The sequence below is a fragment of the Dactylosporangium sp. NPDC048998 genome (genome assembly GCF_043197855.1).
Classification (GTDB): Bacteria; Actinomycetota; Actinomycetes; order Mycobacteriales; family Micromonosporaceae; genus Dactylosporangium.
Window position 1 is genome coordinate 1 of sequence record NZ_JBICTV010000042.1, and the last position, 56,818, is coordinate 56,818.

Genomic DNA, 56,818 nt, shown 5'->3' on the forward strand with positions numbered 1-56,818 from the left:
CCGACACGGCGGCCGGCTCCCGCTCGACGGTGGTCTCCGTCGTCATCTGGCGTCTCTCCCTTGATCAGCAGATCCGCCGTTATTTGTACAGTCCCACCTGCGCCGCGGCACCGTCGGCGCGTCGCGGGCGGTCAGCCGTTGATGACGTGTTCTGGCCGGTCCCGCTGGTTGTGGAGATCCCAGTAGGTGTGGGCGATGTGGTCGGGGTCGGCGTGCGGGATGCCGGGGGCGGGTGGGGTCGCGCCGATGAAGACATTGATGGCCACGGTGGCGGCGTAGACGCCGCGTTCGGCGAGGGTCTGGTGGAGGTTGTGGACCCAGTTGCGCAGTGCGGCCTGGGCGGCATTGGTGGTGGCCAGCATGGGGTACGGGTTGATCGCGCCGCCGCCGGTGGTGAACAGCAGGATGCCCGCCCCGGCCTCGAGCATGGCGGGCAGGACCGCGCGGGCGGCGGTGACGCCGCCGTAGAGCAGCTGCTCGATCTCGGGCCGGAGGGTGTCGATGCCGACCTGGTCCGGGCTGACCCGGGTGAGACCGGCGTACGGGGAGAACTCCAGCACGTCGATCCCGCCGAACCGGGCGGCGGCTTGCTGCAGGGCCGCGGTCAGCGCCGGATGGTCGCTGACGTCGGCGGGGAACCCGGCCGTGGTGATCCCGGCGGCGGTGAGCTCCGCGACGAGACCGTCGAGCTTGCCCGGGTTGCGGCTGATCAGGGCGACCTGGAAGCCGTGGCTACCGAACAGGGTGGCGATGGACCGGCCGAGGCCGGGGCCGGCCCCGACGATGGCGATGGTGGGCATGCTGCAAGGTCCTTCCGGTCGTGCGCGGATCGACGCCCCGGCCTCGGGCCAGGCCGTACAGGAACGGAACTGGTTTAGGGCTGGGTGGTGTCCGTGGCGGCGGTGGCCGGGCCGTCCGGGTCGGTGACGGCGAGGATGCGCTGGGCGATGACGCCCAACTGCCGCTGCTGTGTCTTGGTCAGCGGGTCGAAGATGATCCGGCGGACCTCGGCCACGTGTGCGGGTGCGCTGGCTTCGACCTTGGCCATGCCCTCGTCGGTGAGCACGGCCAGGGTCGAGCGTCCGTCGGCGGGGTCGGGGACGCGCCGTACCCAGCCGCGGTGCTCGAGCCGGGTGATGACGTTGCCGAGCCTGGCCAGGGTGCTGGCGGTGTATCCGGCCAGTACGCGCAACCGCAGCCGGCGCCCGGGTGCCAGCGACAGGGCGGACAGCACCATGTACTCAAACTGGCTCAGGTCCGCGGCGCGGTGCATCTGCGCGTCCAGGGTGGCGGGCACGCGGATCAGCGCATACGCGACCAGATACCAGATCCGCTGCTGCTCCTCGTCGAGCCAGCGCGGCTGGCCAGGGTCGCTCACGCGATCATATTAGCTACAAGATTGTAGTAACGGCAACCGGTCATTACTACAAGGTTGTAGCTAGAGCGGGCGCTGCCGGTGACGTTGCGCCTGCGCCTGAGCCGTGGTGACCGACGTCTGGCGCCTACTGGCGGGGCCGGTACGCTTGCCCGCGTTCCGCCACGGCGAACGGCTGGAACCGGCTCGCCGGGGGCTGGCCGCGGCCTGCCCCGAGGCTGGGACGGGCGGGCGGCGGGTGGGTTCGGCGGCGGCCGTAGCGGCGAGGCACGGTATGACGGAAGGGAAATCCGGTGGATCCGTTGGGTTGGTTCGAGGCGGCCGTGCTGGGGCTGGTGCAGGGGCTGACGGAGTTCCTGCCGATCTCCTCCTCCGCGCACCTGCGGATCGTGTCGGCGCTGGCGGGCTGGTCGGATCCGGGGGCGGCGTTCACCGCGGTGACACAGCTGGGCACGGAGACCGCGGTGCTGCTGTACTTCCGTCGGGACATCGGCCGGATCGTGGCGACGTGGACACGGTCGCTGGTGCGCCCCGAGCTGCGCAAGGACCCTGATGCGCGGCTGGGCTGGTACGTCATCCTCGGCACCGTGCCGATCGCGGTGCTCGGGCTGCTGTTGCAGCACAGCATCGAGACCGTGTTCCGGGATCTGCGCCTGACCGCGGCGATGCTGGTCGGATTCGGGCTCGTTCTGGCCTTCGCCGACCACGCGGCGACGAACCAGAAAACGCTGGCCGAGCTGCGCCCCCGCAGCGCCCTGGTCTTCGGCCTGGCGCAGTCGCTGGCCCTCATCCCGGGAGTGTCGCGGTCCGGCGGCACGATCGCCGCGGGCCTGCTGATGGACTTCCGCCGGGAGGCGGCGGCGCGGTACTCGTTCCTGCTGGCCATCCCGGCCGTGCTGGCCTCCGGACTGCTGGAGCTGACGAAGATCGGCGACGGGGACGCCCCGGCGGCCGGCCCGACCGCGCTGGCGACCGTGATCGCGTTCGCCGTCGGCTACGCCGTCATCGCCTGGCTAATGCGCTACATCACCCACCACCGGTTCACCGTGTTCGTCGTCTACCGGGTGGCCGCGGGACTGCTGCTGTTCGGGCTCATCGCCGCCGACGTGCTCACCCCCACCGCCGGCGCGAACTGAACCGCCCGCCCGCCGGGGCTGGCCCGAGGCGACGCCGTCCGGCCGGGCATCGGCGCACCAGTTGGCACCGGTCCCGGCCAGCATCATCGTGTGGTGGCGATGGGAACTGTGCCGGACGCGAGCGCGGGCCAACGGCAGGATCTCGCGGCGGCCGCGGCGCTGTTCCGTGGCCTGGCCGATCCGACCCGGCTGGCGATCGTGCAGCGCCTGGCCGCGAAGGGCTGCGACGTGGTGACGTTCGACCACGAGCACGTGCCCGCGCCCCATAACCGCGGCAGCTCGGCCGGCGATGACGGTTGCGGCGATCAGGGCTGGGCGCGCCAGCTGTCGTCGACGTCGACGAGCGGGACGAAGGTGATGCCCGGATTGCTCGGCACATCGCCCGACGGGTCGGGCGCCGCCGGGGCCGGGACTGGAGGCGAGACCGGAACCAGAGGCGAGACAGACGTCACGACGGGCGGGTGAACCGGGACTCGATGCGGAGCCAGGGTCGGGAGTAGGGGTGGGGCCGAGACCGGGGGCGGCGCCGGGGTTGGTGGGACGAAGGAATCCTCGTCGGGCGCGCGGCGGGGCCCTGGTACCGGCGGCTGTGGCCGGCCCAGCGCGTCCAGCGCGTCCGCCCATTCCTTCAGGGCGGGACAGTCGCGCAGGCCGCTCGAGCTCCATACACGGTCAAACAGGCTGGCCGCGGACGGGTACAGCGCCGCCAACTCGCGGCGGACCCGGCGGCTCTTGCCAGTGTCGGCGCACAACTCGTCCGGGGCGAACAGGCTCGCATCGGCGACCTGCTCGTGGATCGCGTCCGCGTGCAGGGTCAGCATCTCCGTGAGCAGGATCGCGCCTGCGAACCGGTCACCGGCCGGCTGCCAGCAGCTCTGGCCAGCGGCGTGCGGGTGGCCGTAGCCCCGGGTACCGGCCGACGGGTCGACCGGCTTGTCGAACAGGTGCCCGAAGATCTCCTCGACGTCGATGAACTGCACATCGGGCCCGCGCCCACTCGCGGCGACGATGACGTTCGTGCTGGAGATGTCAGTGTGCGCCAACTCCTTCGACTCCAGCGTGGCCAGCTGGCGGGCCGTGACCTGGGCGATCGCAATCGACTCCGCGCGAGACGGCGCCTCGTTCTCGATGTAGTCCGCCCAGGGCCGGCCCTCGATCCACGGCATGATGATCGCCCAGGCTAGGCCGGGCTCGCCGAGGACGAACGCCTCGGTGTCGCTAACCACCGCGCGGGTGCAGACCCGCAGGCCGGGCAGCAGCCGGGCGATGTTGAGCAGGGCCGCCGTGGTGACGTGCCGGTCGACCGAGTGCCGCTTGTTGAAGACCTTCAGCGCGTGGACGGTGCCGTCATCCTCGGCGCGCAGCTGGTAGACGTCGGCCTTGCCGCCGATGCGGTGGACCGCGGCCGGCTCGAAGCCGCCGAACACCTGGTCGTCGAGGACGAAGGTGTACCGCCGGTTGCGCAGAATGACCGTCCTGTCCAGCCAATCGGCGGGGTCAAACCGTCGGTACCGCATCATGCGAGCACCTCGAACGCGAACTCCGCGCCCCAATCCAGCTCGCCGTCCGGGCCCCGCACACCGAGCCGGGCCACGCACCGCCCGGGCGGCAGCGGGAGCTCGACACCGTCGGTGCCGGCGTCGACCTCCCAGGTCCGGCCGCCGGCCCGTAACCGCAGGACGCTGGGGTCGCCCGGCGGCCAGGTCAGCCGGACGCGGTCACCGTGCTGGGAGACGACGAACGGCAGGCGCGCCGTCGTGAGCTCGGCCGCACTCCCCCACGGCCCCGCGTCCCCCTGGGCGTGCGACCGGGCGCGCACCCACACGGGGCCGTCCAGCGCGGGGGCGGTGAACTCGGTGCGGGTAACCCGGTACGTCAGCGGGTCGTCAAAGGCAGCCGTCGGCGACAGCTCCAGTGTGTACGCCTCCGCGCCGGGCACGGTGTCCCAGGAGATCGTGTAGCCGGCACCGGCCGGACCCCGCCAGCGCAGTCGGCCGGGCGGTGGGACGCCGGCGGTCGCCTCCACCGGGACGGGCTCGCCGCGGTCGAGCCGGGATGAATGTCCACTGTGGACCGCGCTGCGGCCGGCCTGGTGCGTAACGGACGGGTCCGGCATCGCGCTGCGGGCGACGGCGATGTCCAGCAGCGACATGTCGTCGCTGTCGGGGCGCTGCGCGGCGGCGGCGAGCACCTCGTCAAGGGCGCGGTCGCCGAGGTCGATGACGGCGTCGAGGTCGGCGGCGACCCCGTCGGAGCACAGCACGACCCGCTCGACGTCGCCCAGACGCCAGCGGCGGCACTCCACCTCGCCGCGGGGGCCGAGGCGGCTTGACCAGCGATCGGCGGTACTGCCGGAGAAGTCTCGCCGCCGCCCGCCGGCGCCCAGCACCACGAGGCGCACGTCGCCGAGCCAGGCCAGCGTGACAATGCGGTCGCGCCGGAAGTCGATCGTCCCGCAGCCAAACATCGCCTCGCTGCCGTACTCCCGCCGATGCTCGAGCAACTCGCGCACGTACCCGGCCGCGCCGTCCGGGATCGGGTGCCCGGCAACCTGGGGTCCGTACTCCTCGGCCAGCTGCACCAGGTGCCGCTGCACCGCGGCGGCGAACGCCGCCTCGGAGCGCAGCGGGGGCTGCTGCTCGTGCATGAACGGGACGAGGCGGGTGGCCAGGAACCGCGCAGCGAGGTCGCCCAGGAACGAGGAGCTGACGCCGTCGGTGACCGCGAAGGAGAGCCGGTTCTTGCCGTACAGCACCGCCACGTAGTCTTGCGACGGCTCTCCGCGGCCGGCGCTGTCGGGCGAGCGGTCGAGCATGCCGCGCACGACGGCGCCGCCCGCTCCCCAGCGCCGGACGGGCTCCCGGCGCAGGGGGTCGAACTCGACCGGCGACGGCCGCTTCGCCGACCGCCAGAACGGCCACCAACTGCGCTGGTTTCGACGTGCCATGCTCGCCTCCAGATCGGCTACGCGATCGGCGTCATGCCCGACATGGTGAACGCCGCCTTGAGCATCTCCGGCGTCTCACCCGGGAACACCATGCGCGCGCCCGGCCGGATGGCGTAGCCGCGCTCGTGGAACAGCCGCAGGTAGGAGTCCGGAATCACCGAGGACATCTCGTACAGCCGCCGGGAGCCGCTGCTAAGGAGGTCGTCGGGCGAGGTGACGCCGGGCCAGGCCAGCACGTCGCGCACCGGGTCCACCAGCGCGAACTCGTTGAAGAAGATGTTCTCCACCAGCACCGGGCCGTCGGCGAACGTCATCTGCCGGATCCGCTCGGCGATGGGCGCGGGGTCGTCGCCGCTGAAGTCGCCGTCCGTCAGGTGGCAGACCAGCGGGGCTGGACAGTCGCGCAGTGCGGTCCGCTCCGAGATGAGCAGTTGCTCCGCCTTCAGGAACGCCTTCGCCGCGTCGGTGGTGCTCTCCGGCTTCATCGCCGGCACGCCGATACGCACCAGGTCGGTGATCGGGCAGGCGCCGCCGAAAACGTCGTGGACCCGGTCGTTGTACGCGTACGCGGCGACGCGGTACCGCGCCGCAGGCACGCTGCCCTTCATCGACCGCTGCAGCATCTCCTTGATGACCGCGGCTAGCGCGCGGGTGACCAGATCCGTCTTGGTCACCCCGCGGAGTCGCTCGGGCGCGGACGGCCCGAGGTCGACCTTCTCGGCCATGGAGCCGCTCATGTCGAGCAGGTAGATGATCAGCGCGGGCGTCTTGCGCGTCGCGGGCTGCTCATACGGCACGGCCCCGCTCCTCCCATGCGGTCGTCGGCAGGTTGTACGTGACGGGCACCCCGGTGCGCCCGCGCAGCCACTCGGCCAGCTGCCGGAACGCGCCGGAGAGCTCCTCCTCGGTCGGCGGGCCGAAGCGCATCAGCACGATCTGGGCCGGGTCCGCGGCCGCCACGGCTTCGCGCCAGGCACCGACCTGATCCAGCCAGTCCACCGGCTCCGGCGCCCCCCGGCCGAGGATCCGGTAGTGCCGCTCGGCCTCGCGCAGCAGTTGGGCCAGCCCGGCGGCAGGGCCGTCCCGGAACCGGTCCAGCGGGTGCGGCGGGGCGTCGGCGCCGGGCGACGGCCGGTCGGCGCGGTAGGCGGCGTTGGCGAACAGCGGCCGCTTGGCGACGCTGGGACCGATCTGGCGGGGCGAGTGGACCTCCGGCAGCACGACGTAGTCGGGCGGGTATCTGCGCCGCAGCACGTCGACGACGAGGTCACCGACGTCCTGCAGGCTCAGGTACTCGCCGAGATTCGCCGCGCCGGAGGCCAGCGCCGTAAGCAGGCCCTCGGCGAACATCGTGAACGGCCGGCCGGTCGGGGCGAGCGCCGGCTCCTCCTTGGATGTGGCGATGAGCATGGCGGTGCCCCGCTCGCCCAGGGCCGGCAGCGTGATGGTGCTCGCGAGCCGGCCGACCGCGTCGACGGACTGGAACTCCGCGACGGCGTGGCCGGCGAAGCAGCAGTCCAGCAGCACGTACACCGCGCCGTGGAACGACTCCTTGACGACCCGGGCGAGCGTGCTGGCGCGCAGGCCGGTGACGTCGCTGTGCACGTCGTCGGTCGAGCGCAGCGTCAGAAAATAGTCCTTGCGGCCGATGAAGCCGCCGTGCCCGACGTAGTAGATGATCAGATCGGTGGCGTCGGCGTGCTTGCGCAGCAGGTCCGCGAGCCGGTAGACGTGGTCGCCGACGGAGTCGTCGGCGTCGAAGAGGCTCTCCACCACGTATGCGCCGGGGCCGTGCCGCTCGCCGCCGAGGAAGTTCGCCAGGGCCGTCGCCGAGTTGCGGAACGCGACGTTGTCCTTGTTCCGCTGCCGCATGCGCGGGAACTCGCTCGCGCCGAGGACGACGACCAGCAGGCGGCGTGCGGTCATCGGCGCGCGCGCATCGCCTCGACCGTGCGCGCCACGTCGATGTTCGCCGCCGCGTCGCCGGTGGCCACGACCCGGGCCCCGTCGGCGGTCTCGATGACGACCCGGCTGCCGCGCTTGGCGATGTAGGCGTGAATGGCCCGCACCACGGCCACGGCGGCCGGGGTGCCGAGGACGAGCACGAGCGTGGCGCCGAAGTCCTGAGTGTCGGTCCGGTGGCGTTCCACGCTGGAGCCGACCTCCTCGCCAGCCCGGTCGGCAGCGTCGACGACCATCTCCTGTAGCTCAGCCGCGGCCTGGTTCGCCTCGGCCAGGGTCAGCCCGTCGAACTTGATTCGGATACGTTCGTCGCTGGTCAAGTGGCGTTCCCGTCATTGATCGTAACATCGGGTGCGCTCAATCTTGCCGGTTGTTTGTCCCCGTGCAATCGGCCGAGTCAACGACCGGTCAGCCGCCGCTTCGGCCGCCCGGCATCCCCCGGATTGCGACCGATTCCGCGTATGGCATGCGAACGATTCCGCGAGGTGGCCAGGGTGAGGCAAATCGCCGGTAGGGCAATGGCACGGGCACCAGTGAGTCGCCTTGCCGGTCCCAGTCCGACGCCGGGTCCAGCGGCAGGGCACATGCACGGCCGCATCGGCGGCGACGATGTGGTGCGGGCCGGCGTTGAGCGTTTCGGCGTCGCAGTCGCGGTGGGCCCCGTTGGGACTACTCGAGCGGCACGCGGACTATCAGCCAGTGCTGCCAGGGTTGCCAGTGCGTCGACCACAGGATCGGCTGCGTCGGGTCTGCGACCGAACCGTCGGGCTCGACCGCGGGTACCTTTGTGTCCGTTCTCGCGTCGAAGGCGTGCGCCGACTGTTTCGCCTCGACGAGGAAGGCAACGCGGTCGTCGGTGGCCAGCCGCCACCGCTGATTGCCGCGTCCTCGATCGGTCTCCAGCCGGACCGAGTTCCGATCTCCGGCGGGGTCGTCCGTGGTGAGCACCTTACCGCCGTGCTCACTAACGATCCTGACGGTTCCGCCGCAGGCGCGCTGGATCCGACGGGGCGACCCTGATCCCGAGCGTGAGCAGTTCGCCATGCACCCTCCGATACCTGCAGCTGCCGTTCTCCCTCGCCAGGCGCAACACCAGCGCCCGGATCGGGCGCAGCGTGCGGGGTCGACCGCGCCGCCGGGGCCGCGATACTGCGGCGTGGCGGCGGGCGATCAGGTCACGGTGCCACTTGAGAACCGTGTCGGGCCGGACCAGCAGCCGCAGGCGCCGCAGGGTCGGCCTCGGCAGCGGGTGCAGCAGCGCGGCCAGCCACGCCCGATCGGACTGGCTCGAACCGGACCTGCTGCCCGTCGAGTTGGCGCTGCAGCACCGCGAGCTGGTGGCGCAACGACAGAATCTCGATGTCGTTGTCGCGGTCGCCGCCAGGCAGCAGGCGCAGCAACGTAAACGCGTTCGTGATGCCCAGGTACGCCAGTCGCAGCAGCATGAGGCGGCAACATCGCGCAGTCATCGGTGACGACGAGTACGGGCGACGCCCTCGACCAGACCAAGGTCGGGCCTAGACATCAAGAGGGCTCGGCGACCTGCACGGATGCCATTCCCGGCAGGTACAGGTTGATGTCAATCGCCGGATAGATCCGTTGATATGAAATCCGAGCTTCCTTCACGATGCTTCAAGTTGCGGGAATCTGGAATGATGCTGGGCATGCTGCTGAAGCTGTTGCTCACCACGGCGGGAGTGCTGCTTGGGGCCATCCTAGGGATGGTGCTTAATTGGATAAAGCCGCCGCCATGGCTTCGGAAATGGCACCTCTGGTCGATGGTGGCCGTGTTACTGGTCGCAGCGTGCGTAGTGGCAGTATGGAGCGAAGTCCACGATGCGAACAAGGAAGCGGGCATCTCATCAGCAAGCTCCAGCGTCCCATGTCCCAACCGGAAGACCGACGCAATACTTCAACTGTTCCCCGCGGAGGCCCGCCAAGGGCAGCGAGTGGTTGTTCACGGCGATGGCTACCCTCCCGATACGGCAATTGCGATCTCCTTGTACGGAAAAAAGCCGAACCCCACAGGAAAGTTGGACGACCTCCCGACAGTGCGGGCTGACGCCTGCGGTAAGTTCGACCAGCCGTGGACGGTCCCTGAATCTCTCGTGGCGGGCGGCTACACTGCCGTCGAGATTAGCGCCTCTACTCCCGCAATCCCTCCCAATGCAGATTCACTCTGCTGCAATGCAGCAGCAACCCTCACCATCGCCTCGCCCAACTAGCCTGGGCTCTTCATTGAGGCTGCCCACATGGTGGGTCGATAAGGAACGGGTGCCTTGTCGGGTGGCCGGAGGGAGTTTCACCCTCCGGCTCCCACAGATCCCGGCGTGGACCTCTCGGCTCACCGGGCTCTTGTCACCCTGGTCACCAGGCGGTCGTGAACGAGGTGTTCCATGCCCAGTGCGCGAACAGGCCCCGCCGCCGTGCGACGGTCCTCTTCCAGTACTGGCGGGCCTTCTTCTTGCTCCGCAACCGTTTGAGCTTGCGACGGAGGAACCGCATCAGGTAGGCGTTGATGCGCTCCAGCAGCGGGTGCAGTTTGGAGCGGTAGAACGCTCCGTAGTACTGCATCCAACCTCGCACGATCGGGTTGATCCACCGTGCGAGGTCGTCGAGCGTCAGGGTCGTCTTGTAGTGCAGCTTCCACGATCGCACCGTTGTGTTCATCTTCTTCTGGGCCGCGTCGCTGCGCGCTGGCAGGAACCCACTGAAGGTCTGGCCTCGCCGATTACGTGCTCCTCGTTGCCGAAACGTGAAGCCCAGGAACGAAAACGATGTCTGCCCGTACGAGCCTCGCCGGTTGCTGTCCTGGCAGTAGACGATCCGGTTTTGTCCGGGTGCAGCCGCAGGCCCACCTGCTGCATGCGCTCCGCGATCGCGTCCCGCACCTGGATAGCGCGGGCCTCGCTGCGAACTCGACGTCCGGAAACGTCCGTACCAGCTACGCATCCAACGCGTAGTGCAGGAGCAGGTTCGCCAGCGCCGGTGACACCGCTGAACCCTGCGGGGTACCCCGCTCGCGGTGGATCACGGTTCCGTCCGCGGTGACCATCGGCGCGCCAGCCAGCGTTTCACATACACGATGATCCACGGCTGGTCGGTGTTGGCCTCCACGGCTTTGACCATGAGATCCCACGGGACGCTGTCGAAGAAACTTGGCGATGTCCATGTCCACCACCCAGTCCATCCGCCAGCAACGTTCCTTGGTCCGCGCGACCGCTTGCAGCGCCGACCGGCCGGGACGGTAGCCGTAGAAGTCCCGATGGAAGATCTCCCCCATCCGGGTTTCCAGCCTCGCCGCGACCACGGTTGCGCCACCGGCCCCACCGAAGGCACCCCTAGCGTTCTGGTGCCCCGACGCTGGGGATGCAGGTTACTCGGACTCGACCGAAACTCACCGTCACCGCCGACGGCAGCGGCGTGGTCGCCCACGCCGGGACCCGGCTGCTGGCCGACCTCGCCGACGCCACGGGTCTGGCACAGGCGGGCCCTGGCCGGCACCGGCGAACCGTACCTGGCCGCACTGCGCGCCGCTCGAGCCCACGCGCGAGAGCTGGCCTGGGCACAAGCCACCGAGACCGGCCGTCCAGTCCGGGTAGCTGCCAGCAGGCCTGGTAGCAGGCTGGCGGCAGGCCGACGACCTTCGAAGGCGATCTGGAACGCGTTCAATGAAGCCTTTCCTACGCACTATCCGCCTCCGGCCGGGCGGGTCCGGCGTACTGACAGGGCGAAGGCGAGGGCTGCCCCGCCATACAGCACGGCGGTGATCGCTAACCAGCGGCCGAGGTAGACGTCTTGTGACAGCGCGGTGGCGGCTTCGAAGCCGGGCACCATCCTGAAGATCAGCGGGAACCACACCAGCAGCAGTAGGCCGGACAGCACTGTCGGTACGCGCAGGTAGTTGATCCACGGGATAGTGCGCAGATCGGCGGCGCGGCGGTGCAGCACCGACCGGGCCGATCGGTCGGCGACCGCGTACAGCGGGAACAGGATCAGGTCGTGCGCGATCGCCGCGCCGACCAGCCACACGGCCACGCCGATAGGTTGGACCGCGAACAGTCGCACGGCCGCGTAGCCGGCCACCGCGAATGCGCAGATGAGGGTGAGCAGGTGCAACGGGTTCGCGCCGTACCAGTGGATGAAGCGGGCCATGCTCACATCCGGAAGGTCAGTGCGCCCACCCACTTGGTGTTGTTCACACCGGGGTTGGCCGCCACGATCACACGAGCGGGATGGCCGTGGTCGAGCGAGAGGTCCGCGCCGTTGACCCGCAGGGCGAGCAGCGACCGTGGGTCGCGGATCTGGTTGTCGCGCAGGACGGCGGACCGGAAGGACCCGGTCCGCTGCACGGATTCGACCAGGACGTTCGCCGCGCCGGGCAGCCCGGCGAGGTCGGCCAGGTCGGCCAGGCGCACCCCGCTCCAGTGCTGATCCTCGGTGGACCACCCTTCGACGCAGGCGATCGGCAGTGCGGCGGCGTGCTGCGGCAGCTTGAGCAGCTGCTCCCGGGTCAGGGTGAGCTCACGGTCGCCATTCCGCACGATCAGCCGCCACGCATCGCCGACGTCGGTCGCCGTGATGCCGACGGACGAGGCCGTCTTGTTGATTTGAAAGCCGTTGGGTCCGCCGCCGGGGTTGCGGTTGCGGGGGGCCAGCAGGGCCGTGTACCGCGCCCAGCCGCCAAGGCTCTGCCCGACCGTCAGCACGAGTAACAGCAGGGAACCGGCGCCGACCATCCCCACCGCGCCGCGCCGCGAGATCGTCGGCGCGGCCGGTGCGGGTGACACGAGGCCGTCAGGGTCGGCGGGCTCGGGACGGGTGTGCGCAAGGTCGGTGCGTAGCTCGTCGCGGAGTCGGCGCGAGCGCAGGGCCCGCGTCATCCGACCGAGTTTCAGGGCGACGTGGGCGGCGAACGCGGCGAAGAAGACCCAGGCGCCGTAGAAGTGCAGGCTGTAGAAGGAGCCGGGGAAGACGTAGAACAGCTGGATGTTGAGCAGGCCCGTGACGAACTCGAAGATCGCCCCGCCGACCAGTAGCAGCAGCGACAGCCGTTCCAGGGCCTGTGCGGGGCTGCGCACGGGCGGCCAGTCGAACAGCTTCGGGATGACCGACCACAGCTTGGCCAGCAGCACCGGAATGAGCACGACGCCGAGCGTGACGTGCAGGCCTTGGGTGAGCCGGTACAGCCAGGCCGGGTGCGTCGGCCAGTCGAACAGGTAGAAGCCCAGCAGCCCTTTGTCCGGGGTGGTGTCGTTGCCCAGGTCGGGGTTGTAGGCGGCGTAGGACAACAGGCCCGTCACGAACAGCGTTGTGACCCCGGTCAGCAGCACCAGGCCGAACACCGACGTCAGCCAGGGACCGCGGATCGGGCTGCGCCAGAATTCGCGACGCAACGGTCCCGGCGGCCCAGCCGGCTGGCGGCCTGGTGACGCTGCGCCCGGACTCGCCTGATCGTCCGCCACTCCACCGTTGCCTCTCGTACACGTGCCATCCAGACCCTGCCAACTACCCGCCCGTCCATGTGGCAAACCTGAACCTGGACCGGCAGGCGGCCGGGCCGGCCGGTGACGTGTGGGCTCGTCTGTTCCTAGGCGTGCACCTCGAAGATCGGTTCCAGGATCAGCTTGACGGCCATCTGTGCTACCCGGTCCCGCAAGCGTCGGGATCCCCAACGCCCGGACCTTGCCGTTGCGTTTCGGGATCGTCGTCTGCCGCACCGGCAGTGGGATCGGAGGCTCGGTCTTGGTCACTACCAGGACGGTGGCTCGCGGCGCGCGAGCAGCAACACGAAATGGATTATCGGGAGTCCGGTCGTCCTTCCCGCGTCGCCCGCAGGAACCGAACTCCCGAACACTGTGCCGAGACTTCGACCCTGTCCGTAGGGCGCGCATGTCACCTACCGGGTCGAAGGTCTCGCCCACCCCGAGCCTCGCCCCCGGGATCCGGCCGCCGGGAACCAGAAGGCACAGTTTGTTGATCTCGTGTGCCCACGCTCTCCACATGGCGTTGCTGACCAGCACCTTCGCCCCCATCAGACGGGCTCACATGCCCACGAACTGCGGAACGCGGGCGCTACGCCGAGGCGCGCTCGGGCCTGCCTCGGCCCGTTCGCCATAACTGAGCGGCAACCGGCATTTGCCGCGCCGGCCGTGACGTGACATCACGGCCGGCGCGGGTCATCCGTGCCGACTGGACGTCGGTCAGGCCTTGGGCACCTTGGTCACGAACTCGGTCGTGTACCCCTTGGCGACGTCGATCTGGGCCTTGTTGCTCGCGACATCCGGGTTACCGGCGGCGAGGACCTCAACGACGTTGCGGGCGCCGTCGGCGTCGATCACACCGTCCGTGGTGAACCCGGCCTTGGTCTCCTTGATCGACGCGACGTACAACTGCTGGTTGCCGCCGGCGTAGTCGGCCGGCATCTTGGCGGCGATGTCCTCCGCGGAGTGGCTGGCGATGTACTGCAGCGTCTTGACGAACGCGTTGGCCAGCTTCTGGGACTCCCGCGGGTGGGCCTTCACCCACTCGCAGGGCATGTACAGCGAGCTTGCCGGGTAGAGCCCGCCGAGCGCCTGCTTCGTACTGTCCACCGTGGACAGATCGACCAGCGTGGTCGCGGTCTTCTTGTCCAGCAGGGTGGTCGACGTGGGCGGCGTCGTGATGCCGGCGGTGATACCGCCATTCTCGATCGAGGCGATGAACGTGGAGCCCGCGCCGGCCGCGACCCCGGTGAACTCGCTCTCCTTGACGCCGGCCTTCGCCATCAGGGAGTTGATCAGGGCGTTCGTGGAGGAGCCCTTGCTGGTGAACCCGACCTTCTTGCCCTTCAGGTCCGCCATCGTTTTTACCGTCGACGCCTCTTTCGACGACAGCATGACCTTCTCCAGCGGCGTGTTGGCGAACTGCACGACGCTCTGGACGCACTTGCCCTTGAGCTGCAGGGTGTAGGCGTGGTCCATGAACCCGACCACCCCCTCGAGGTGCCCGGCGAGCATCTCGTTCTCCTGGTTGACGCCGTTCTGCTCGTCGGAGAGCTCGACCTCCAGCCCCTCGGCCTTGAAGTAGTCCAGCCTCTCGGTGAGCATGGCTGGCATGTAGATCACCTTGTTGATGCCGCCGACGCCGATCCGGACCTTCGACAGCGGACCTTCGGTGTTCGGGGCGGCCGGCGGCTGGGCCGTGCTACAGGCCGCGAGACCGGTCACGACGCCGACGGCGAGCAACGCCTTCAGGACGCTTCGCATGTATGCCTTCTCCTTGGGGGTGTCGGATCCGTTGGGGGGTCGGATCCTTGGGGGGGATGGGGTGTCAGATGTGGACTGCTTCGCTGGCCGTCGGTGGACGCCAGCGCAGCAGGCGCTTCTCCAGGGCGGTGAGGAGCCACTCGGCGCCGAGGGCGATGACCGTGATGATGATCATTCCGGCGTAGATGCCGGCCGCGTCGAACGTGCCTTGGGAGTGGGCGATCAGCAGGCCGAGGCCGCGCTTGGCGCCGATGACCTCGCCGACGACCGCGCCGATCAGCGCGAAGCCGAAGGCGACGTGCAGCGAGGCGAGGATCCAGGAGGTTGCGCTCGGAACGACGATGGAGGTGAGGACCTTCATCCGGCTCGCCCCGAGAATGCGGGCGTTGTTGACGACGTTGCGATCCACCTCACGGGCGCCCTGGAACGCGTTGAAGAAGACCGCGAAGAAGACCAGCACCACGGCAGTGGCGATCTTCGAGCTCAGGCCGAGACCGAACCAGATGACGAACAGCGACGCGAGCACGATCCGCGGGATGGCGTTCGCCGCCTTGATGAACGGCGCGAGCACCTCGGCGAAGAAGCGCGCGCGCCCCAGCAGCACGCCGAGCACGACCCCGCCGATCGAACCGATGACGAAGCCCGCCACCGCCTCCCACAGGGTGACCCCGATGTGTTCCCAGATCGGGCCGCTGCTCGGCCCGACGGTGAACCAGTCGTACAGACGCTCCCAGATCTGCGAGGGCTGCGAGTAGAAGAACTGGTCGATGCCCCAGCGCTGGGCGTGGTCCTTCCAGTCCAACGGCTTGCTGAAGTGGGTGTTCCCGTCGAAGTCGACCCAGTAGCGGGCGGCAAACTCCCAAGCACCGAGACCGACGGCGACGATCAGGAGCCGGACACCCCAGACCATGGCGCGACGGCGATATTGAGCGACGGCTGCCGCCCGGATCACCGCACGGTCAGCGTCCGCCTGCGACGCCTGCTCCGGGCGTCGCGGCGTTTTCGTCTCAGGCAGCACTGAGGGTCGCTCCCTTCCTTGCTCGGGCTACCTCTTCGCGCAGCGAATCCCAGACCTCGCGGTAGATCTCAAGGAATGCCGTGGTGAGTCGGATCTCCTCGACATCGCGAGGGCGCGGCAGGTTGACCTCGAATTCGGCCTTCATCGTGGCCGGCACGGCGGTCAGCACGACCACCCTGTCGGCGAGTGCGATCGCCTCCTCCAGGTCGTGCGTCACGAAGATCACGGCCGCGCCGGTGCCGGACCACAGCCGCAGCAGCTCGTCCTGCATCAGCCCGCGCGTCTGCACGTCCAATGCGCTGAACGGCTCGTCCATCAGCAGGATCTTCGGCTTGTTGACGAGCGTCTGCGCGAGCGCCACCCGCTTGCGCATGCCGCCGGAGAGCTGGTGCGGATAGTACGACTCGAAACCGGCAAGGCCGACCCGCTCGACCCAGGTGGCTGCTTCGGCACGCGCGGCGGCCTTGCTCACGCCGCGGAATTGAGGTCCGGCGGCGACGTTGTCCAGGACGTTCTTCCAGGGCAGGATCGCGTCCTGCTGGAACATGTAGCCGATGCCTTCCGGGATCTCCCGCACCGGCTTGCCGTACACCAGAACCTCGCCCGAGGACGCGGGGTCGAGGCCGGACACCAGCGACAGCGTGGTGGATTTGCCACACCCGGTCGGGCCGACCACTGCCACGAACTCACCGGGGCGGATACTGATGGTGAGGTCCTGGACGGCCGTCATGATGCCGGATGAGCCGCGAAAGCGCTTGGTGGCCCCCCGCAGCTCGATCACGGGTTGGGTCACGTCTCCTCCTCATGTTGCGTGGCCATTTCGGGACGGTTATCGCCCGGTGTTGCGAGGACGGTAGGGCAACCGCCGGGGGGCTCCTAGCCTTGAAGTCGTTGTGCGCACAAGTCACGTTCTGGAGGTTCTGCGCGTTTTGCTCGCGACAGATCGTGACGTCGGCGGCGCGGCGTCGTACCGTCGTGCCATGCTTCGCCCGCGCATGAGCTTCACCCGTCAGGCACTCGTCCTGCAGAGCATCGTGATCACGATCGTGGTCTGCATCGGGCTGTTGTTGTTCGGCTGGCTGCTCGATCGCGAGCTGATCACGCAGTACGGTGAGCGGGCCCGCGGCGTCGCCCGCTCGGTCGCGGCCGACCCGGACATCGTGGCGGCCGCGACGCGGTACGACCCCCACACCGGCTCGTACGACCCGGACGGGGTGGTCCAGGCAAGAGCAGAGGCCGTGCGCCGAAGCACCGACGTGCTCTTTGTCGTCGTCACCGACCGTGATGGCCTGCGCCTGTCGCACCCGAATCCCGACGAGCTCCGGCACCCGGTCAGTACCGACCCGTCCGAGGCGCTGGCCGGGCGCGAGGTGGTGATCGTCCAGCACGGCACCCTCGGCGACTCGGCCCGGGCCAAGGTGCCGCTGCGCGACCCGGCCGGTGACGTCGTCGGCATCGTCAGCGTGGGCATCAGCCTGGACGACATCCACACGCGCTGGCGGGGAATGGTGGCGGTCGCGGCTCTGTTCGCCGGCGGCGCGCTCATCCTCGGCGTGGCCGGGACGGCCATGCTGACCCGGCGGCTGCGGCGGCTGACCCTGGGCCTGGAGCCGCACGAGCTGGCCGAACTCATGCAGGAGCGGGAGGCGGTACTGCACGGCATCAGCGAGGGCGTGCTCGCCGTGGACGCCGCCGACCGAATCTCCGTCTACAACGGAGAAGCCATCCGGCTGCTGGGCAACGAACCGGCGGTCGGGGCTCCGCTCGACGAGATCGACCTGCCCGCGGGTGTCCGGTCGGCGCTGTCCGGCTCCGGCGGCGCCGACAACCTCGTCACCGTTGCCGGTGACCGGGTGCTGATCGCCAACCGCCGGCAGGTGCGCCGCGACGGGCGCAACCTCGGTCGCGTGCTCACCCTACGGGACCGCACGGATCTCGAGGTGTTGACCAACGAACTCGACGCAGTCCGTGCGCTGACTGAGAGCCTGCGAGCCCAACGGCACGAGTTCTCCAACCGGCTGCACTTGATCGCCGGGCTGCTCGAAACCGGGCACCACGCCGAGGCGATGGAGTACCTGCACATGTTGTCGGCTCCGTCAGCCGCCGCGACCGATACCGACCACGACGCCATCCGCGACCCGTACCTGCGGGCGTTCCTGGCGGCGAAGATGGCCATCGCCACGGAGAAAGGTGTCCGCTTGGACATCGGTGAGGAGAGCTGGGTGGACGGACGCGTGACCGCCCCGGTCGAAGTGATCACCATCGTGGGAAACCTGCTGGACAACGCGATCGAAGCCGCCCGGCTCGGGGCGGCGCGGCCCGCGTCGGTGGAGATCGTGCTCGCCGCCGAACGGGACACGCTGCACCTGAGTGTGGCGGACTCCGGCGACGGTGTCGCCTCGTCGGTGGCGGACCGCCTCTTCGTGCAGGGCGTGTCAACCCGAGCCGGCGACAGCCGAGGGCTCGGCCTGGCCCTCTCCCGGCAGGCGGCCCGCAGCCTCGGCGGCGAGGTGTGGCTGGCTCGGCCCGGCGGCGACGGCCACGGCGCCGTCTTCGCCGCACGCCTGCCCGCCGTGCTGGCCGTCGCAGCGGAGACCGACAAATGATCCGCGTACTGGTCGTGGAGGACGACTTCCGGGTCGCCAAGGTCCACGTCGCCTTCACCCGCCGCATACCCGGCTTCCAGGTCATCGGGACGGCCCTAACCGCGGCCGACGCGCGCCGGATGCTCACCGACGAGCAGCCCGACCTGATGCTGCTCGACACCTACCTACCCGACAACTCGGGACTCGCGGTACTCGCCGAGACCGACGTGGACACGATCATGCTCACGGCAGCATCCGATCCAGCCGCGGTCCGCGCAGCCCTCGCCCACGGAGCGCTCAACTACCTCCTGAAGCCCTTCACGGCGGAGCAATTCGTGGATCGCCTCACCGCGTACAGCCGCTATCGCACCGCGCTCGCCACGGCCGCCGGCAGCCAGCTCAGCCAGGAAGACATCGATCGCGCCGTGCGCCAGCTGCGCGCCGGCGACCGCCCAACCGCACCCAAAGGCCAGTCGGGCGTCACCGCACGGCTCGTGGCAGAACGGCTCACCGCCCTACCGCGGACAGCACGCACCGCCGCCGAGATCGCGGCCGAACTCGGCATCGCACGCGCCACCGCACAGCGCTACCTCGCCGCGCTCGAACAGGAGGGCGCCGCGACCGTGAGCCTGCGCTACGGCGCCAACGGCCGGCCCGAACACTTGTACCGCTGGAAGGGCCCAGCCGACACCAACAGTGACTCGGGCACCGGCACCGGCTTACCGGGAGGCTGATTACCGTTACCGTTCAGTGCCCTTTAGCGAGCGCACTATCGGTCGTCCCGCCTTGCGGTGGGACGGTCCCGGTCTGACCCCATCGACGCCGATGGTCCCCAGCAGCGGCCGGGCTGGTCATGAAAGGCTACCTTCAGCAACCAGACGCCCCTGCAGAATCCCCTTCTGGGTTGTGGACAACTGTCACGCGGTATGGCGTTGGACGTCGAACTGCCCGATCTTGGTCTTGCCGTCGGCTTCGTAGACCGGCAGATGGATGGTGATGACCGGTGAGTTCTGCTGCTGCACGGCCTGGCTGGGGTTGGCCGGGGTGGGCTCGGCAAGATCCTTGGCATAGACGTAGCCGGCCTTGCCATTGGTCGCGGTGACGGCGACCAAGTCGGGTGTGCCGTGAGCGTCCGCGACCCCGTAGGTGAGGCCGTCGGCGTTGGTGCCCCAGGCGCTGGTGGTGACCTTTGCGTAGGTCGCGACCAGCCGCCAGCGTTGGCCGGTGGCCGCGCTGATGGTCGTCGAGTGCTGGCCCGGGCGAAGCGGTAGCTGGTAGCGCGCCGGCGGCCTGCCTACATCGCCGTCGCTGCAGCCCACGCTGGCGCCGTCGGCGAAGTAGAACGTGCCAGCCGACAGGCAGCTCAGTTCGACGTCGATGTCGGTGGCCCCGCTCGGTGGGGTGCCCAGGTCAACGGTCTGGGTGCCGGCGCCATCGACCGTGACCGGCTTCGTCAGCGGTATCACCACCTGGGCGCCCGGCAACGGCGAGGCCGTCGGCGACACGCCGACACCACCGGGACCGAGGTCGAGAGCGGCACGTTCTGCCCCGGCAAGCATCCAGGCAATGACCGCGGCACCGATGACCACAATCGTGGCGGCTCCCGCGCCAGTAATCAGGCGCATCCGTCGACGACGGATGCGGGCGGTGATCGCCTCGAACGGGGGCGGGACAGCGTCGGGGACGCGGTCTGCCACCTCCTCTAGAAGAGCGTGCAGATCGGTCATGATGGTTCCTCCTCACCCAGCAGCGCAGCCAACGTCGCCCGGGCGCGCGACAGCCGGGACTTCACGGTTCCTTCGGCGACCCCCAGTTCGGCGGCCACCGCCGCCACCGGCAGGTCCAGCAGATGGTGCAAAACCACGACTTGGCGCTGCGCCAACGGCAGCACCCGCAAGGCCCGCTCCAGGTCCACGCCGGTCTCGGGTTCCCGGCTGGCAGCACCCACGTCAAGTTGGTGATGGGTGAGGTGGTGGCGCATGCGGCGCGCCCGCTTGGACAGCAGCCGGAAGGCCACCTTGCGCACCCACGCCTCGGGGTCGTCGTAATCGGCGATTACGCGCCAGCGCGGCACCAGCCGAGCGAAGGCTTCTTGTACGACGTCCTCGGCCTCGGCGCGGTCACCCGCGGCGACCGCCAGGACGCGCACGAGCCGCGCGTATGAGGTGACATACAGCTCGCGTACGTCGCCGACCCGTCTCGTGGCGGTGCCCATACCGGTGCCCATACCGGTAACACCCGCCACCGGTGTGCCAGGTTCCATCCCGATCCATCGAACCCGAGCCGGGGCAGCGACGCTACCCCGACGACCGCGCGCTCCATAGCGGTCAGCAGCGTCTCGACGTCACCGCACCGGCAACGGGCGTCCTGCCGACCCAGCGCAGGATCGCGACCTCATGGCGTAGGACGAGCAGCTCCGCGGTCTTGGCGGCGTCGCTGCGTGACCGCCACATAAGCAGCCGGAACACCATCACCTGATCGTCCATCGCCAGACAAAACCCCAGCTCAATGCCGTGCATCGGGTTATGGCACGGCAAAGCACCTCCGTCGGTCGGTTCCGATGCGGCCCGATCAGTACGGCGTCAGCCCGTACCCGAGGGGGAACAGCGGCGTCTTGCCGTCACCGCTGTTGATCGGCTCGTCGGTGACGGCGTTGGGCCAACTGACCGGCAACTTGCCGATGAAACCGGAACCGAAGAGCACGTCGGTGATGCCCTGCGCCTCGGTGCCGGGCAGCCAACCGGCCACGAACGCGCCCACCTTCGGCAGCTGGTCCTTGATGACCAGCGGCCGGCCCGAGTACAGGATCGCGATGCAGACCGTGACCCGAGAGCAGATGTCGCTCAACTGGCTGCTGTTGTCGCTGCCGAACGCGAGCGTCGACGAGTCGCCCTTGCCCTCGGCGTACGGCGTCTCACCGCCGACCCAGATGCCGACGTCCGCAGTGTAGGGGCCCTTGGTGCGCGTACCGACGTTCTGTACCGTGATGCCGGTGCCCGCGGTCGCCTGCTGCAGCGCCTGCCAGAACGTGGTCCCGGTCGTCGTGGCGCCGCTGCCGCCTTGCCAACTGATCGACCACCCGCCGAGCTGGTAGCCGAGGTTGTCGACTGACTTGCCGCCCACCACGATCTTGTACGTGCCGGTCTTCGACAGCGGCAGCGCGCCGTTGTTCTTGAGCAGGACCAGCGACTCGCGCACCGCCTGGCGGGCCACCGCCCGGTGCGCGGCCGACCCGACCTGCGCCGTGTACGTGCGGTCGGTGTACGGGTGGTTGAACAGGTCGAGTGCGAACTTGGCGTTGAGGATGCGGGTGACGGCGTCGTTGACCCGCGCCAGCGGGATCTTGCCGCTGTTCACGCCGTTGACGATCGCGTTGATCGTGCCGACGTAGTCGTCCGGCACCATGATCATGTCGATGCCGGCGTTGACCGCGTGAGCGACCTGGTCGGCATACGTGGCGTCCGACAGCTGCTTGACGCCGGCCCAGTCGCTGACCACAAAGCCCTTGAAGCCCAGCTCACCCTTGAGGATGTCGGTGATGAGGTGGGCGTTGCCGTGGTCCTTCACGCCGTTCCAGCTGCTGTACGAGATCATCACCGAGCCGGCACCACCGTTGACCGCGCTGGTGTACGGCGGCAGGTGCACCGCGCGCAGTTCGGTCTCGCTGATGCGAGCGTCGCCCTGGTCGATGAGGTAGCCGCTGGAGCCGGTGCCAAACGTGGTGCCGCCGTCGGCGATGAAATGCTTGGCGGTGGCCAGCACCGAGTTCGTGCCGAGCGACGGACCCTGGAAACCGGCGACCGCGGCCTGTGCGAGCGGGCCGACGACCGATGGATCCTCGCCGTACCCCTCGTAGGTGCGGCCCCAGCGATCGTCGCGCGGCACACAGACGCACGGCGCGAACGTCCAGTGGATCCCCGTGCCGAGAACCTCCTGGCGGGTGACGTCCTCGACCTGCTGGACCAGCGCGGCGTCGCGGGTAGCGCCCATGCCGATGTGGTGCGGGAACAGCACCGCGCCCTGCACGTTGTTGTGCCCGTGCACGGCGTCAACGCCATAGATGAGCGGGATGCCGAGCCGGCTCTTGAGCGCGTAGCTCTGGTAGTCGTCGACCATGTCGGCCCACTGCGTCGCGGTCCCGCCCGCTCCGTTGGGGCCGCCGCCACCGCCGCTGAGCACCGAGCCCAGGCCGTAGGTGGCGATGTCGTTCTTGTTGCTGACGTAGGAGTTGGCGACCTGGGTCATCTGGCCGGCCTTCTCGGCGAGCGTCATCTTCGCCAGGCAGTCCGCCGTGGAGATGCACCCGGCCGCGGCCGCTGCCTGCGGAGTCGGCGGCAGCAGCGACGCGGTGAGCACGGTCGCCGCGGTGACTGCGAGGGTGAGCAGGCTGCGGCGCACCCGACCCGAGGCGGGCGACGCAGCGGGAGTTGGAAGATCGATGGGGGTGGACAGGACGTGGCGCATGGATGCCTCCCGGGCCATCGAACCTGCCGTGCAGGTGGCGGCGTCACGGCGGCGAGCCCAGATCGATTATTTGACCGACTTTGATGACCGGTCAAGCGCAACCCTTTTCCGCCCTGTTTGTCCCCGCCGCTCAGGAACAGGCCAATGGTGCATGCCGACCAGCGGCCAACTCTGAGCCGACGCCGAACGGCCAGCCCGGAACACCGGCGCAACGTATGTGGCGAGTGCCTGGCACCACCCAGAGGAGACTTACTGCCGGGCACACCGGTCCCACTGTCACCTTCCGCGCCGGACGGCTCCGCTACCGTGGCACCGTGACCACCGAATGGCAGCTCGCGATCGACTGTGCCGACCCCGACCGGCTCGTGCCGTTCTGGGCCCGGGCGCTGGGCTACGTCCCGGCCGAACCGCCGGCCGGGCACGCCTCCTGGCGGGAGTACTACCTGAGCATCGGCGTGCCGGAGGCGGAGCTCGGCGGCGGGGACGCCGTCGACCGCCTGGTCGACCCGACGGGCCGGGGACCGGCGATCTGGTTCCAGGTCGTGCCAGAGGGCAAGTCGGTGAAGAATCGCCTACACCTCGATCTCAAAGTCGGCGGCGGGCAGGCTGTACCGCTGCCGGAGCGCCGCCGCCGCGTCGACGCGAAGGCGGCCGAGCTGGTCGCGAGCGGCGCCACCATCGTCCGGGTCAACGAGTCCACCGAGCCCGAGCACTACGCCGTGCTCATGGGCGATCCGGAGGGCAACGAGTTCTGCGTGGTCTAGCACTCGCGCTGATGTTCACGTCGGTGACCTGAGCCGTGGAGCGGTACAACGAACTGATCGGAAGTTTGTCGAACTACTCGTGGTCGATGCGGCGGGGAAGGATGGTCGTGGCGCTCGACCCGGAGGTGTCCGCGTCGGTCGGAACACCCGAGGCGGAGGGAGCGACGCCGGAGCGGCTGCCGCTGCGGTGCGCGACCTCACCGACCGCTTCCTGCTGGCCGGCCTCGGCATCACGGAGTACGAGCTGGCCCGGGCGGGCGACCGGCCCGTGCTGGCCGCCCTGCCCCCGGGGCTGGTCCCGGCCTGATCGTCACTCGTTGTGCAGCGCCTCCGCGATGGTGAGGCGCGCCGCCGACCGGGCCGGGAGGAACGCGCCGAACGCCGCGATGCCGATGCCGGCCAGTGCCAGCAGCGCCAGCACCGGCAGGTGGTAGACGTGCAGCATCCGGTCCGGGAAGACGAGCTGGGCCGCGTGCGCCATGGCCGGCAGGGCGAGACGGTGTATGACGACCCCGAGGGGGATACCGAGCAGGCCGCCGGCAGCGCCGAGCGCCGACATCGAGGTCACCATCATCAGCACCACCTGGCGGGGCGTCATCCCGATCGACTTGAGCATGCCCAGGTCCCGGTGCCGTTCCCGGGTGTTGAGTACGACCGTGTTGAAAACGCCGAGCGCCGCGACCGTGCCGAGCATCAGCGTCAGCACGGTGACGATGACGAACATGACGGCGATGAACGAGTCGGCGTCGTTCGCGGGGACGGCGTTCAACCCCGGGTCGCCCGCCTTGACCGCGGTCAAGAAGGCCGTCGTGTCGGCGCCGTGCTCGAGTCCCACCTCATAGCTGTCGGCCCGGGTGCCCGGCGCCACCAGTGCCAGCGTCTCCCAGTTGGACAGCATCATGTTGGCGGAGTTCATCAGGACCTTCCCGACGATGCGTACCGTCTGCTGTCGGCCATCCGCGTCCACGGTGAAGGTTTCGCCAACGGCGAACCCGCGCTGGCGCAGGAACCTCTCTGAGACGACCACCTCGCCCGGGCCCGCCGGCCAGTGCCCGTCCACCATCTCGTAGCCCAGACTGGTCGTGTCGCCGCGGTAGAACCGGGCCAGGAACGTCTCGGTGCTGCCCACCGGCCGTACCATGACGTCCGCGGCGGCCGTTACATGCGCCGCCCCGGGCAGCGAGCGCAGCATCGACTCGACCTCGGTGTCGGTCAGCTTCGGCGCGCGCGGGGTGCCCGGGTTAGGGCCGGCGAACACCTGGACCTGCACCCAGGCCGACCGGCCCTGCGCCGTCTGATAGGTGGTCACGGTGCTCGCGAGGCCGATCGCAAAGGTCACGCTCGCCACGCCCAGCACGACGGCGGCCATGGTGAGGGCGCTGCGGGCCGGCCGGGCGAACGGTATGCCAAGACCGAGGCTGGCCGCCCGGGGCAGCCTGGTGCCGGCAAGCCACCGCTGGATCCGTAGGCCGCGGCCGGAGTGCGGGGCGCTGCCCGCGCTGATCGCCTCGGTCGCCGACAGGCTGCGGGCCCGCAGCGCCGGCAGCAGGGCCGACAGGGCGACCACGGCCGGGACCCCGACCAGGGTTGCCGCGTCCACCCAGCCGGCGACGCCGATGCCGCCGCTCCCGTAGTTCTTGAACGCGCTGGTCAGCAACGACCGGGCCGCCAGGTTGCCCAGGACGGTGCCGAGCACGCAGCCGGTCAACGCCGGGACGAGCACCATCGTGAGATAGACGGTCAGCACCTGGGCGGGAGTGAAGCCGAGCGCCTTGAGCACCCCGATGTGCCGGAACCCGGCCACCACCGCCCCGCTGACCACGTTGGCGACGATCAGTACCGCCACAGCGAGGGCGAGACAGCCGAAGACCATCAGGAACGGAACGAAGGTGTTCGTTGCGGCGGCGGCCTTGGTCCGCAGCGCGAGGTAGGACCGGGAGCCGAGCAGCGTCTCCGGCGGCAATCCGGCCGTCACGGCGGTGGTGGCCGAGGTCATCTGGGCATCGGTGGCGGCGTGGGCGAAGCGGTAGAGCATCTGAGTGGTGGTCGGGTGCAGGTCGGACATCTGCTCGGGGGTGACCCAGGCTCCGGCCGACTCGCTCACCGAGTAGGCGAAGCCCACGACGGTCAGCGAGCGACCTCCGGACACGGCGAGCGCCGTGCCGACCCGGGTGGGCCCGAAGTTGGCCGGGTTTTCGTTGAGCACGATCTCGCCGAGCTTGGTCGGCCATCGACCCTGCCACACGTTCAGGCGGTCGACCGGGCCACCGGGGTCGTCGCGTCCGACCACGGTGAGGGACAGCGGCGGTCGTCCGGGGTCGAGCGTGACGTCGAGGGCGACCTGGCCGAACGGCCCGGCCGCGGCCGACACCCCGGCCCGCCGGGCCAAATCGGTGAGCTGCGCGTCGGGCGCCTTGGCACGGTCGAATGCGGCCACCAGGTGCGCGCCGCTCTGCCGGTCGTAGGCCCGGTCGAACGGGCCGGACGACTCCGCCAGCAGCCCGAGGGCCACCACGATCATCACGGTGGAGAGGGCGACGACGACGCCGATCACGCCAGTCTGGAGCCGGCGGCGGCGCACGGCGGCCCGCGCGGCCCGCCACACGGCGCTCACGGCGTACGCTCCAGGCTGCGCTCGCGCGCCACCCGGCCGTCGACGACCTCGATGAGGCGGCTGGCGCACCGGGTGGCCAGCCGCTCGTCGTGCGTCACCATCAGCAGCGTCTGGCCGATCTGGTTGAGGTCGAGCAGCAGGTCCATCACCTGCTCGCCGGCGCGGCTGTCCAGCGCGCCGGTCGGTTCGTCGGCGAGCAGCAGCGCCGGGCGGTTCATCAGGGCCCGGGCGACGGCGACCCGCTGCCGTTCGCCGCCGCTGAGCGCCGCCGGGTAGATGTTCCGCCGGTCGGCGATGCCGAGCTCGTCGAGCAGTTCCAGCGCGCGGGCGCGGGCCTGCCGGGCCGGGGTGCCCACCAGTTGCGCGGCCAGCGCGACGTTGTCCAGGGCGGGCAGGTCGTCGAGCAGGTTGAAGAACTGGAAGACCATGCCGATCCGCCGGCGCCGGAACAGCGCCCGGCCGGTCTCGTTCAGCCGGCCCAGGTCCTCGCCGCCCACAACGACCGTCCCGGCAGTCGGGCGGTCCAGGGCGGCGACCATGTTGAGTAGGGTGGACTTGCCGCACCCGGAGGGGCCCATCACGGCCACCGCCTCCCCTGCGTGGATCTCCAGCGACACGCCGTCGAGCGCCGTGGTATCGCCGTAGTCCTTACGGACGTCGTCCAGACGCACGATGACTTGCCCCGCGCCGTCCTCGCTATGTTCACTGATCATGGCTGGAAGTCTGGCGCCCGGGCGGGCCCGCGGACATCCATCCCCGGATGCAACGTGCTGGCCGGGTCATCCCGGAGTTGTAGGTGCCGGGCGTCCTCGGCGGTGGCCAGGTGCACGGTGCGGCGCATCAGGTGCAGCCGCACCACGGCGCGCTGCTCGAGCAGCCGCGAGAGTTCCGAAGGGTCAAAGCCGCTCACCCGCGACCACGGCCCGACGAAAGGTTCCTGCGGTTCCTGCGCCTGCAACCCGCACAGGTGGCCGACCGCGTCGTGCACGGACGCGTCGGTGCGCTCGAGAAGGAACTGGCGGGCCAGGGTAGCGCGGTTGAACGCTCGCGCGTCGAGGCGCTCGGTCATCCCCGGTCTGCTGCGGCGCGGTCGGCGGTGCGGCGGCGGCGCAGGTGGGGTTGTACGAGTTCCGGCGGCACGTAGGAGACGTCGATCGGCCCTAGGCTAGGCGGGCCACGGGTCGCTGACCGCGTGTAGCAGTCGGCCGATGGCCGACAGATCGCCCACGACGGTGACGCTGCCGTCGGCGCATGCGCTCTCGAGGGTGGACGGATCGCCCAGCAGGGCGCTGAACGTCTTGGGCTCCGTGCGGAGTGAGACGGCCGCCGTTGCGGGTTCACCGGGCTCCACCTCGGCCCGCCCGGACGCCAGGCGGAGCGTCCACACCCGGCCGTCGAGCTCGAGGCGGCAGGTCATCGGCGGCGCCGCGGGGTCGGGGCGGGCGGCGCCCAGCAGGAAGGCCAGCACGGACGTGGCGCTGAGCGAGGCCGGCGGCGGGGGCTCCGGCGCGTCGATGCCCCAGTCGCCCAGGGCCAGCAGGATCGGCCGCAGCTTCCGGCCCCACTCGGTCAGTTCGTAGGCCTGCGGGCCCTCGGCCGGGGCGGGCGCACGGCGGATCACCCCGTTGTGCTCGAGCTCCCGGAGCCGGTCGGCCAGCAGGTTTGAGCTGACGTGGGGCAGAGCGCGTCGCAGCTCCGAGAAGCGTTGCGGCACGAACAGCAGCTCGCGGACGACCAGCAGGGCCCATCGCTCGCCGACGACGTCGAGGGCCCGGGCGATGCCGCATGAGTCCCGATAGCTACGCCTGGTTGGCACGACCACTCCCCTCGTCCGACACGATCCTAAACCACCATGAAGCGTGGTTGTTTTTTACAACCGACTATGGTTCTGTTTTCGACATGATGCAGTTGAGCACTCAGCCGGTAGCGCTGAGTCGAGGCAGGACGAACCTCGCATTGGCCGCGCTGTTCCTGGGCATGTTCGTGCTGGGCAGCGGCGAACTGCTCGTCGTCGGCCTGCTGAACCTGATCGCCGACGACCTTCGGGTCTCCATCCGAGCGGCCGGCTTGCTGGTGACCGCCTACGCGTTGGGCCTGGCCATCGGCGGCCCGGTCCTGACCGCACTGACGATCAGGCTGAACAAGCGGACGATCCTGGTCGGCACGGTCGTCCTCGTCGTCGTCTGCACCCTGGTCCCGGTGCTGAGCACCAGCTTCGGCCTGTTCATCGCGGTGCGTTGCGTCATCGGAGCGCTGCACGGCCTGTTCGTCGCCGTCGGGTTCGTGCTGGCGATGTCGATCGTCCCGCCGCAACGCATGGGCCGGGCGATCTCCGTGGTCGTCTCCGGCCTGTTCGTGTCGACCGCTCTGGGCGTGCCGCTGGGCACCCTGGTCGGCCAGGTGCTGGGCTGGCGCGGGTCGTTCACCGCGATCGCCGCGCTCGGCGCGGTGGCGCTCGTTGCCACGCTGATGCTGGTCCCGTCCATGCCCAGCACCGGTGGCGGCGCGGGCAGCCAGGCGAAGTACGCGTTCGCGCCGCAGGTCCTCGCCGCACTGGTCGTGAACGTCGCGGCGTTCGCGGCGGTGTACTCGGCACTCACGTACATCGTGCCGTTCCTGCAGAGCGTCACCGGCATCTCCGGCGCGCTGATCAGCCTGTTCCTGCTGGCCTACGGCGTGGCCACCGCGGTGGGCTCGTTCGCCGGCGGCCGGTTCGCCGATCGGAACGCCGCGCGCACCCTCATCGTCGGCTCCATCGGTGTGGCGGCCTCCCTGCTGGCGCTCTACCTCGTGGGCACGATCGCCGCGCTCGTGGCGGTGGCGCTGCTGGCGTTCGGCCTGTTCGCCATGGGCATGGTGCCCTCGATGCAGTACCGCGTGGTGAGCCTGGCCGGCCCGGGCGGGCAGCTGGCGTCCTCGCTGCCCGCCTCCGCCGCCAACGTGGGCATCGCGCTGGGCTCGTTCGCCGGCGGCGTGGCGATCGGCACCTCCACCGCCTCGGCGACGGTGATCACCGGCCTGGTCATCGCGGCGATCTCCATCGTGGCCGCCTGGGCCACCAGCTTCCTGAAGCCTCCGGCCACGGCGGACGCGACCGAGCCCGCCGTGGCGGCGGACGTGGCCCACGAGCCGGCGTAGTCATCCGGAACATCCATCACCTGGAGGAAACGTGCTGCTCGAGAAGAAGAACGCAGTGATCTACGGAGGCGGGGGCGCGATCGGCGGCGCCGTCGCGCGGGTGTTCGCCCGGGAGGGGGCGAGGGTCTTCATCGCCGGCCGGACGCAGGCGAAGCTCGACGCGGTGGCGCGCGACATCGCCGCCGCGGGCGGAACGGTCGAGACCGCGGAGGTCGACGTTCTCGATCAGTTGGAGGTCGAGCGGCACGCCGAGGCGGTCGCGGCGACCGCCGGCGGCATCGACATCGCCCTCAACGCCGTGAGCGTCATGCACGACCAGGGGACCTTGCTGGGGGAGCTCTCGCTCGAGGAGTTCATGCGGCCGATCGACGGCTTCCTGCGGGCGTTGTTCATCACCAGCAAGGCCGTGGCGCGGCACATGGGTCGCGAGCGCCCCGGCGTCATCCTGACGTTGTCCGAGCCGGGCGCCAAGCTGGCCATCGGCGGCATCCTGGGGCACGGCGTGAGCTCGGCCGGCAAGGAGGCGTTCTCGCGCCTGCTGGCCGCGGAGCTGGCGCCCGGCAACGTCCGGGTCGTCGGCATCCGCCCGCACGCCGTTGTCGACGCGCCGGCGGCGGGCTCCTACACCAACGACCTCTTCCGGCCGACCGCGGCGGCGGCCGGGCATTCGGTCCAGGAGTTCCTCGAAGGCGGCCTGGCGCAGGGGACGCTCCTGAAGAGGCTGCCGACGCTCTCCGAGATCGCCGAGACGGCCGCGTTCCTGGCATCGGAGCGCGCCGGAGCCATGACCGGAACGGTCGTCAACCTGTCCGGCGGCGCGCTGGTGGACTGACGTCCGGTCTGCGGTGCCGGGCGGGCGCATCGGCGCCCGCCCGGCCGGCCGTTGCCGGCGCGTCAGCAGCGGCCCTCCTCGACGTCGACGTCGGGGAAGTTCGCCGCGGGGTTTTCGATCATCCACGCCATCGACGCTAGTAGACACGCGCCAGCGTTCAGCCGGCGTGCTCCGCGCACAGGCAGGCGACGCCGCGCTCGATCCACTCGCGACCCTCCCAGTCGGGGCGGCGCTCGATCATCGCGGCGCGGACCTCCTCGACGATCGTCGCCTCGTCCAGCGCCGAGTCGCGGCGCTTCCAGGTCTCGTCGCGCAGGATGCGCAGGTAGTCGCGGACCTCCTCGAGCACGCCGACGCCGCCGATCGCGCCGTGGCCGGGCACGACGACCGACGGGCGCTGCGCCGCCAGGCCCTCCATGACATCGGCCTGACGCCGCTGTACCACGCGATGCCGGACGGGCTGGCCACGGTACCGCTGACGGATATGCCCCCGAGCCGCCTGGTCGTGGCCTGGGACCCGGCCGCCGGCCCCCTGGTCCGGTCCTTCGCCCGCCTCTGTATGCGCCGGATTTGACCCTGGCGGTGGGGGTCGGTTCGATGGGCCGATGACGTTCGAGGAGATCGCTCTGCCTGAATGGCCGGTCGGTGGCGTCGACGCGGCGCGGATGCGCGACGCCGTCGACCGGTAGGTGCGCTCGGAGGCCGTTGCCGAGCTGGTGCGGGCCTTTCACGGCACGCCGCCGCACGGGACGCCCGAGGAAGCGCTCGCGCAGCTCGTGGCGTTCTCCGACGTCTGGGACTACCGCCGGGGCGGGCTCGAGCGCAGCGAGGTCGTCGCGGTCGACTATCCGGACCACATCGACGACCTCGTGCACGACGCCGCGCGGGCGCTCGGGCTCGCGGGGCGCAACCGGCCCGCCGAGGGGCACTACGACCACACGCTCGTGCTCGGCGGCGGGCCGCGGACGGCGCGGGCCCGGTCGGAGTTCGCGGCCTCGCTGGTGCCGGCCGAGATGTGGCTGCCGACCGTCTTGGCCGCAAGCCCCAACCGTTGCGCGATGACGGTGTTCGCCAGGCCGGAGGCGATGAGGTCCAGGACTTCCCGCTCCCGCGGGGTCAGCTCCGGGAAGGGCTCGACGAGCAGCGCGGCCGCCTGCTGCGGCGCGGTACCGACCAGGTTGTGCTCGGCGTCAGCCTTGAACCCGAAGCCGGTCAGCGCGGGCCCGAGTCCGTCGTGCAGGTCCCGGTGCAGGCGGCGACGCTCCTCCTCGCGCGCGGCGACCAGCCGCTCCCGAGCGACCTGGACGTCCTCGGCGAGCCGTGCGCGGCGCCGAACACTGTGGTGGGCGTGAGCGCGGCGCTGGTCAACGGTGCCAGCCCGGCCACGAGCAGCAGCCAGCCGACCGCGTTGCGCGGGCGCTGCACGGCGAGGATGGCCCCGCACGCGGCGAACGAGACGCCGATCGCCGCGTTCGTCAGACAGGATTCGAGCATTGCTCCGGGCGTCAGGATGAGTCACGCCGGGAAGGTTCCGCCGAACATCGGCAGGCCGCTGCGTGACTGCTCTTGGGTCGCCTCGTCCTGCAGGACATCCCAGTGCTCGACGAGCACCCCGTCCTTCATGCGCACAATGTCGGCCGCGACCCATGCGGCCGGGCTTCCGTTACCGCTGAAACGCCCGTGCAGGATGACGAAGTCGCCTGCGGCCGCAGCGACTTGATTGTCGTAACGCAGCGCGTCAGGCAGCGACTTGATCAGGTCGAAGAGGCCGTTGCGGCCGGGCGCGATTCGCGCGCTGTGCTGCAGGTAGTCAGGCGACCAGAACCGTTCAGCCGCAGCATAGTCCCGGGCGTTGAACAGGGTATCGAACGCCTGCAGCACGATCTCGATGTTGCGCTTCTCCGCATCTGTAGGCATGGCGAGCTCCCTTCTGGCAATTCTGCCTGTAATCCCGGTGGAGCAGCGGTATACGTTCGACTTGACGGGGGTAGCCTTCGCTAGGATCACAGGCCTGCCGACACGTATGCCCGCCCAGCTGTTCGGCCAAGACCACCGATTGCGCGGCTTCAGGAGCCGACAGTCAGGACCATCCGGAAGCGGGCCTTGCCGGCAAGCATCTTCTGGTAGGCCTCGCTCACACGGTCCAGCGGTACGGTCTCGGTCATCGGCCGGATGCCGTGCAGGGCGCTGAAGGCCATGGTGTCCTCCACGTCCTGCGCGGTGCCGGCCGGATGGCCTCGGACGACGAGGGCGTTGCTGAGCAGTTGGGCCGGGCTGATGCCGAGCGGTGCGGTGTCTGCTCCGATCGCCACGAGCTCCCCGCGGGGGGCGAGGCCGTCCACGGTGGCGGTGATGGCTTCCGAGTTACCGGCGGTGGCCAGGACGACCTTGGCGCCGCCGAGGGATTGCAGGGCCTCGGCGACCGAGGCGCCGGAGGTGCTGTCGATGTAGTGGTGGGCGCCCAGCTGCTTGGCGAAGTCCGCCTTCTCGGGGCCGCGCGCGATGGCCACCGGTTCGAAGCCCATCGCGGCGGCGTACTGCACCCCGAGGTGGCCTAGGCCGCCGAGGCCGAGCACGGCGACCATGTCTCCGGGCCTGGCGGAGCTGCGCCGCAGCCCGTTGAAGACGGTCACGCCGGCGCAGGCCATGGGCCCCGCGTCGATCGCCGAGACTGTATCGGGGATGCGGGCCAGGGCGTCGACGGGCACGATCACTACCTCGGCGAAGCCTCCGTCGTACTGCCATCCCGGGACCTTCAGGTTCCGGCAGACGATGAAGTCACCCTGGCGGCAGGGCTTGCAGTGCCCGCAACTGCCACCGAACCAGCCGACCGCGATCCGGTCGCCGACCTGCCAACCGCGCTCTTGAACGCCGTCGCCCAGCACCTCGATGCGCCCGGCGACCTCGTGCCCGGGCACTTCGGGGAACGACACGCCTGGTAGTCCGGCACTCACGAAAGCCGCGTCCGTGTGGCAGACGCCGCATGCCTCCACGGCAATCCTCACTTGACCGAAACCCGGCCGTGGCATCTCTCGTTCGACGAGTTCGAACGTGCCGTTGGGTTCGGTCACCTGTGCAACTCGGTACGTGTTCAATGAGGCTCCTCGGGTGAAGTCGTCGCCGTGATTCGTTCGGCAGGCTTCCTCCTTGATCACGTCCGAGTACTCGCCGAGAGCCGCCCTCGATGCGGCACAAGACGCGGGCCATCCGGGGGGCTCGCCGTGTCCGTGATGACGCCCCACCTGCCATGATCAATCCATACCTCAACTCCGAGGGATGGCCCTCACCCGCGATGTGGCATGGTCCGGGACCGCGGCTCTGAATGCGCTCGGCATCTGCCAACCGCATCGCCGGACGTTTGCACCCGTCCGATCTCTCTTGCGTGGCTCACGGCGGACTGACCGGCCCTGAGCGGGGATGTCGGCGAGCTGGTGGTAGAGGGGGTAGTTCCGGTGCTCGCCGTCTGACCGGGGCAAGCGGTCGGGTAGATCAACGGGCATCCGAGGAGCTGGTCACGTCTTCATGCATGGTCGGATGGGAGGTCACAAAGGTTCACGGCGATCGGCGGAAGGTTCAACCCAGCCCGCCGCCCGCGCCCGGTCCTGCCAGTATTGGGCTTCTTCCAAGTTGCTGCCCCTGGTGAGGAGCACTCCCAGCGCGGCCATTCCTTCGAGCTCACCGGCTTCGGCGGACGCGCGGCACACCCGCTCGGCCTCGTCCCACTGTCCCCGCTCGCAGAGTAGGTGCGTCAGACTGATCACACCGCGGCCGGAACCAGCCTCGATGGATCTCCGGTACCAGCTCTCCGCGGCGGCCGTGTCACCAGCCTTCTTGTGTAAGTCGCCCACGGCGGCCATGCCCTGCCCATCGCCCTGTTCGGCCGCGCGGAGGAACCACGGCCCGGCACCGGCCACGTCGCCGGCGTGCTGAAGTTCGTTTCCGAGGCGAACCATCCCTTCGGGACTGCCGGCGTCCGCGGCCTCGCGGAACCAGCGGAGCGCCTCGGCTCGCTCGTTCCTATTTAGGGCACGAACCCCTAGGTTGATCATTGCGTGGGGCTCGCGGGCAGCAGCCGCCCTGCAGAACCAAGCGTCGGCCTCGCTCTGCCGGCCTCGGTCTTCACACATCAGCCCCAGGCACGTCCAGCCGCTAGCGTGACCTGCGTCCGCCGCCCGGTGGTACCAGGAACTGGCCCCCGTCTCGTCGCCCTGCCGGTCGAGCACCGCGCCCAACGCGATCATCGCGTCCACGCGACCGGCCTCGGCGGCCTTCCGGTACCACCGTTCTGCTTCTTCGGGAACCCCGCGCTGCTCGGCGAGCCGGCCCATCCCTATCATCGCGTCCGCCTGGCCCAATGCGGCCGCCTTGCGGTACCACGACGCGGCTTCGCCGAGCTTTCTCTGTTTCTCGAGGCACCCGCCCAGGATGGTCATCCCGTGGGCCAACCCTCGGCCCGCCGCCTCGCGGAACCACCGCTCGGCCCGCGCCCAGTCACGGCGATCCTCGTACAGAACGCCCAGCAAGAGCATCGCCTCAGTGTTGCCGGCCGAGACCGCTCGCCGGTAAAGGCGTTCGGCCGCCGCTAGCTCACCGTTCTCCTCGAGATGGCAGCCAAGCCAGTAGACCTCGTCCGGATCGGCGAGATCGACCGGGTCCTCGGCGGCGCCGGCCGGTCGCCAGGAAGCGTTGCGTATCAGCGGCAGCTGGCCGATGGTGTCGCTGCCGCTGATCTTCGGTTCTGGCAGACCGGCACTGCGCAGCCGGTACACCAACTGCTCGTGCAGCGTCGTGATGTCGACCAGTTCTGGGCCGCCGGCCACGCCGCTCCTGAGCACGTCGATGAGGTGGCCGGTGTACGCGGTGTAGGCGGCGCCGGCTGGCGCCTTCGCCAGCTGGTTGCTCCTCGTTGCGGTCAGCACGCAGCTGCCCCGAATGTCGAGCTGGCCAGCGACCTGCGCGGCACTTCCGCTCATGGTCCCGTGGGCCAGCCCGCTAAAACAGCAGTCGAGCACGACGACCTTGCTGCGCGCACCGCAGGAGAGCATGGCCCGGCGTAGGTCATCGTAGGCGAGCGAGGTGAAGTGCGGCTTGTCGTGCACTGCATGCGAGGTTGCCAGGTAGAGCCGGCCGTCGAAGTACGGGTCGATGAGGCCGTGCCCGGCGAAGTAGAACAGGAACATGTCGGTCGCCCTGCTGGCGACGTCCTCGATCTGGAGCGCCAACTCCTGGACGTTCACGGGCTCCCGGATGACGACGCAGTGATCGTCGCGTAGACCAACGAGCTCTGGGTCGATGAGGATCTCGTGAAGCGCGTCGAGGTTGTTCGGCACCGAGGGGAGATTCTCGAGGCTATCGTCCCTGGGGTAGGTGCTCACCCCGACCAGGCACACCCAGCTCTTGGCCGGATCGGGCATGGCCATCGTTACTCTCCCGCGGCCTCGCGCAGCGCCTTGATGACCGCGACCGGATCCTTGATCCGCTTTCCGTCGAGCTTAACGGTTCCATTCTTGCCGCGGAACGTGAGCTTCACGTCCGAGGTGCGGTGCTGGACCCACACGCTCAACGACCTGGCCAGCACGGCACCCATACCGCCAGATCCCAGTGCCACCAGCACGTCACTCACGGTGGCGCCCATCTCCTCCGGCCCTGGCGCCGCCGGCGCCAACCGCACTGTGGCACCCGACAGGTCGTCATCGCGTTGTAGCCAGCGGAACAGCGACCGGATCTCGGCAGCGGTGTCAGGGACATCAGACACACTGATGGCGACGTCCACCCAACCTCCAACCATGGAGACGAATCGCTCGACGATACTTCATATGCGTTCGTCCGGGGAGATCTGGGAACCGCCATCTATGGCTGGGGGTCACAAGGTCGGCGCGGGCCGCGATTCGCCGCGGCTCGGCCGCCACGATCCGCCTTCGATACCGTCCGCGAGCGCCGGCGGTACGCGCGTCGTCTTGCCGGTGCCCGGCGGCGTAACGAGCACGACCGCGCCGTCCCGCACCGCCGCGGCGACCCGATCGAGCACCCCGGCCACCGCAGTTCGTCCGCGGCGCCATCCTCGCAGGCCGTCGCGCCAGGCTCCGCCGGTGGCCCGCGGACTCGCTCACCCTGCGTGACACGGGCGGTGCGCGCGGCTCGTGCATCCTCGGCCGGTCTGGCCCTGATGGTGGCGAATGGGAGCATAGGTCGAATAGATGTGGATTGTCGGATGGTTTGCGTGGCGCAAATTCAGTCGTCACGTTCAGTGATGATCACTGTTCACAGGGTGGTAGAGTCTGGGAACTTCCTGTGAGGCAGCCGTGGATGGCATGCGACTGCCATTGACCAAAGTTGATGTTCCTCCGTAGCGTCGCGCTCATTGTCGTGATCGCCAACGGGGAGGCCGTGTCATGCGCAATGCGCCATGGCGTAGTCGAAGTTGCTTCATTGTCTTGGCCGAGTTCCTCGGTCGTCCTATCGGTCGCGTGGTGACCTACGCGCTCGCGCTGGTGCTGGCGGTGTCGCTGGTCGACGCGCTGGCTGCGCCGAAACCTGTACAGGCCGCGCCGCCGGAGAAGCCGGCGTGTCCGGCCGAGCGTCCGGACCGTGCTGCGGCGGTGCTGTCGGCTCGCTGGTGCGGCGGGAAGGTCGAGGTGTCTGGTGAGCGGTCCGAGACGTTGCAAATGTGGGCGAACGCGGACGGTTCGCTTACCGCGGAGCAGCACACGGGTCCGGTACGGATGCGCGACGGGAAGGGCGGCTGGAAGCCGGTCGACGCGACGCTGCAGGCGGATGCGGACGGTGGGGTGTCGGCGAAGGCGCACCCGCGTGGGCTGAAGCTGGCCGGTCAGTCCGGCGACGGTGAGCATGACGTGGTCCGCCTCGGCAGCGGCGATGACGCGGTGGCGTTGCAGTGGAAGGGGCGACTGCCGAAGCCGAAGCTGGAGGGCACGAAGGCCACGTACAGTGATGTGCTCGACGGTGTCGATCTGGTGATCGAGTCGACCCGGACCGGCTACGAGCAGTTCTTCGTGGTCAAGACGCAGGAGGCGCTGTCGAAGTCAGGAAAGCTGAACCTGCGGTTCAAGGCGCCTGGGTTGACGGTGTCACCGGACGGCTCGGGCGGCCTGGTGTTCAAGGACAAGACCGGCACGGAGACCGGCCGGATGCCGCAGCCGTCGATGTGGGACGCGGTGATCGGCGAGCACTCCCTCGATCACCTGCACATGGGTGCGGTGCAACTGTCCGCGACGCAGCGCGGTGCGAACATCGACCTGCAGTTGGCCCCGGATCCGGCGTTCCTGGCGGCGAAGGATCTGATGTACCCGATCACGATCGACCCGTCGGTGACGCTGCTGTTCGACACGTTCGTGCAGACCGGGTACGTCAGCGATCAGTCCGGTAGCACGGAGTTGAAGCTGGGGTATTCCGACGACGGCGGGTCGTGGACGGCGCGGTCGTATCTGAACTGGGACACGGCGTTCCTGGCCGGGGCGCGCGTGAACTCGGCATCGGTGTACCTGTGGGAGCACCATTCGTGGTCGTGCACGCCGGCGCAGTGGAACGTGTACACCACGATGACGCCGTCCACCGCAACCCGGTGGACGTCGCAGCCGCCGCTGATCAACCTGCAGGGCTCCTCGACGCAGACGAAGGGGTACAGCTCCTCCTGCAGCGCCGGCTGGGTCTCGGCGGACATTCCGGGCTTCTTCCAGGAGGCGGCGAACAACCGCTGGACCGCCACCGGTATGGGCTTGTTGGCCGCGAATGAGACCAACCACAACGGGTGGAAGCGGTTCAACTCCGCGGAGGGCGCTCACCCGCCGTACGCGGTGGTGACGTTCAACGGCACCCCGACGGTGACCTCGCAGTCGACCGACCCATCCACGGAATGCGCCACCGGCAGCGGCCGGCCGTTCATCAACAAAGTCCAGCCGAAGCTGCAGGCGCAGGTCGCCGACCCGGAAGGCTCGCCGGTGTCGGCGACGTTCGAGTGGTGGACCACCGGCGGGTCGATGATCGGTTCGACCACCGTCGGGCCGCAGGCATCAGGTTCCACGTTCGAGGCGACGGTACCGTCGGGCGCGTTCACCAACGGCGGCACCTACAGCTGGCGGGTCCGTGGTGCGGACGGCACCACCACCGGCGCCTACACCGCGTTCTGCGAGTTCACCGTCGACACCACCGAACCCACTGCCCAACCCGGCGTGTCGTCGGCGACGTTCCCGGAGAACGCCTGGACCGGCCAGCTGGCCGGCTACAACGTGGCGTTGACCGTCGACTGGGGCGCCAAGACGGCCATCGGCTCGGGCTGGGGTGCGGTTCCGGACGCTGCGGTCAAGTGGGCGGATCTGGACGGTGATGGCCGCGCGGACCTGGTCAGCAAGGAGGGCGACACGCTGTACGCGTTCCGCAACTGCGGATACAACAGCAACGGCACCGTCTGCTGGGGCGCCAAGACGGCCATCGGCTGGGGCTGGGCTGCGGTTCCGGACGCTGCGGTCAATCTCGCGGATCTGGACGGTGATGGCCGCGCGGACCTGGTCAGCAAGGAGAGCGGGACGCTGTACATGTTCCGCAACTGCGGATACAACAGCAACGGCACCGTCTGCTGGGGCGCCAAGACGGCCATCGGCTGGGGCTGGGGTGCGGTTCCGGACGCTGCGTACAAGCTCGCGGATCTGGACGGCGATGGCCGCGCGGACCTGGTCAGCAAGGAAGACGGCACGCTGTACACGTACCGCAACTGCGGATACCGCGGTGATGGCACCGTCTGTTGGAGCGCCACCAGGACGGCCATCGGCTGGGGCTGGGGTGCGGTTCCGGACGCCGCGTTCAATCTCGCGGATCTGGACGGTGATGGCCGCGCGGACCTGGTCAGCAAGGAAGACGGGACGCTGTACACGTACCACAACTGCGGATACCGCGGTGATGGCACCGTCTGTTGGAGCGAGAAGAGGACGGCCATCGGCTGGGGCTGGGGTGCGGTTCCGGACGCTGCGGTCAAGTGGGCGGATCTGGACGGCGACCGCCGCGCGGACCTGATCAGCAAGGAGAGCGGGACGCTGTACGGGTTCCGCAACAACGGATACACCAACCTCGACGTCCCGTACGTGGCCGGCACGACCACCCTCGCCCTCACCGGCGACGACGCCGTGCAGCAGATCAGCCTGCCGTTCCCGGTCAGCTTCTACGGCCAGACCTACACCTCGGCGTGGATCGACACCAACGGCATGGTGTCCTTCATCGACCCGCACGGCCCGCACCCCGACGACATCGTGCCGTTGCCCAACACCGCCGAACCGAACGGCACGATCTACGTCTTCGGGCAGGACCTGATCGTGGACGCCTCGGCGAGCATCCGTATCGCGACGATCGGCACCGCACCGAACCGGACGTTCCTCATCGAGTGGAACAACCCCTACCAGTTCGGCAACACCTCCCGGCGGCAGAACGCCGAGGTGCTGTTCACCGAGAACAGCAGCACCATCAGGCTCAACTACTCCGGCATCAACAACGTCTACGGGCAGGGCTCCCAGGCCCTGATCGGGGTGGAGAACGCCGACGGCACCATGGCGACGCAGTACTCGTACAAGACGCCCAGCCTGAACAACAACACCCAGGTCGTGTTCATCTACAACCCCGGCACCCCACCGGCCTCGGCGGGCACCGCTGCGAACTTCACGTTTACCCCGTCCGGCGTCAGCGACGTGGCCTCGTACCAGTACGGCGTGGACACCAACCCACCGTCCACTGTGGTCAACGCGGCGTCGCTCGGTGGCAACGCCACGGTATCGATCACCCCTGACTCCGACGGGCCGCACACCCTGTATGTGCGCTCCCAGGACCGGGCCGGCAACCAGTCACCGATCAAGGCGTATCAGTTCAACGTCGGCTACGGCGGCCTCACCTCACCGAAGACCGGTGACATCAGCGCCGGCAAGACAGCCCTCACCGTCGCCACCGGCCCCGCCGTGGCCGGCGTGACCTACCAGTGGCGCCGCGCCGACACCGACACCTGGCAAACCATCCCCCTCGCCGACGTCTCTCTCGCCGCGGGTGGTGGCTCGATCACCTGGCCGCTGCAACGCTCCAGCGGGCAGTTCCCGAAACTCAACTGGAACCTCGACACCACGCTGAAGAACGCCGAGGGCGGCCCCAACCCGCTCGACGGACCACTGCAGGTCCGGGCATCATTCAACGGCGGCGCCTCGGTACCAGTGAAGATCACCTTCGACCGGAACCAGGCTTCGGCAGCATCGCAGCAGGTGGGGCCAGGCTCCGTCAACCTTCTGACCGGGAACTTCACGCTCGGCGGCACAGACGTCACGGTTTCGTCGTACGGCTCTGACCTGACCGTCACGCGGAGCTTCAACACCCGCAGGGCCGCGGCCACGGACAAGGCGAACATGTTCGGGCCAGGCTGGGTGTCCGGCGTCGTCGTGGATGCGGCAGAGGCACCGTATACCGATCTCACCGTCACCGGTTCGCTGGTGCAGGTGGGCCTGCCGGACGGCAACTCGCTGGGCTTCACCGAAACCAGCGTCTCCGGTTCCGGCAAGACCTATGAGGCGCAGAACGGGTTCCAGCAGCTGCGGCTGTCCTACGCCACGGCGGGCGATGCGTTCACGCTGGCCGACATCGACGGCAACACCGTCGTGTTCACCCGGGTCACCGGGGCGGCGGCAGGAACCTACAACCCGACGGCGGTCACCACGCCCGGGGTGAGTCAGACGACGTCGATCAGCTGGCAGAAGGTGACCGTCAGCGGCACGGATCTGGTCCGGCCGACCCGGATGCTGGCACCGCTGCCCAGTGGCGTGTCGTGCTCGACGTTGGTGAAGGGCTGCCGGGCGCTGGACTTCAGCTACGCCACCACGACGACGGCCACCGGCACCGGCGCCACGCAGTGGGGCGACTACCTGGGCCGGGTGACGCAGGTGTCGTTCACCGCGTGGGACCCGGACGCCACCCCGGCGGCGATGCGCACCGTCGTCGTCGCGCGGTACAGCTATGACAGCAACGGCCGGTTGCGCTCGGTGTGGGATCCGCGTCTGGACTGGACCGACACCGGCACCATGCCACCGACCACCCGGCACCTGGAGACCACCTACGACTACGACGCGGACGGCATCGTCTCCACGCTGACGCCCCCTGCCCAGCAGCCGTGGCAGTTCACCTACACCACGCTTCCGGGCGACGCCGGCAAGGGACGGCTGGCGCAGGTGAGCCGGTCGGCGCTCATCGCCGGTACCGCGCGGCAGACCATCGTGTACAAGGTTCCGGTGTCCGGCACCGGTGCGCCGTACGACCTGTCTGCGGCCCAGACCACCCGGTGGGGCCAGGCTGAGCAGCCGGTCGACGTCACCGCGGTCTTCGACCCCGGGCAGGTGCCGGCCGCCGATCAGAGCACCGGCGCCAAGCCGGCCACTTATGAGCGGGCCATGGTCACCTATCTTGACCCGAACGGCCGGCCGGTCAACACCGTGATGCCAGGTGGACCCACCACCGCGACCTGGTACGACAGCTACGGCAACACCGTGCGCGGGCTCACCGCGGCCAACCGGGCCCGCGCGCTCGACCGGTCGACGACCGACACGGCCGCTCAGGAGGCGGCGATCGCCGGGACGCTGTCGACGCAGAACGTCTACTCGGCCGATGGTCGCCGGCTCCTCGAGGTGTACGGCCCGGAACACGACATCGCCCTGCCCAACGGGTCGACGGTGCGCGGCCGGGCCCGCACGGTCAACACCTACGACCAGGGTGCTCCGTCGACGGGCGCACCGTTCGATCTCGTGACCACCGAGACGACCTCGGTGTGCTACGGAACGGGCACCTGCACGCAGGTCGACCCGAGAACGACCACCACCGGATACGACTGGACGCTGCGCGAGCCGATCATCTCCACGGTCGACCCGGGCGGTCTGGCCCTGAGCACCCGCACCGCCTATGACGCGAGCACCGGACTGATCACCTCGGTGACGCAGCCGGCGGGTGGCGCGACGACCAACACCCCCGCCACCCGGACTACCGTCTACTACCGCAGCGGCACCGGGTCCGGCTACACCGAGTGCGACAGCCGTCCCGAATGGGCCGGCCTGACCTGCCGGGTCCAGCCGGGCGGGCAGGCGGCGAGCGGACCGGAACTGCCGGTCACGGTCACCACCTACGACATGTACGGCCAAGCGCGGGTCGTCACCGAGAAGACCAGCGCCGGCACCAAGCGAACCTCGACCACCACCTATGATGGCGCCGGTCGCACCTCGACGGTCTCGATCACCGGCGTGGCCGGCACGGGCCAGGCGTTGCCGACCACCCGCACCGTGTACGACAACGCCAGCGGCCAGGCGATCCGCACAGAATCACTCGACGCCGGCAACAACGTCACGGCCAAGATCGTGCGGGTGTACGACACTCTCGGCCGGATCACCTCGTACACCGACGCCGACAACACCCTGTCGACGACGGCATACGACCTGTACTCCCGTGTCTCCTCGACCACCGACGGTCAGGCCACCCGCGCCTACACCTTCGACGGCGGCACCGAGCGGCGCGGCCTGCCCACCCAGGTCACCGACGGCCAGGCCGGCAACCTGACCGCCACCTATGACCCCGACGGCAAACCGCTGACCGAGACCTGGCCCAACGGGGTCGTCGTGACCAGGACGTATCGCGAGGACGGCGCCGTCGTGGGCATCGCGTACAACCAGCCCGGCTGCGGCCAGAGCAACTGCACGCTGTTCACCGAGGCGATCCGGTCGTCGGTGCACGGCGAGACCCGCGACCGCACGTCGTCGCTGTCGACGCAGCGGTTCACTTACGACAACAGCGGCCGGATCACGACCGCGAACGACATCATCGACGGCTCCTGCACGACGCGGGTCAGCGGATACAACACCGCGTCCGACCGCACCACGCTCACCAACTACGGACCCGCCGCCGGCGGAGCGTGCCAGACCACCACGGCGCTCACGACGACGACCTGGACGTATGACACCGCCAGCCGGGTCAACACCAGCGGCTACGTGTATGACGTGCTCGGCCGCACGTCGACCGTGCCCGGCGCGGACACCCTGACCGCGGGTTCCGGCAGCACGTCGCTGACGTATCACGTCAACGACATGGTGCGCACCCAGACGCAGGACACCAGAACCATGACCTACACGCTCGACGTGGTTGCCAACCGGTTCCGCAGCTGGACCGACAGCGACGGTGCCGGCACTCTCACCCGTACCAGCCACTATGCGAGCGACAGCGACAGCCCGTCGTGGCTGGTGACCGGTACGAACGAGGTCATTCGCGCGATCGCCGGTGCCGGCGCGGTTGCGGCGATCTTCACCACCGCGACCGGCGTCAGCTGGCAGATCACCAACCTGCACGGCGACTTCGTCGCGGGGATGGCGTCGAGCGGCTTCGGCCTGGTCTACACGGGCGACTTCACCGAGAGCGGTCGCCCGCACAACCCCGCCGGCCAGCAGCGTGGATACGGATGGCACGGTGCCGACCGACGGTGGTCGGACACCCCCGGCGGTATGACGCTGATGGGTGCCCGGCTCTACTCACCGGCCACCGGCAGATTCCTCAGTGTCGACCCGGTGTACGGCGGCAACGCTAACGCCTACGACTACTGCTCCGGCGACGCGATCAACTGCGCGGACACCAACGGCCTGTTCGGCGACTACAGTTTCGGCTGCCAGCGAACGTTCAAGAACAACGTCCGCGGCTCGTGGGTCAGTGGCATCGACATCGGCCTGCGGTGCGACATCGGCCACTCCTTGACGGTCTATGGGGCCTTTATCTTGGGAGCTCTCGGCGCCGCCATTGGCGGCGCGCTCGGTGGCGGTTGGGGCGCGTTCATCGGCGTAATTATCGGAGGCGCTTACGGCGCCTGGTATGGGGCAACCTGCCACAGGAGGAACCTGGGTATCACCTTCAAGACGGCCGTGCACGTGCGCTGGACGAACGCGTTCGGCCACACCTGGTGGAACGAATGGCGCTGGGTGGATCCGGTGAGGCTGGGCTGCCGCAGCAGCTAGCGCAACACCGGCCCTCGATTCGGCACACCACAGACACGCTGGAGCAGCAATGCGGGTTGTAGAGAGTTTGTTGTTCTTGGCTTTACAGAGCGTCGGCGGCACCCTCTTCGGCTACGCTGTGGGGTCGGTCGGGTTGATGCGCCGGCCGACGACGCACCGGATCTGGGGCACACTCGGTGCGCTGCCGAGGGGTCGTTTCGTGGCGTACTTCGGACTGCTCGGCTTCTCGTGGCTCGTCGCCGTATGGCTGATGTGGTTCTGGCGGGGCGAGGCGTACACGGTGCCGATCGCCGGTGCTCTCGCCGCGATCGCGGTGCTGCTCGTCGTCGGCTGGGTCGTCGCGATCCTGCGCAACCGGAAGGTTCCGGTGAGCTGACGTAGGGCAGTGACGATTGATGGGCCGAAGGCAGCTTGCGACTACCTTCGGCCCACTCGCGTCCCCCGGGCAAGCTACAACCGATTGCCATCCGCGCGGGGACGTTTGCCGTCGCGGATTGCCATAGCGTTGCAGAGGCCCGCGACCGCACGTCGTCCCTGTCAACCCAGCGCTACACCTACGACAGCGCAGGCCGGATCACCACGGTCGACGACACCGTCAGCGGCGCCTGCACCACCCGGGTCCAGGGCTACAACACGGCGTCCGACCGCACCAGTCTGACCACCTACGGGCCCGCGACCGGCGGTGCGTGCCAGACGACGACGGCCCTCGGCACGACCGGATGGACCTACGACAACGCTAACGTCTGCAAACAGCTCAACGGAGTTACGATCCGGGCCACCTTCGTAAAGAAGTACCACTGGATCACCGGTCCGTGGGGAGGCATCCGATACGCCTATCCGCTCACGCCGAGATGTAACTGACCACACACGGACGACGGCCGTGCGGGGCTCAGTCCCCGCACGGCCCTGGAACCGAGGGAATGCCATGCCGACTCAGGTGCATGTGCTGCTGGCCGTCTTCTGCGCGCTGCTCGCCGTCGCGAGCGGCATCGTCGGGTGGCGCATCTCCGCGGGCTCGGTGCGCGCCCGGCCGGATGCCGCCGGTGCGCCGCATCGGCAGCGGCTGGCCCGTGACGCCGCCCGGATCGTGTACGCGGTCGGCGCGGTGTTCCTCGTGCTCGCCGGGTTCATCCTGGTCAGCGGCGACCGGACGGTACTGGTCACCGCGCTGGTCCTCGTGCCGGTCGCGATGGTGCTCGCCGTGCTGGGCACCATCGCAATCATCCGGGCGGTCAAGGCCCAGCGCGATACCGCGGGAAGATGAACGGCTACAGAACGGGGTGAACGGCCTCGACGTCTCCGACTGATGCGGATCGCCCCAGGCCGGCGCTTCTCCTTCAGCTCGATTACCCAGGCACGTGGAAGGCACTCGCCCTCCGAGCGGCCGCGGTTCGCTTCACCCGAACCGGGAGACGAGTCCGGGCGGCAGGCCCTGGAGGGCGACCGGGCGCAGGAACCGGAGGATCGACCCGGTGCCGACCGACGTGTGGAGCGGGTTCGACGTGGCTGGCCACGGGCCGCCATGGTGCATCGCGTCGCAGACGGCCACGCCGGTGGGCACGCCGTTGAGGATAACCCTCCCGGCCAGCGGAACGAGTTCGTCCAGCAACGGCGGGAGCCGCTCGTCCAGCGGGTCTGCCAGCACCGTCGCGGTGAGCGACCCGGGCAGGCGGGTGACGATCTCGCCGTACCGCTCAACGGGGCAGCGGCAGAGGACCACGGCCGGGCCGAAATGCTCCTCCAGCAGCTCACCGGTCAGGCGGTCGGCGTCGACGCGGACGGCGAAGGGGTGCCGTGGTGACGCGGTGTCCGTGACGGTGCCGTAGGCGCCGGCCCGGGTCCGCCAGGCCGCGTGCGCCACCGTCATCGCCGGGGTCAGCATCCGCTCGAACGGCGCGACGGCGGCGATGGCGGCATCGAGGCCGTCGGCGAAGTCATCGCCGTCGGCGGTGGCGGGGAGGACGACGAGCCCCGGCTTGGTGCAAAGCTGCCCCGCCGAACCGGTCACGGAGGCGGCGAGGGCGGCCGGCCATGCCGTGGCCGGCAGTGCGGACGGCAGCACGAGCACCGGGTTGAGCGAGCCCATCTCCGCGTGGACGGGAATTGGGTCGGGCCGGGCGGCCGCGGCGTCCATCAGTGCCCGCCCGCCCGACGGCGAGCCGGTGAACGCGACGGCCCGGACGGCCGGGTCACGCACCAGCGCCAGCGACACCTCCGGCCCGCCGTGGACCAGCCGGAACGTGGCCGCGTCGAGGATGCGGGCGGCAATGCCGGCGAGGAGGTCCGCGGTCTTTGGCTGCGCGGGATGCGCCTTGACGACGACCGGGCAGCCGGCGGCGAGCGCGGACCCGGTGTCGCCGCCGAGCACACCGAAGGCGAGGGGAAAGTTCGAGGCCGCGAAGACAGCGACCGGGCCGATCGGAACCTGGACCTGGACGATGTCGGCGCCGTCCGGGGCGGCGTGCGGCGAGGTGATGACGGGCCGGTCGCGGGAGTCGGCGACGAAGTCGCCGAGCAGGCGCAACTGTCCGGTGGTCCGGTCCAGCTCGTCGGCGAGCCGGGCCTCGGTGAGGCCGGTCTCGGCCGCGGCGACCTCAAGCACCGCGTCCCGGGCGTCGGCGAGGGCGTCGGCGAGGGCGTGGAGGGTTTCGCGCCGCTCAGCGGCACTCCGAAGCTGGGTCATGACTTCTCCAGGATCGTAGACACCTCGTGGAGGGTCCGCTGCCGCCAGGCGGGCGCGAGGCCGAGGTGGTAGAGGTTGATGCCGCTCGCCCCGGCGGCGACGAGCGCGCGGACGTGTCCGGGCAGGTCCTCACCGTGTGCCGGGGGCAATGCGGTGACGTAGGCGTGCACGGTGTCGCCGTCCCGGAACGCGGACGCCACCGCGTCAACCGCCTCGGGGGTGGTGGACCATGCGTTGAGCAGCAGCCGGTCGGGGCGCCGAGCGTGCGGCGTGGACGGCGGCCGGTAGCCGGGCGATGGGCCGGTGGCCCAGCGGTCGCCGCTGGCGTGCAGTATCACCGCCGTGCCGTCGAGCGCGTCCAGGCACTGGCTGCGCATAGTCTCCGTGGCCTGCAGCCGTGCTTCGACGATGACGTCGGCGTTGTCCACCGGCATGCCGGACCGCACCGCGGCGCGCAGCTGCGCCACCATCCGGTCCGGGTCGGCGCCAAAGCGCGACCAGTTGCGACGGCACGCCGGGCAGCAGCACACCGACAGCCATCGCTGCGCGGCGTCCGTCCAGGCTCCGGCGGTCTTGTCGTGGTGCCCGGCGTGCACGACGCCGAGCTGACCGCAGGACTCCAGCGACACCATGCTCACCGCTACGTCGCGCACCGCTTCGGCCGCCAGCAGGGCCGCGTAGTCACGGACCTCCTCCCACGACGGGCACAGGGCGTACGCATACCGGTCGCCGAAGCAGTTCACCACCGCGACGTCGGGGTGTTCCTCGCCGAGCCGGGTGTTGTGGGTCAGCACCACCCAGGCCACCACCTCCAGCCCGCGGGCGGTGAGCGCGTGGGCGGCGGTGCGGAACGGGTCGGGGTCCGCCATCCAGGCGGGCTCGAGCGGCCGCAGCCGGCGGCCCTGCCACACCGACTGGCGCACCAGGCGGTACAGCGCCGCGTACCTGGCCTCGATGACCTGGTGGCGAGGGTGCAGCGGGGTGGCGGCGCGCACGGAGTGGTACGCCGCGGCGAGGGTCACCGAATCGAGGCCGAGGTCTACGGCCCGGTCCACGAACGCGGGGTCGCCGAGCACGTCCCAGCAGTACGCGTGGCCGGAGAGTGTTACCACCTGGGCCGCAGCTTTTGGAACGTCGGGTCGGCGGTGCGCATGTACGCGGTGTCGTCACGGACCCGGATGCCGCACCGGACGTAGTTCTCGTGCAGGCGAGCCAGCATGTCACGGTCCAGCTCGACGCCGAGCCCGGGCCCGTCGGGCACCGCGACCGAACCGTCCACAATGGGCAGTGGTGCGGTGACCACGTCGACGCCGTCCTGCCAGGGGGTGTGCGTGTCCGCGGCGTGGGTGAGGTTGGGCAGAGCGGCGCCGAGCTGGACCATCGCGGCGAGGCTGATGCCGAGGTGACTGTTGGAGTGCATGGAGACGCCCACGCCCCAGGTTTCGCAGATGCGGGCCAGGTCGGCCGACGCGCGCAGCCCGCCCCAGTAGTGGTGGTCAGCGAGCACCACTCCGACCGCGCCTTGGGTGAACGCGGGCCGGATGTCGTCGAAGCGGACGACGCACATGTTGGTGGCCAGCGGCATCGGCGCGTCTGCGGCCACGGCGGCCATGCCGGCGATGCCGGGGGTCGGGTCTTCGAGGTACTCCAGGAGCCCGGCCGTGGCCGACGCGACCTTCCGCGAGGTGTCGACCGACCAGGCACAGTTCGGGTCCAGCCGGAGCGGATGTTCCGGAAACGCCGCCCGCAGTGCGTGGATCGCCTCGACCTCGGCGGCGGGCTTGAAGACGCCGCCCTTCAACTTGATGGATCTGAAGCCGTACCGGTCGATGAGCATGCGCGCTTGCGCCACGATACCGTCGGGATCCAGGGCGGCGCCGAACGTGTCGGGCTCCGCCGACGGGTGGGCCGCCCATTTGTAGAACAGGTAGGCGGAGAAGGTGACCGCGTCCCGGCAGCGCCCGCCCAGCAGCGTGTGCACCGGGCGGCCGACCGACCGTGCCTGCAGGTCCAGGCAGGCCACCTCGAACGGGGCGAACACCTTCGCCACCGTCTCGGGCGTCCCGGTCAGGCCGTGCCGATCCGCGGCACCGCGCTGGGCGACGGCGCCGGCCGCCGCCCGCCGGACCGCGGCCAGGTCGAACGGGTCCACCCCGGCGAGCGCTGCGGCGGCCCGTCGGACCAGGTCGAGGTGCGGCGCGTCGCCGTAGGTCTCGCCGAGCCCGACGAGGCCGTCGCCGCAGGACAGCTCGACGATCGTGCGCAGCGCCCACGGCTGGTGAATTCCGGCTGAGTTCAGCAGCGGTGGGTCGGGGAACGCGATCGGCGTCACCACCGCGTCGACGATGTTCATGCCGCCTGCTTCAGGCCCTGTAGCGCCGCGCGGCCGGCGTCGATGATCTCGGCCAGGTTGGCCACGTGTGCCGGGGTGGCGTCGACGAGCGGTGGCCGCACCGGCCCCATGTCCAGTCCCGCCAGCCGGGCACCGGCCTTCACCAGCGAGACCGCATACCCGGGCACCAGGTCGCGTAGCGCTACGAACGGCAGGTAGAACGCGGCGAGCAGGGTCTGCATGGTCGCCGTGTCGCCGGACGTGACCGCCCGGTAGAACGCCGTGGCGATGTCAGGCGCGAAACACAGCACCGCGGAGGAGTAGCTGTCGACGCCGATCGACCGGTACGCCTGCACGGAGAGCTCAGCCGTCGGCAGGCCATTGAGGAAGCCGAACTCGGCCGCGCGCGGATGGCCGCTGGCACGGATCGCCGTGACCAGCCGGAGCATCGCGCTCACGTCGCCCTTGCCGTCCTTGATCCCGACGACCCTGGGCACGTCGAGCAGGGCGACGGCGGCGGCCGGGTCGAGCACGGCGTTGGCCCGCTGGTAGACGGTGATCGGCAGGTCGGTCGCCTCCGCCACGAACCGGACGTGTTCGACGAACCCCGCCGGCGTCGAGCGGACGAGGTACGGTGGGAGCAGCAGCAGCCCGTCCGCGCCGGCCTCGGCGGCAGCGGCCGCGAAGTCGCGCGCCAGCTGCGGTCCGCCCCCGGTGCCAGCGAACACCGGCACCCGGCCGGCCGCCACCCGCACCGCGGTGCCGACCACGTCGCGGTACTCCTGCATCGACAGGCTGGTGAACTCACCGGTACCGCAGGCCACGAACAGCCCGGACGGCCCGGCGGCGACCTGCTGCTCGATGTGCTCAGCGAACGCGGTGAGGTTGACCTTGCCGTCCTCGGTGAACGGGGTCAGCGGGAACGACAGCAGGCCTTGGAGGCGCATCTACAACTTTCCTTTCATCCTTTGACGGCGCCGGAGGTCAGGCCCCGCATGAACTGGCGCTGGAAGCCGAGGAAGGCGATGACGGACGGCAGCAGAGCGAGCAGCGACGCGGCGAGCACCACGCCGACGCCGACCTGATCGTCGGCGCGCAGGCTGCGCAGCGCGAGCGGCAACGTGAACTGGGCGGCGTCCTGCGCGACGAGCAGGGGGAGCATGTACTGGTCCCAGATCATGGTGAAGCCGAAGATGCCGATGACCCCGAGCGCGGGCCGGCACAGCGGCAGCACCACCGACCAGAAGACGCGCAGGTCGCCGGCGCCGTCGAGGCGGGCCGCCTCTTCGAGCTCGACCGGGATCTCACGCATGAACTCGGTCATCACGAGGATCGAGAACGCCCATGCGCCGACCGGGACGATCATGCCGACGAGGCTGCCGATGAGGTTCACGTGGACGACCGGCACGTCGGCGAGGACGAGCGACAGCGGGATCGCGAGGATCTCGTCGGGCAGCATCATCGTGGACAGGATCAGCAGAAACACCAGCCGCATGCCCGGGAAGCGTTTGCGGGCAAGGGCGTAGGCCGCGGAAACACTCACCAGGATCTGCAGCAGCAGCCCGCCGCCGACGACGATGAAGGAGTTCAGCAGGTACTTCAGGACATCCTGCTGGATCGCGGCCCGGAAATTGTCGAGCGTGAGCTTCCGCGGGATGATCGTGAGGCTGCCCGGGTCGTGGACCGAACTGAAGGAGCTGACCAGCAGCGCGAGCAGCGGACCGGCGAAGACCAGCACCAGCGCCGTGTAGACGACGAACCGGAGGATCCGGGCCGGGGCACCGGTCAGGTCGGCGAAGCCGAGCGCGGTGTCGTGCCGAGGTCGTTTCACCGCTCTGTCCTCCGGGAGCGAACGAGCTGGACGGCGAGGGTGAGCACGACCGTGGCGAGCAGCAGCACCACCGAACCGGCGGCGGCGATGCCGAGTTCGTTGCGTTCCAGGCCGACCTTGTAGGTGAGGGTCATGAGGACCTCGGTGGAGCCGTTGGGGCCGCCATTGGTCAGCAGGAAGATCTCGGTGAACACGCGCATCCCGCGGATCGCGGCCAGCGTGAACAGGATGGCGAACACCGGTCGCAGCGACGGCAGGGTCACGTGCCACAGACGGCGCCAGCCGCTCGCCCCGTCGACCGAGGCCGCCTCGTAGAGTGCGCGGTCCACACCGGCGAGACCGGCGATGAAGATCATCATGTCGTACGGCGCACCGCGCCAGATGCCGACCGCCATGACCGACCCCAGCGACGTGTCCTGTGAGTTGAGGAACTGCGACGGGCCGAGGCCCACCCAGCCGAGGATGCTGTTGAGCGCGCCGTCGGATGCCGGGTAGTACAGGATGCGCCACACCTCGGCGACGACGGCCATCGCCGCGACCGTCGGCAGGAACACCGCGGTCCGCACAAACCAGAGGTGCTTCGCCTGGCCTTCGAGCAGCAGCGCGAGGATCAGGCCGATGACGATCGAGCCGCTGGTCTGGCCGACGGCGAGGAGCACCGTGTGCCAGATCGCGGATAGGAACGCGTCGTTGGTGACGACCTCGTGGTAGTTCTCGGCGCCGACCCAACGGTCGCCGAGATAGGGGCGGACCTCGTAGAAGCTCATCTCGATGGCGCGGGCCATCGGCACGAACTTGAACAGCGTGAAGAGGATCAGCGCCGGGGCGAGGAACGCCCAGGCGACGAAGCTGCCGCGGAAACGCGGTCGGCGCCGCCTGCTGCGCGACGCCGGGGCAGGGGTGCCGCGCACCCCTGCCCGCGGAGGGGCGATGGCAGCCATCAGGCCGCCACACCCTGTTTGGTCAGTTCCTGCTTGAAGGTCTCGGCGAGCTTGGTCAGCTCCTGCTTGGTGTTGGAGTCGCAGTTGGCGACGATGGCGTTGATCGTGTCGGCGGACGCCTGACGGAAGGGGGTCCAGTCCGGCACGGCGGGCACGTACCGCCCGGCCTCCTTGTAGACCTTGTCGAACACCTCCCAGCGGGTGTCCTTGCGCACCGAGGACAGCGTCACCTGCGAGTTGACCGGCAGCCGGACGATGTTGCCGTCGGTGTCACCGGCCATGCCGATGGTCTGGCCCTCGACGGAGATGGCGAACTCGGCGAACTTCTCCTGCCCGGCCTGGTTGTTTGAGCCCGCCATCAGGTAGATGTTCTCGCCCTCGGCCAGGGAGGCCGACTTGCCGCCGGGCCCGGGCGGGGCCGGGACGACCTCGTACTTGTCCTTGCCCAGGTTCTTGTCGAATCGGGCCATGTTGTACGGCCCAGTCAGGTAGATGCCGGCCTTGCCGCTCTCGAACATCGGATGCGCCTGCGTGGTCTCCATCGTCGCCGCCCCCGGCGCGACGCTCTTGGCGACGCAGAACTGGGCCTTGAACCACTCGACGGCCGCGACGGACTGGTCGCTCGCGATCGCAGGCGTGAACCTGCCGTTGTTCTCGGTGAAGTAGTCCCCGCCGCCGGCCCAGAGGAAGCTGGTGAAGTACCACGAGGTGTAGCCGCGCTTCGTCGAGCCGGGCACCGTGTAGCCGAAGGTGTCGGCCTTGCCGTTGCCGTCGGGGTCCTTGGTGGTGAACGCGGTCGCGAGGGCGTCGAGCTCCGCCCACGTCGTCGGGACCGGCAGGCCCAGCTTCTCCCGCCAGTCCTTGCGGATGAACAGGGCGAACGACTGGGCGCTGTTGGGCACGCCGTAGTACTTGCCGTCGGCGCCCTTCGCGGCCTCCCATGAAGCGGGGGTGAGCTTGTCCTGACCGTCGATGTCGTTGCGGTTGACCTCGCGCACGATGCCCTGCTTGACGAGCGAGCCGAGCTGCGCGGTGTCGTTGATGACGATGTCGGGCAGCTGCTTCTGCGCGGCGGCCTGCTGCAGCTTGGTCTCGAAGTCGTCGAACAGGGCGGTCACGTGGCTCGGGACGCCGGACCGCTCGGTGAACTTGGCGGCGAGTTCCTTGGTGGTCTTCTCGGTGTTCGAGCCCGGGGGCTTGCGCACCCAGATCTCGAGCTGCGCGCCGGGGTCCTGGTCCTTGGCGGGGACCGCGTTGCCGCCGCAGGCGGCGGCGAACAGACCGGTGAGCGCAAGCGCGGCGACAAGTCTGAGCGTGGGGTGCCGTCCAGACACTGCCTTGCCTCCTGTCTACATATGTGGACACCATCCGTACATGTGAAAAAGCGCATCCACAAGTTAGCGTCCTGTATCATGGTCGTCAACACATTGGGGACAAAGGAACGGTGGTCGTCATGGCAGGCAGGCGGCGCGAGACGGGCGAGGATCACACCGGGGCGGAGACCTCCCCGGTCAAGTCGGCCGAACGGACCGTGCGAATCCTGGAGACGCTGGCGGCATCGCCGACCCGGCTGACGCTCGCCGAGATCCAGGAGAAGATGGGCTACCCGCGCTCCAGCCTGCACGCCCTGGTCCGCACCCTGCGCGACATGAAGTGGGTCGAGGCCGACGCCACCGGCTCCGCGTTCGGCGTCGGGCCGCACGCGCTGCTGTCCGGCACCGCCTATCTCGACCGCGACCCGGCGCTCCCCTTCGCCTACGAGACCCTCGAGGACCTGCGCGCGGAGCTGGGCTACACGATGCACTACGCCCGCCGTGACGACGCCCACGTCCTTTACCTGGCAAGCCGCGAGTCCCGCAGCGACGCGGCGGTCGTGCCGCGCGTCGGCCGCCGCCTCCCGGCACACGTGACCGCGCTCGGGCAGTCCCTGCTGTCCTGCCTGACCCGTGACGAGGTCGAGGAGGTCCTGCCCGAGCACCTGGAGGCGCTGACCGCCAACACGATCACCGACCGGAAGCAGCTGTTCGCCGAGCTCGACCAGGTGCGGGCGCGGGGCTGGGCGTTCGAGCGCGAGCAGGGCACCGAGGGGGTCGCCTGCGTGGCGGTTCCGGTCGACTACCGAATCCCGGCCACGGATGCGATCAGTTGCTCGATGCCCGCCAAGCTCGCAGACGCCGACGAGATCGACCGGGTCGCCACCGCGCTGCTCAGCCACACCAGCCTCCTCGCCGCAACGCTGCGCCGTGCGGGGATCCGCTGATAATTGCCTAACCAGCCGCCGAACCGGACCGCCGGCCGAGCGGGATCGAGCACCAGGGGCCGCCCACCCGCCGCAGGGCCGGGTCGTGCTCCAGATCCGACTCGCCGTGCTCAGCGACCAACTGTGGCAGGAACCGCTCCGCGTCGTCCTGGGGGAAGTACCCGATCGCCTCGCCCTCGGCGAGTGAGCACCAGCGCCGCGTGTTCCGGCTGATCCCCCACACCAGCCGGAAACCGGGATCCGGCACCGTCAGGCACGCCTCCACCAGCCGGGCGCCGTCGTCCGGCGACAGCCACGCCGCCAACCCGCGCGGCCCCGGCGGCGTCGGCGCCCACTGACCGATACGCAAGCACAGCACGTCCATCCCGAACCGGTCGGCGTAGAGCCGGCCGGCCATCTCGCCCGCGACCTTGCTCCAGCCGTACATCGTGTCCGGACGGCCCGGCAGGTCAGCCGGCAAGTCGGTACGCCCGGTGACGTCCTCGAAACCCACGGCATGGTTCGACGACGCGAGGATCATGCGCCGCACGCCGGCCCTGCGGGCACCCTCCAGGACGCAGAACGTGCCGTAGGCGTTGACCTGCAGCATGTTCTCGACCGCGTCCTCCTTGGCCAGGCCGCCCATGTGCACGACAGCGTCGACGTCCTTGCACGCCGCGGTCATCGCCTCGAGGTCGTCGACACTGGCGACGACGACTTCCTCATCGCCCGCGCCCTCGACCGGGTCCGCGGGACGCACATCGAGCAGCCGGAGCAGCCGACCCGGTCGCGCCAGGCGTGGCCGTAGCAACGCCGCCACCTTGCCCGCGCCGCCGGTGATCAGAATGCGCCGCACCGCACCCCCCTTCGTGTTATGGACCGCTATTGACGTGCCAACGCCGTACGGGGCCTGACGACCATCATCGTGACCCCGTAGCGGCGCGGCACCGACTGCTATACGGTGCCGGCCTGGCCGTGCCTGGCCAGCACCTCGGCGCGGGAAGCGTCGTCGGCGGCGAGCACCCCGCCGTTGGCGACGTCGTGCCCGTCGATCTCGGTAAAGACGATGCGCACGTCCTGGCGCCGAGCGCCCAGGTGTGTCACGGCGTCGTCCGTGACCGCCTCCACGAACCGCCGCCGCTGGTCCAGGCTACGCCCGCGCAGCAGTTCGACCGTGATGTTGGGCATGCAGCCCCTCCCTCATCCTCAGACGCTGTCCACATACTTGATAGCTGTACAGGATCACCTCTAGGATTCACAAGCATGACAGTCGACCTGCGGTACGCCACCGATCCCGAGACCGTCGAAACCGCGACGACCACCGAGCTGCGCTCCCGATACCTGATCGAAGATCTCTTCGCGTCCGGCGAGGTGCGTGCCGTCTACACCCACGAGGACCGAATGGTCGTGGCCGGCGCGGTCCCGGGTGACGGGGCCCTCGCCCTGCCCTCGTTCGACGTGACCGGCACCCTGAGCCACCTCGAGCGGCGCGAACTCGGCGTCGTGAACGTCGGCGAGCCGGGTGAGGTGATCGTCGACGGCGCCCCACACAAGCTCAACGCGCTCGACGGGCTCTACGTCGGGCGCGGCAGCAACGTCGCCTTCACCGGCGAGGGCGCCTGCTTCTACCTCGTGTCGGCGCTGGCCGACGTGACCTACCCAGTGGCTCGGTTCAGCCGTGACACCGTCGAGCCGGTGCACGTCGGCGACCCGGCTACGGCGAGCTCCCGCCTGCTGTACCGCTACGTCTGGGGCGGTGGCCACCCCTCCTGCCAGCTGCAGTTCGGGGTGACGGTGGTGTCCGACGGCTCGGTGTGGAACACCATGCCCGCCCACCTGCACCGCCGCCGCACCGAGGTGTACCTCTACACCGGCCTGCCGGCCGACGCGCGGGTGCTACACATCCTGGGCCAGCCCGGCGCTACCCGGCACCTGTTCGTCGCCAACCGCCAGGCGGTGATCGCGCCGTCCTGGTCGGTGCACGCCGGCGCCGGCACCGCGCCGTACGCGTTCGTGTGGGCGATGGCTGGCGAGAACACCGACTACGGCGACCTCGCCCCCGTCGCGGTGGCCGCCCTGTGACCGGCGTGGAGGACGTGTCGCGGCTGTTCTCCCTGTCCGGTCGCACCGCACTGGTCACCGGCGCGAGCCGCGGCATCGGCCGGGCGATGGCGCTCGGGCTCGCCGCCGCCGGTGCGGACTTGGTCCTCGTCGGCCGCGCCGCCTCACACCAGGACACGGCGGCGGGCGTCGCGGCGCTCCACCGCGACTGCCGCGTCGTCGACGTCGACCTCACCGACCCCCTCGCCGCACGTGACGCGGCGGCGGACATCGCCCGGGACAGCAGCGTCGATGTCGTGATCAACAACGCTGGCATCATCACACGCGACGACGTGCTCTCGGTGACCCCGCAGGACTGGACGCGCGTGCTCGACGTGAACCTCACCAGCCTGTTCTTCCTGAGTCAGCAGCTCGCCGCGCCGATGGCCGCCCGCGGCCACGGCAAGCTGATCAACGTGGCGAGCCTGCTCTCGTTCCAGGGCGGCATCCGCGTCGCCCCCTACGCGGTGTCCAAGCACGCCGTCGCGGGCCTCACCCGTGCGATGGCCAACGAGCTCGCCCCGCACGGCATCCAGGTCAACGCCATCGCCCCCGGCTACATCGCGACGGACAACACCCAGGCGCTGCGCGA

54 protein-coding genes (1 of these 54 cut by a window edge) are annotated in these 56,818 nt (G+C 69.7%); 14 read left to right on the top strand and 40 right to left on the bottom strand.

What is annotated here, in order from left to right; genetic code table 11:
- Nucleotides 1-131: 131 nt before the first annotated feature.
- Together ACGFI8_RS42750 and ACGFI8_RS42755 are read right to left on the bottom strand one after the other, a co-directional pair.
- Nucleotides 132-800 (bottom strand): SDR family NAD(P)-dependent oxidoreductase, encoded by a 669-nt coding sequence (locus ACGFI8_RS42750; RefSeq protein ID WP_392813519.1) that lies wholly within the window; start codon nt 798-800, stop codon nt 132-134.
- Nucleotides 801-874: 74 nt separating this feature from the next.
- Nucleotides 875-1,378: a MarR family winged helix-turn-helix transcriptional regulator gene (locus tag ACGFI8_RS42755; protein ID WP_392813520.1), complete on the bottom strand. Its 504-nt coding sequence runs from the start codon at nt 1,376-1,378 to the stop codon at nt 875-877.
- Between the two features lie 299 nt (nt 1,379-1,677).
- Between ACGFI8_RS42755 and ACGFI8_RS42760 the strand changes: the two genes are divergently transcribed.
- Nucleotides 1,678-2,511: an undecaprenyl-diphosphate phosphatase gene (locus ACGFI8_RS42760; protein WP_392813605.1), complete on the top strand. Its 834-nt coding sequence runs from the start codon at nt 1,678-1,680 to the stop codon at nt 2,509-2,511.
- Nucleotides 2,512-2,816: 305 nt separating this feature from the next.
- Here the strand turns inward: ACGFI8_RS42760 and ACGFI8_RS42765 are convergent, their stop codons facing one another.
- The 7 genes from ACGFI8_RS42765 to ACGFI8_RS42795 form a co-directional block, all read right to left on the bottom strand.
- Complete coding sequence (locus tag ACGFI8_RS42765) at nt 2,817-4,031, bottom strand: hypothetical protein (protein WP_392813522.1); 1,215 nt, start codon at nt 4,029-4,031, stop codon at nt 2,817-2,819.
- On the bottom strand, nt 4,028-5,458 hold the full coding sequence (locus ACGFI8_RS42770; protein ID WP_392813523.1) for a protein phosphatase 2C domain-containing protein: 1,431 nt from the start codon (nt 5,456-5,458) through the stop codon (nt 4,028-4,030). Before ACGFI8_RS42770 ends, ACGFI8_RS42765 begins: the two co-directional genes overlap by 4 nt.
- Nucleotides 5,459-5,475: 17 nt before the next feature.
- Nucleotides 5,476-6,255 (bottom strand): hypothetical protein, encoded by a 780-nt coding sequence (locus ACGFI8_RS42775; RefSeq protein WP_392813525.1) that lies wholly within the window; start codon nt 6,253-6,255, stop codon nt 5,476-5,478.
- Nucleotides 6,245-7,384 carry a hypothetical protein gene (locus ACGFI8_RS42780; protein WP_392813527.1) on the bottom strand — a complete coding sequence of 380 codons (1,140 nt, stop codon included), beginning with the start codon at nt 7,382-7,384 and terminating at the stop codon, nt 6,245-6,247. Before ACGFI8_RS42780 ends, ACGFI8_RS42775 begins: the two co-directional genes overlap by 11 nt.
- Nucleotides 7,381-7,740: a hypothetical protein gene (locus ACGFI8_RS42785; protein ID WP_392813528.1), complete on the bottom strand. Its 360-nt coding sequence runs from the start codon at nt 7,738-7,740 to the stop codon at nt 7,381-7,383. Before ACGFI8_RS42785 ends, ACGFI8_RS42780 begins: the two co-directional genes overlap by 4 nt.
- A gap of 349 nt (nt 7,741-8,089) precedes the next feature.
- Nucleotides 8,090-8,368, bottom strand: a complete 279-nt coding sequence (locus ACGFI8_RS42790) for an RICIN domain-containing protein (RefSeq protein WP_392813529.1) — start codon at nt 8,366-8,368, stop codon at nt 8,090-8,092.
- A gap of 227 nt (nt 8,369-8,595) precedes the next feature.
- Nucleotides 8,596-8,865, bottom strand: a complete 270-nt coding sequence (locus ACGFI8_RS42795) for a hypothetical protein (RefSeq protein ID WP_392813531.1) — start codon at nt 8,863-8,865, stop codon at nt 8,596-8,598.
- Nucleotides 8,866-9,084: 219 nt separating this feature from the next.
- Between ACGFI8_RS42795 and ACGFI8_RS42800 the strand changes: the two genes are divergently transcribed.
- Nucleotides 9,085-9,645, top strand: a complete 561-nt coding sequence (locus ACGFI8_RS42800; protein ID WP_392813533.1) for a hypothetical protein — start codon at nt 9,085-9,087, stop codon at nt 9,643-9,645.
- A 142-nt stretch (nt 9,646-9,787) separates the two neighbouring features.
- Here ACGFI8_RS42800 and ACGFI8_RS42805 read toward each other — a convergent pair whose 3' ends face one another.
- From ACGFI8_RS42805 to ACGFI8_RS42835, 7 genes are all read right to left on the bottom strand, one after another.
- Nucleotides 9,788-10,372, bottom strand: coding sequence for a group II intron maturase-specific domain-containing protein (locus ACGFI8_RS42805; protein ID WP_392813535.1), 585 nt, complete (start codon nt 10,370-10,372; stop codon nt 9,788-9,790).
- Nucleotides 10,365-10,730 carry a reverse transcriptase domain-containing protein gene (locus ACGFI8_RS42810; protein ID WP_392813536.1) on the bottom strand — a complete coding sequence of 122 codons (366 nt, stop codon included), beginning with the start codon at nt 10,728-10,730 and terminating at the stop codon, nt 10,365-10,367. The genes ACGFI8_RS42805 and ACGFI8_RS42810 overlap by 8 nt, the downstream gene beginning before the upstream one ends.
- Nucleotides 10,731-11,110: 380 nt before the next feature.
- Entirely contained in the window at nt 11,111-11,575 is a 465-nt protein-coding gene (locus ACGFI8_RS42815) for a hypothetical protein (protein ID WP_392813537.1), read from the bottom strand.
- Between the two features lie 2 nt (nt 11,576-11,577).
- Nucleotides 11,578-12,816 (bottom strand): molybdopterin-dependent oxidoreductase, encoded by a 1,239-nt coding sequence (locus ACGFI8_RS42820; protein ID WP_392813538.1) that lies wholly within the window; start codon nt 12,814-12,816, stop codon nt 11,578-11,580.
- 807 nt (nt 12,817-13,623) lie between these two features.
- Nucleotides 13,624-14,667 (bottom strand): ABC transporter substrate-binding protein, encoded by a 1,044-nt coding sequence (locus ACGFI8_RS42825; protein ID WP_392813540.1) that lies wholly within the window; start codon nt 14,665-14,667, stop codon nt 13,624-13,626.
- Between the two features lie 64 nt (nt 14,668-14,731).
- Nucleotides 14,732-15,577, bottom strand: coding sequence for an ABC transporter permease (locus ACGFI8_RS42830; protein WP_392813541.1), 846 nt, complete (start codon nt 15,575-15,577; stop codon nt 14,732-14,734).
- Between the two features lie 97 nt (nt 15,578-15,674).
- Nucleotides 15,675-16,478 carry an ABC transporter ATP-binding protein gene (locus tag ACGFI8_RS42835; RefSeq protein WP_392813543.1) on the bottom strand — a complete coding sequence of 268 codons (804 nt, stop codon included), beginning with the start codon at nt 16,476-16,478 and terminating at the stop codon, nt 15,675-15,677.
- A gap of 187 nt (nt 16,479-16,665) precedes the next feature.
- On the opposite strand from ACGFI8_RS42835, the gene ACGFI8_RS42840 reads away from it, so the two are divergent.
- Together ACGFI8_RS42840 and ACGFI8_RS42845 are read left to right on the top strand one after the other, a co-directional pair.
- Nucleotides 16,666-18,291, top strand: coding sequence for an ATP-binding protein (locus tag ACGFI8_RS42840; RefSeq protein ID WP_392813545.1), 1,626 nt, complete (start codon nt 16,666-16,668; stop codon nt 18,289-18,291).
- Nucleotides 18,288-19,004: a response regulator gene (locus ACGFI8_RS42845; RefSeq protein ID WP_392813547.1), complete on the top strand. Its 717-nt coding sequence runs from the start codon at nt 18,288-18,290 to the stop codon at nt 19,002-19,004. The genes ACGFI8_RS42840 and ACGFI8_RS42845 overlap by 4 nt, the downstream gene beginning before the upstream one ends.
- Nucleotides 19,005-19,187: 183 nt before the next feature.
- On the opposite strand, the gene ACGFI8_RS42850 is transcribed toward ACGFI8_RS42845, so the two are convergent.
- The 4 genes from ACGFI8_RS42850 to ACGFI8_RS42865 form a co-directional block, all read right to left on the bottom strand.
- Complete coding sequence (locus tag ACGFI8_RS42850) at nt 19,188-19,997, bottom strand: hypothetical protein (protein WP_392813548.1); 810 nt, start codon at nt 19,995-19,997, stop codon at nt 19,188-19,190.
- The gene (locus ACGFI8_RS42855; protein ID WP_392813550.1) at nt 19,994-20,485 is read right to left on the bottom strand and encodes a sigma-70 family RNA polymerase sigma factor; all 492 of its coding nucleotides are present in this window, start codon (nt 20,483-20,485) and stop codon (nt 19,994-19,996) included. Before ACGFI8_RS42855 ends, ACGFI8_RS42850 begins: the two co-directional genes overlap by 4 nt.
- Nucleotides 20,486-20,597: 112 nt before the next feature.
- Nucleotides 20,598-20,789 (bottom strand): hypothetical protein, encoded by a 192-nt coding sequence (locus tag ACGFI8_RS42860; RefSeq protein WP_392813552.1) that lies wholly within the window; start codon nt 20,787-20,789, stop codon nt 20,598-20,600.
- 52 nt (nt 20,790-20,841) lie between these two features.
- Nucleotides 20,842-22,734 carry a glycoside hydrolase family 3 protein gene (locus tag ACGFI8_RS42865; protein WP_392813553.1) on the bottom strand — a complete coding sequence of 631 codons (1,893 nt, stop codon included), beginning with the start codon at nt 22,732-22,734 and terminating at the stop codon, nt 20,842-20,844.
- A gap of 314 nt (nt 22,735-23,048) precedes the next feature.
- Here ACGFI8_RS42865 and ACGFI8_RS42870 point away from each other — a divergent pair, with 314 nt between their 5' ends.
- On the top strand, nt 23,049-23,498 hold the full coding sequence (locus ACGFI8_RS42870) for a VOC family protein (RefSeq protein ID WP_392813554.1): 450 nt from the start codon (nt 23,049-23,051) through the stop codon (nt 23,496-23,498).
- Between the two features lie 310 nt (nt 23,499-23,808).
- On the opposite strand, the gene ACGFI8_RS42875 is transcribed toward ACGFI8_RS42870, so the two are convergent.
- From ACGFI8_RS42875 to ACGFI8_RS42890, 4 genes are all read right to left on the bottom strand, one after another.
- The gene (locus tag ACGFI8_RS42875) at nt 23,809-26,112 is read right to left on the bottom strand and encodes an FtsX-like permease family protein (protein ID WP_392813556.1); all 2,304 of its coding nucleotides are present in this window, start codon (nt 26,110-26,112) and stop codon (nt 23,809-23,811) included.
- Entirely contained in the window at nt 26,109-26,825 is a 717-nt protein-coding gene (locus ACGFI8_RS42880; protein WP_392813557.1) for an ABC transporter ATP-binding protein, read from the bottom strand. Before ACGFI8_RS42880 ends, ACGFI8_RS42875 begins: the two co-directional genes overlap by 4 nt.
- Nucleotides 26,822-27,181: a DNA glycosylase AlkZ-like family protein gene (locus tag ACGFI8_RS42885; protein ID WP_392813558.1), complete on the bottom strand. Its 360-nt coding sequence runs from the start codon at nt 27,179-27,181 to the stop codon at nt 26,822-26,824. Before ACGFI8_RS42885 ends, ACGFI8_RS42880 begins: the two co-directional genes overlap by 4 nt.
- A gap of 96 nt (nt 27,182-27,277) precedes the next feature.
- Entirely contained in the window at nt 27,278-27,928 is a 651-nt protein-coding gene (locus tag ACGFI8_RS42890) for a winged helix-turn-helix transcriptional regulator (protein ID WP_392813560.1), read from the bottom strand.
- A gap of 140 nt (nt 27,929-28,068) precedes the next feature.
- Here ACGFI8_RS42890 and ACGFI8_RS42895 point away from each other — a divergent pair, with 140 nt between their 5' ends.
- Together ACGFI8_RS42895 and ACGFI8_RS42900 are read left to right on the top strand one after the other, a co-directional pair.
- Nucleotides 28,069-29,250 carry an MFS transporter gene (locus ACGFI8_RS42895; protein WP_392813562.1) on the top strand — a complete coding sequence of 394 codons (1,182 nt, stop codon included), beginning with the start codon at nt 28,069-28,071 and terminating at the stop codon, nt 29,248-29,250.
- 31 nt (nt 29,251-29,281) lie between these two features.
- Nucleotides 29,282-30,082, top strand: coding sequence for an SDR family NAD(P)-dependent oxidoreductase (locus ACGFI8_RS42900; RefSeq protein WP_392813564.1), 801 nt, complete (start codon nt 29,282-29,284; stop codon nt 30,080-30,082).
- Between the two features lie 157 nt (nt 30,083-30,239).
- Here ACGFI8_RS42900 and ACGFI8_RS42905 read toward each other — a convergent pair whose 3' ends face one another.
- The 7 genes from ACGFI8_RS42905 to ACGFI8_RS42935 all read right to left on the bottom strand — a co-directional run bounded on the left by ACGFI8_RS42905 (nt 30,240) and on the right by ACGFI8_RS42935 (nt 36,119).
- Nucleotides 30,240-30,500 carry a hypothetical protein gene (locus ACGFI8_RS42905; RefSeq protein WP_392813566.1) on the bottom strand — a complete coding sequence of 87 codons (261 nt, stop codon included), beginning with the start codon at nt 30,498-30,500 and terminating at the stop codon, nt 30,240-30,242.
- A gap of 510 nt (nt 30,501-31,010) precedes the next feature.
- The gene (locus tag ACGFI8_RS42910) at nt 31,011-31,526 is read right to left on the bottom strand and encodes a LuxR C-terminal-related transcriptional regulator (protein WP_392813567.1); all 516 of its coding nucleotides are present in this window, start codon (nt 31,524-31,526) and stop codon (nt 31,011-31,013) included.
- 71 nt (nt 31,527-31,597) lie between these two features.
- Nucleotides 31,598-31,999, bottom strand: coding sequence for a nuclear transport factor 2 family protein (locus tag ACGFI8_RS42915; protein ID WP_392813569.1), 402 nt, complete (start codon nt 31,997-31,999; stop codon nt 31,598-31,600).
- A gap of 149 nt (nt 32,000-32,148) precedes the next feature.
- A complete protein-coding gene (locus ACGFI8_RS42920) occupies nt 32,149-33,111 on the bottom strand; it encodes an alcohol dehydrogenase catalytic domain-containing protein (protein ID WP_392813606.1) in 963 nt (320 codons plus the stop codon).
- A 513-nt stretch (nt 33,112-33,624) separates the two neighbouring features.
- The gene (locus ACGFI8_RS42925; protein WP_392813571.1) at nt 33,625-35,502 is read right to left on the bottom strand and encodes a tetratricopeptide repeat protein; all 1,878 of its coding nucleotides are present in this window, start codon (nt 35,500-35,502) and stop codon (nt 33,625-33,627) included.
- Nucleotides 35,503-35,504: 2 nt separating this feature from the next.
- Complete coding sequence (locus tag ACGFI8_RS42930) at nt 35,505-35,855, bottom strand: hypothetical protein (protein WP_392813573.1); 351 nt, start codon at nt 35,853-35,855, stop codon at nt 35,505-35,507.
- A 90-nt stretch (nt 35,856-35,945) separates the two neighbouring features.
- A complete protein-coding gene (locus ACGFI8_RS42935; RefSeq protein WP_392813574.1) occupies nt 35,946-36,119 on the bottom strand; it encodes a hypothetical protein in 174 nt (57 codons plus the stop codon).
- Between the two features lie 430 nt (nt 36,120-36,549).
- On the opposite strand from ACGFI8_RS42935, the gene ACGFI8_RS42940 reads away from it, so the two are divergent.
- From ACGFI8_RS42940 to ACGFI8_RS42955, 4 genes are all read left to right on the top strand, one after another.
- A complete protein-coding gene (locus ACGFI8_RS42940) occupies nt 36,550-44,100 on the top strand; it encodes an FG-GAP-like repeat-containing protein (protein WP_392813576.1) in 7,551 nt (2,516 codons plus the stop codon).
- A gap of 76 nt (nt 44,101-44,176) precedes the next feature.
- Nucleotides 44,177-44,476, top strand: a complete 300-nt coding sequence (locus ACGFI8_RS42945) for a hypothetical protein (protein ID WP_392813577.1) — start codon at nt 44,177-44,179, stop codon at nt 44,474-44,476.
- 35 nt (nt 44,477-44,511) lie between these two features.
- A complete protein-coding gene (locus ACGFI8_RS42950; protein ID WP_392813579.1) occupies nt 44,512-44,961 on the top strand; it encodes a hypothetical protein in 450 nt (149 codons plus the stop codon).
- A 64-nt stretch (nt 44,962-45,025) separates the two neighbouring features.
- The gene (locus ACGFI8_RS42955; protein ID WP_392813580.1) at nt 45,026-45,364 is read left to right on the top strand and encodes a hypothetical protein; all 339 of its coding nucleotides are present in this window, start codon (nt 45,026-45,028) and stop codon (nt 45,362-45,364) included.
- 132 nt (nt 45,365-45,496) lie between these two features.
- Here the strand turns inward: ACGFI8_RS42955 and ACGFI8_RS42960 are convergent, their stop codons facing one another.
- The 7 genes from ACGFI8_RS42960 to ACGFI8_RS42990 are packed head-to-tail and all read right to left on the bottom strand — an operon-like array spanning nt 45,497 to nt 53,221.
- Nucleotides 45,497-46,783, bottom strand: coding sequence for an aldehyde dehydrogenase family protein (locus ACGFI8_RS42960; protein WP_392813581.1), 1,287 nt, complete (start codon nt 46,781-46,783; stop codon nt 45,497-45,499).
- Nucleotides 46,780-47,895, bottom strand: coding sequence for a hypothetical protein (locus ACGFI8_RS42965; RefSeq protein ID WP_392813583.1), 1,116 nt, complete (start codon nt 47,893-47,895; stop codon nt 46,780-46,782). The genes ACGFI8_RS42960 and ACGFI8_RS42965 overlap by 4 nt, the downstream gene beginning before the upstream one ends.
- Nucleotides 47,889-49,136, bottom strand: a complete 1,248-nt coding sequence (locus ACGFI8_RS42970) for an enolase C-terminal domain-like protein (RefSeq protein ID WP_392813584.1) — start codon at nt 49,134-49,136, stop codon at nt 47,889-47,891. The genes ACGFI8_RS42965 and ACGFI8_RS42970 overlap by 7 nt, the downstream gene beginning before the upstream one ends.
- Nucleotides 49,133-50,062 carry a 5-dehydro-4-deoxyglucarate dehydratase gene (locus ACGFI8_RS42975; RefSeq protein WP_392813586.1) on the bottom strand — a complete coding sequence of 310 codons (930 nt, stop codon included), beginning with the start codon at nt 50,060-50,062 and terminating at the stop codon, nt 49,133-49,135. The genes ACGFI8_RS42970 and ACGFI8_RS42975 overlap by 4 nt, the downstream gene beginning before the upstream one ends.
- Before the next feature lie 14 nt (nt 50,063-50,076).
- Entirely contained in the window at nt 50,077-50,946 is an 870-nt protein-coding gene (locus ACGFI8_RS42980; protein WP_392813587.1) for a carbohydrate ABC transporter permease, read from the bottom strand.
- Nucleotides 50,943-51,887 (bottom strand): carbohydrate ABC transporter permease, encoded by a 945-nt coding sequence (locus ACGFI8_RS42985; RefSeq protein WP_392813588.1) that lies wholly within the window; start codon nt 51,885-51,887, stop codon nt 50,943-50,945. Before ACGFI8_RS42985 ends, ACGFI8_RS42980 begins: the two co-directional genes overlap by 4 nt.
- Nucleotides 51,887-53,221, bottom strand: a complete 1,335-nt coding sequence (locus ACGFI8_RS42990) for an extracellular solute-binding protein (protein WP_392813590.1) — start codon at nt 53,219-53,221, stop codon at nt 51,887-51,889. Before ACGFI8_RS42990 ends, ACGFI8_RS42985 begins: the two co-directional genes overlap by 1 nt.
- A gap of 119 nt (nt 53,222-53,340) precedes the next feature.
- On the opposite strand from ACGFI8_RS42990, the gene ACGFI8_RS42995 reads away from it, so the two are divergent.
- The gene (locus ACGFI8_RS42995; protein WP_392813591.1) at nt 53,341-54,147 is read left to right on the top strand and encodes an IclR family transcriptional regulator; all 807 of its coding nucleotides are present in this window, start codon (nt 53,341-53,343) and stop codon (nt 54,145-54,147) included.
- Between the two features lie 7 nt (nt 54,148-54,154).
- Here the strand turns inward: ACGFI8_RS42995 and ACGFI8_RS43000 are convergent, their stop codons facing one another.
- Together ACGFI8_RS43000 and ACGFI8_RS43005 are read right to left on the bottom strand one after the other, a co-directional pair.
- Nucleotides 54,155-54,982, bottom strand: coding sequence for an NAD-dependent epimerase/dehydratase family protein (locus ACGFI8_RS43000; RefSeq protein ID WP_392813592.1), 828 nt, complete (start codon nt 54,980-54,982; stop codon nt 54,155-54,157).
- A gap of 98 nt (nt 54,983-55,080) precedes the next feature.
- Complete coding sequence (locus ACGFI8_RS43005) at nt 55,081-55,314, bottom strand: 4-oxalocrotonate tautomerase family protein (RefSeq protein ID WP_392813594.1); 234 nt, start codon at nt 55,312-55,314, stop codon at nt 55,081-55,083.
- 75 nt (nt 55,315-55,389) lie between these two features.
- Here ACGFI8_RS43005 and kduI point away from each other — a divergent pair, with 75 nt between their 5' ends.
- Together kduI and ACGFI8_RS43015 are read left to right on the top strand one after the other, a co-directional pair.
- On the top strand, nt 55,390-56,208 hold the full coding sequence (kduI, locus tag ACGFI8_RS43010; protein ID WP_392813596.1) for a 5-dehydro-4-deoxy-D-glucuronate isomerase: 819 nt from the start codon (nt 55,390-55,392) through the stop codon (nt 56,206-56,208).
- A protein-coding gene (locus ACGFI8_RS43015) for an SDR family oxidoreductase (RefSeq protein WP_392813597.1) crosses the window boundary here: on the top strand, nt 56,205-56,818 show its 5' portion. Its footprint extends 160 nt past the window's final position; only the first 614 of its 774 coding nucleotides appear in the window; it begins with the start codon at nt 56,205-56,207; its stop codon lies off the right edge, out of view. The genes kduI and ACGFI8_RS43015 overlap by 4 nt, the downstream gene beginning before the upstream one ends.

Coding starts and splice junctions, on each gene's coding strand:
- ACGFI8_RS42880 (WP_392813557.1), bottom strand. CDS start 26,825: ATGATCAGTGAACATAGCGAGGACGGCGCGGGGCAAGTCATCGTGCGT.
- ACGFI8_RS42830 (WP_392813541.1), bottom strand. CDS start 15,577: ATGGTCTGGGGTGTCCGGCTCCTGATCGTCGCCGTCGGTCTCGGTGCT.
- ACGFI8_RS42955 (WP_392813580.1), top strand. CDS start 45,026: ATGCCGACTCAGGTGCATGTGCTGCTGGCCGTCTTCTGCGCGCTGCTC.
- ACGFI8_RS42780 (WP_392813527.1), bottom strand. CDS start 7,384: ATGACCGCACGCCGCCTGCTGGTCGTCGTCCTCGGCGCGAGCGAGTTC.
- ACGFI8_RS42750 (WP_392813519.1), bottom strand. CDS start 800: ATGCCCACCATCGCCATCGTCGGGGCCGGCCCCGGCCTCGGCCGGTCC.
- ACGFI8_RS42850 (WP_392813548.1), bottom strand. CDS start 19,997: ATGACCGATCTGCACGCTCTTCTAGAGGAGGTGGCAGACCGCGTCCCC.
- ACGFI8_RS42845 (WP_392813547.1), top strand. CDS start 18,288: ATGATCCGCGTACTGGTCGTGGAGGACGACTTCCGGGTCGCCAAGGTC.
- ACGFI8_RS42920 (WP_392813606.1), bottom strand. CDS start 33,111: ATGCCACGGCCGGGTTTCGGTCAAGTGAGGATTGCCGTGGAGGCATGC.
- ACGFI8_RS42770 (WP_392813523.1), bottom strand. CDS start 5,458: ATGGCACGTCGAAACCAGCGCAGTTGGTGGCCGTTCTGGCGGTCGGCG.
- ACGFI8_RS42865 (WP_392813553.1), bottom strand. CDS start 22,734: ATGCGCCACGTCCTGTCCACCCCCATCGATCTTCCAACTCCCGCTGCG.
- ACGFI8_RS42915 (WP_392813569.1), bottom strand. CDS start 31,999: ATGCCTACAGATGCGGAGAAGCGCAACATCGAGATCGTGCTGCAGGCG.
- ACGFI8_RS42860 (WP_392813552.1), bottom strand. CDS start 20,789: ATGCACGGCATTGAGCTGGGGTTTTGTCTGGCGATGGACGATCAGGTG.
- ACGFI8_RS42960 (WP_392813581.1), bottom strand. CDS start 46,783: ATGACCCAGCTTCGGAGTGCCGCTGAGCGGCGCGAAACCCTCCACGCC.
- ACGFI8_RS42905 (WP_392813566.1), bottom strand. CDS start 30,500: ATGGAGGGCCTGGCGGCGCAGCGCCCGTCGGTCGTCGTGCCCGGCCAC.
- ACGFI8_RS42995 (WP_392813591.1), top strand. CDS start 53,341: ATGGCAGGCAGGCGGCGCGAGACGGGCGAGGATCACACCGGGGCGGAG.
- ACGFI8_RS42815 (WP_392813537.1), bottom strand. CDS start 11,575: ATGGCCCGCTTCATCCACTGGTACGGCGCGAACCCGTTGCACCTGCTC.
- ACGFI8_RS42840 (WP_392813545.1), top strand. CDS start 16,666: ATGCTTCGCCCGCGCATGAGCTTCACCCGTCAGGCACTCGTCCTGCAG.
- ACGFI8_RS42925 (WP_392813571.1), bottom strand. CDS start 35,502: ATGGCCATGCCCGATCCGGCCAAGAGCTGGGTGTGCCTGGTCGGGGTG.
- ACGFI8_RS42795 (WP_392813531.1), bottom strand. CDS start 8,865: ATGCTGCTGCGACTGGCGTACCTGGGCATCACGAACGCGTTTACGTTG.
- ACGFI8_RS42970 (WP_392813584.1), bottom strand. CDS start 49,136: ATGAACATCGTCGACGCGGTGGTGACGCCGATCGCGTTCCCCGACCCA.
- ACGFI8_RS42765 (WP_392813522.1), bottom strand. CDS start 4,031: ATGATGCGGTACCGACGGTTTGACCCCGCCGATTGGCTGGACAGGACG.
- ACGFI8_RS42885 (WP_392813558.1), bottom strand. CDS start 27,181: ATGACCGAGCGCCTCGACGCGCGAGCGTTCAACCGCGCTACCCTGGCC.
- ACGFI8_RS42825 (WP_392813540.1), bottom strand. CDS start 14,667: ATGCGAAGCGTCCTGAAGGCGTTGCTCGCCGTCGGCGTCGTGACCGGT.
- ACGFI8_RS42985 (WP_392813588.1), bottom strand. CDS start 51,887: ATGGCTGCCATCGCCCCTCCGCGGGCAGGGGTGCGCGGCACCCCTGCC.
- ACGFI8_RS42800 (WP_392813533.1), top strand. CDS start 9,085: ATGCTGCTGAAGCTGTTGCTCACCACGGCGGGAGTGCTGCTTGGGGCC.
- ACGFI8_RS43005 (WP_392813594.1), bottom strand. CDS start 55,314: ATGCCCAACATCACGGTCGAACTGCTGCGCGGGCGTAGCCTGGACCAG.
- ACGFI8_RS42975 (WP_392813586.1), bottom strand. CDS start 50,062: ATGCGCCTCCAAGGCCTGCTGTCGTTCCCGCTGACCCCGTTCACCGAG.
- ACGFI8_RS42855 (WP_392813550.1), bottom strand. CDS start 20,485: ATGGGCACCGCCACGAGACGGGTCGGCGACGTACGCGAGCTGTATGTC.
- ACGFI8_RS42805 (WP_392813535.1), bottom strand. CDS start 10,372: ATGCGTAGCTGGTACGGACGTTTCCGGACGTCGAGTTCGCAGCGAGGC.
- kduI (WP_392813596.1), top strand. CDS start 55,390: ATGACAGTCGACCTGCGGTACGCCACCGATCCCGAGACCGTCGAAACC.